This window comes from Candidatus Hodarchaeum mangrovi (genome assembly GCF_975850365.1).
Genome location: NZ_CDLCQJ010000052.1, coordinates 1 through 48,036, shown reverse-complemented (window position 1 = coordinate 48,036; position 48,036 = coordinate 1). Strand labels below are relative to the sequence as shown.

Below are 48,036 nucleotides of genomic sequence, written 5' to 3'. Positions count from 1 at the left end.
TCTGGTTTTGAAGAACATGATTCTCTTTTATTAAATCTAGGTAAATTTAAAACTGGAAAATCTTGTCTCTATATTAATAAATTAGATGATGTTGATCAGAATATCTTACAAGAACTCATTAAAAAATCACTAGCTCACACGCGCAATCAAACTATCTAATAACTTTGGCTTTAGTTTAATGATTGATAAGAATTTTTTTTTATTCTTGTAAAAAGAAGAGATGATGATTTTCTTACTCCTAGAGTTCCAAAATCAATCTTTAGCTAATAAGATGGTTTACTTCCAGCAACAAAGTTTAATAATTTGTCAATTTTACCAATAAGTAAGTAAATCTTCACAAAATCTTCCCACTTTATAAAATTAAACCATTCCTAATTCAGTTTGCCTATAGATTGATTTTCAACGGTTTTTAAGATTAAATTTACCACTTTAAGTCCAGTATGAAGTGTTTTATCAATGAAATCCTTTTCGGGGTTATAGGCTGTGAGAGCTGCAGCTTTAATCTGAATATTATCACCAATTATCTTAATAGCTTCCTCCATTTCATGTAGAAAAAGCCCTTCAGGTGTAGGAAAGTCAACACCAGGAGCTACTGAAGGATCAAACACATCTATATCTATATGGAGATAAACTTGTTGAGTTTGTGACTTAAGTTCTGTTAACTTTGGTAGAAGACCATTTCGTATTCCTCTCTTCTTCAATATATTATTTTCAACAACAAGAACCTCGGTACTATCTAGAAGCTTACGTTCTTCGGGATCCAAATCACGTGCTCCAATGTGCAATATACAAGACTCTTGAATCGGATGCATATTCTCAATTATAGCATTTATATCATGAAAACACTGACCAGTTGCAATGGCTAACCCCATACCGTCAAGAAACCCACTTGGGGATGTTTCTGGAGTATTGAAATCTCCATGAGCATCTAACCAGATTATACCTGGTTTTGGTTTATCAAATCCTGCTAATGTACCTAGACATGTATTACAATTTCCTCCTAGAATAAAAGGAAAAAAACCTTCTTTTAATACTTTTTTAACAACATTTCCCAATGTATTATTTAAACTAGCAATGGTTTCTAATTCACGCTTATATTGTTTTGAAAGTCGTATTCTTTCAACCTTTACTTGATAGCCTTGATCTTTCAAATTCTGATCGATTCCTGCGTTTAAAAATCTGATGGGTCCCTTTCCCATACCAATATTTTCCTTTCCCAAGTGAAAGGGAACTTGAATGAGAGCGATCTTCAAATCTTTGTAACCTTCAAGTTTAATATAATTATCTCCATTTCTTTACGGTTTTATAATGGCTTTCATAACTCTTAGATGCTCAACATCATCTAAGGCTGTTGCAGCTTCTTCTAATGAATACTCACGACTAATAGTGTTTTTAAAAGGATATGTTGTAGAATATCGTTTAATTAAATCAACCGCTAAATAGAAATGGCTAAAATCACTACCCCAAGAACCTTTTATTGTTAAATGTTTCTTATTAATGTCTAAATGCGGATTGATTGTCACATCTCCCGCATTTGTATATTGTCCAACAATGGTATATGTTCCCCCGTCCCTAGTCATTTCTAATCCTTCTTTAACTGCTGTAGGTACACCCGTTGCTTCAATAGTTATATCAGCACCCCGATTGTACGTATGTTCAAATACCTGTTTGACTCGAGCTTCTGGATCAAAATCCATTATGTTAATTGTTGTATCAATCCCAAAATAATCAGCAATCTTCAACCGATGTCCAGGACCTCCAATCATAATAACATGAAACGCTCCACTCAATTTTGCTAATAATCCAGCCATTAAACCAACCGGTCCTGATCCTTGAATAACAACTGTATCCCCTAGTTTGATTTCAGATCGCTGAATTGCATGAATGGCAGTGGGTAATCCACACCCAGCAGCTATAAATGTTTTCATGAATTCATTATATGGAAGCTTAATTATCTTGACACCTGGTTTAAGATAAATATATTCAGACCAACCTCCTAAGAGTCCTTCTTTTGATGAATAAGTTATTCCGTATACTTTTCTTTTAGGACAACGGGTACTTGTCTTTGCGACAAGACAGTACCAGCAATTATTACAGGTCTCATGAACATCTAAGAATGTAATTGGATCCCCTTCTTGGAGTACTTTGCCCTCAATATCATAAATATCACCATTCAACTCTTCTATGGTTCCAGTAGAGACATGTCCTGGAATGATTGGATAGGGAACATCAGCTAAATGCCCTTTCTGAAGATGTACATCTGTTCCACAAACTTCAGAATAAGCAGTTTTTACAAGCGCAGCTCCTGATTCTAAACTCGGGTAAGGTTGTTCCTGCAATTCAATTTTTCCATTTTTTTTCATTATGACTACTTTTACCATTAATCAACTACCTCAAAATATTGTTGGATTAAATCCTTTTAAACGTATTCGCAATTCTTATTATTATTTTTTATTTCAGACTAAGATTATGTCCTAAAGTCATGTTATAGCTTAAAATAAGTATTAATCCAAATGTAAATAGGCTTAGATTATTTATCAAGGAGAACAGGGTTAAAAAAGATAAACTAATGATAGTTCCTAAAGGAAGTCTGATATTTCAAGAGATTAATACACATACATTGATATTTTTTCTTCAGAAATTCTTCATACAGTATAGTCAAAGAAAATATGTGTTATCAACTGTTTGCCTATTTTAAGACCCATCATTTCTCAAAATTAACTGGAATTTCATTTTGAAGTTAAGAAATATTGTATTTTTAACTTTAAGCAGTGATTTTCGAATATTTTAAACCAAACGTTGTTATTTTTTCATTTTTTATACTGTTAAATTAACATTCAGGTTCTACTATTCCGATAAGATGTGCCTTTTATAGGCACTTAATATTTGCAGTACATATATTTTGATTTCCAATACTCTTCCAAAGACAGATGATTTTCATGATTGAAGAATCACTCCTTCAAAAATGGCAAACCGAATATAAGAAAGGGTTTTCAAAACCACTTATTCTGTTTGCTTTACAGGAGGTTGGAAAAAGTACTGCATTCCCTCTAATCAAAAAAATAGTTGAATTATCTAAAGGACAAATAACGATTGTTGGATCTAATATCTATCCAATGCTCAAAAGTCTTGTTGATGAGAATTTAATTGAAAAAGATGAGGAATTAAAATATTATCAACTTACTCAGAGTGGTAAGGAATTTTTACTCCACCTAGGATATTCATTAACTGAATTTACACAGATGTTGCTAAATATAACTGAGAAAAATGCAAATTAAGGAGAATGTGACTAATATGGAAATTAAAAAAACCTCTAATTCGATATTGGGGTATATAAAGTCGATTAGCAAACTTCTTCCATATTCTGAATCACAAAAAGCTCCTGTATTGTTAGAACTACAAGAAGATGTTCGAATCGCAATGGAGTCATCAGATAAGAGACCTCCTTCGGTAGTATTCGGAGTACCGACAGAAGTTGCTCGAAATATAAGTATCAGCTATGATTGGGGGACAACACCAGCACGATGGACGATTAGAGTTCTTGCATCAATTATTGATTTTTCAATCATTATTGGTTTATTCGTGTTTTTTGGTTTCACCCGTATTATTCTTTCTGATTTTCAGCTTGATGCTTTAAAATGGCATGATCTTAACATTCCATTTGGCTTCTTCTTTATTAGTATACCAATATTTGGCTTTATACTTGTTTATTTCATAGTTTGTGAATATGTGTACTCTACTACAATAGGAAAAAAAATATTAGGTTTGCTGGTCGTTGACGAATCTGGAATCAAAATTACTTGGACTCAGTCTTTTATTAGAAATATTACAAAAGTCCCATTTCTTACTTCATTTCTCCCTTTCGATTTTTTCCTAGGAATATTATCAGAGAAAACTCGTGGGCGACAACAAAGAGTCCTTGATTTTATCGCAGGTACCATCGTTGTTAAACAAAGTAAAAATATAAGATAAGGTGTTTTCATGGGATTACTAGCTAGTTTAAAGATTGTTAAACGCTCTTTGACCCGGAGAAAAACAAAGAATCTAAGTGCAATTCTTGCAATTACCTTAGGTGTCACCTTAATGGTCGGAATTCAAATCACTACCGACACCTTAGAGAATGCATTTCTTACAAGCCTTCTCATTCGTGAAGGGGAAGTAGATATTCGTGTTTCAAACGCAACAGGAAGTTACCTCTCCACTGCGGATGAAACTATTATTTCGTCCTTAGCCCCTGATGCGTTAGGTGTGATGCCTGAATTGAAAACTTATGGGCCAGCTCTGGTTGGATCACAATTTGAACCGTCAATTTCTATGGCAGGCATTCCGCTAAATTATCCAAGTGTCTTTGGTTCATTCTATGACTGGATTTCAGGAGAAGAATTGGATATTAATGACTATTTAATTGATAATAAAAGTACTTTGGTGTCAAGTTCCTTAGCAGAAGATTTAGGATTGAACAAATCATCAGCCCTCCCAATAACCCTGAATACAGAGTTTAATAATTTATCTCTTGTAATGGTTATAAATGAAACAACAGGTCTCCCTATAATAAACATCACAACAGGATTACCGATTTTTACTGTAGAATTTAACACACTGAGAGTTAATATCTCTATAGGTGGAGTTTTTGATTCCAATCGTCCTGGAATAGGAGCATCTTATCGAGGGGTTTTATTTTCGATCAGAGCGTTACAGGATTGGCTGAGTTTAGAAGATATAACTCGAAATCATGATATCATAGGTAATTATTTAATTTCGTACCAAGAAGATCATTTCAATAACGCTATTGATGAAGAGCTTCTGCAAGCTAAGTTTGACGCTTTAGAAGCAGCTATTCCAACTAAATATATTAATGGCCAGGAAATTAGAGTATATAATCTTGATTCAGCTCGACTAGTCTATTATGGAATAATTGAATTAATTTTCAATCTTATGTCATCATTTTTAAATGTACTAGGACTCCTTATAGTCATAACAGGCATTTTATTGATCACAAATGTTCAATTAATGAGTGTAGAGGATCGCGAATTTCAAACAGGGGTAATGAGAGCCGTAGGGGAAAAACGAAGTGGGATTTTTCGTTCAATGTTTCTTGAGACTATCTTTCAAGGAGTATTTGGAGGAATTTTTGGCCTAGCGGGTGGATTGATCTTTGGACAAATAGTTGCCTTATATTTAGTTTTTCTATTTGCATCAGGTAGTGCAAGTGTTCAACCCATAGTTAAAGAATATGTAATCATATTTTCAGTTATCATCGGTGTAACTTTAGGAATTATAACAGGACTACTTCCAGCATTAAGAGCAAGTCGTGTAAATATAGTTGAGGCGTTGAGGGGAATTAAAATCAGTTTTGAAGAACGATCAGGCAGAAATTTCGCTCTAATCGGAATTCTTCTTACGTTATTAGGTCTAGTTTTCCTTCTTACTAATGGAGTTTTAAATGATGAATTTCAGTATATCTGGGAAACAGCTGGCTGGGATTCTGTCGAAGAATGGGAAAACTTACTTGTAGGATTCGGATTCCTTTCAATAGGACTCGGGATTATCATTTCACGCTATATCGATCGATCCAAAGCATTTAATATGACTGCTCTTATAATATGGACAATCCCTGTCTTTATGTTTGTCGTAGCCATGGGAGAAGGCTGGATCGCAGATTTATCAGGTAATGCAATTAATCTCTTAATTATTAGCATCGTTGAAATTGTTTTGGGGTCTGTTATGCTAGTTGGTATGAATCTTTCTCCCCTTATGAGGATTTTAAGAGGAAGTTTGATAAAAATAAGTGGGGTAAAAGGAGTGGCTCAGGTTGCTCCAGCGCTTATTTCTTCCCATAAGACCAGAAGTACACTAACTTTTGCTATATTTGCAGTTGTTTTAACACTTAATGTCACAGTTGCATCTTTAGTTGCAACAAATATAGATAGTAGTATTGGCCAATCCGAATCTGATTCTAGAGGAATTGATCTGTATGTTAAGCTGAGTAAGAAGGAAATAATTCTTGAAAATACTTCTTATACAGATGAGTTATATAACTTAGACTCAAGCATAACTGATGTTATTGGAATGAAGACTTTTTCGACCCGCACGGATTGGACTAAATTCTTAGCGACAAAAAATCCTCAATCTCCCGAATTTAATCCACAGGAACATCTCCTGCCGATTGGATACATTGAACTCCGTTCAGAACAGATCCGAGGGGAAGCCCAAGATTATTCTGATGATAACTGGAGATATGATTCTTATCTAGGAGTATTACCCGATGGTATTCGTCCACCAGGAATGCCAACATCAGCTATGGGGTTTGCTTCTGCGATTAGTTCCGACTATTCAGATGAAGAACTCCTAGAACTTTCAAAGAAATCATTTGATGCATTTTTTAATTCATCATACTCAATGTCAGTTTATAATATTACGTTTGACTTAGCAACTTTATCTGATACTGATTTTACTGATTTTGATCTCTCTCAAACTTTAGATGATATAGAAGTATTGACTATCAATGGAACACCCATCAAGAATCCAATTGTATTCACTGATTCATTCATCCTTCCAGTTGGTATGCAAATCTTCGTACCCATGAATATCTCGATGTTTGGTTTTCCTAATTATCAACCATTCACAATTGGAGGTGCCTTCGACTCGAATCGTGCCGGAGGCTTTCCCTTATCTTCAAGTGGATTTAGAAGTGGATTTTCAGGCGATTTTAGTAGTACACTTGGGAATATTTACATCCCAGAGAGATTTTCTAAATATACAAACTTTTTTGGTGAAGCTAATGGAATTTCACCCATTTCAAGAGCTCCAAACCAATTTGATACTTATTTGATAAAAACAAGTTATTCATTAGATGATCCAGTGATTAAGGATCTAGCCATAAAGATAGAGGAGTTTACAAATACTCAAGATGAAGGATATCGAAAACTTGTTGACGATAATTTCATTGTTGCTACAGCTACTACTCTTTATTCTAAAATTGCTGAAGAACTAGAAATGATGACACAAATGACTTCATTCCTTGAAATTTATGTTAATTTTGGATTAATCATTGGTGCAGTAGGAATGGCGGTAATTTCAGTTCGTAATGTTGCAGAGAGAAAACGTGAGATTGGAATGATGCGTGCAATTGGATTTCCTCGTTTTCAAGTAATGCTGTCAGCTTTATTAGAGTTATTTGTGCTAGGTTTCGTTGGACTGTTTATTGGAGTTGTAAATGGACTTATTGTTAATCTTGGATTCGCAAATATGATGGGTGTTTCAATGGTAATCCCGTGGAATACTATCATAACCTATCTTTCATTTATTACCTTTATAGGTTTACTTGCAGGAGCAATTCCAGGTTGGGTTGCAAGTAGAATACCTGCTGCTGAAGCTCTTAGATATGTAGGATAAAATGGTGATCTAAAAATGTCATATGGTGAGATAATAGAACTAGAGGGTATACGTTTTCGTCTGATTGACGATTCCGAGACAATTCTCAAGATTCGCAGATTACATAAACGATACAATGAAGGAAAGTCAAATGAAGTACACGCACTTCGTGGGATAGATTTAGACGTTAAAAAAGGGGATATGATGGCAATTATGGGGCCATCTGGATGTGGAAAGACAACACTCTTAAATATGATCGGACACCTTGATTACAACTCTGGAGGAGAGATCATAATCGATTATCTGGACACAAACAAGCTTTCAGATTCTGAAATGACTGCTTTCAGAAGAGATAATATTGGTTTCATTTTCCAGCTATTTAATTTATTCCCATTTTTAACTGCTGTTGAAAATGTAGAGACCCCTTTATTATTAAAGGATATCCCTTCAGGAGTAGCTAGAGAACAAGCTAAAATGTTACTCCGGGATTTAGGTATGGGCGATCGACTATATCATTATCCATTGGAGCTTTCTGGCGGTCAACAGCAAAGAGTTGCCATTGCACGAGCTTTAATTAATAACCCTGCCATTATTCTAGGAGATGAGCCTACAGGGGACCTAGATAGTTCAACAAGTGCTGAAGTTATGAAATTATTTAGACGAATCAATCAAATGAACCAACAAACATTCATCTTAGTCACTCATAATCGATGGATTGCGGAGAAATGTGATTATATAATCCACATGGTAGATGGAAAAATCTCTCATGTTGAAAATGGCCCATTCATGGAGGATTAAAAATGAAAGTTTATACAGCTGCTTTGATTAATAAACCCTCGCGACGATTAAACAGAGAATTGGGAAATAAAATTAGCTCAGAGTTAAAGAATGCGATTTCAGCAAAAAGTTCCCAGATAAGTACTCAGGAACTGAATACTTTTCTATTTGTTTCAGGAACAAGAAATGGCCATTTTAATCCTGATATTGTAGAGAAAGTGGAAAAAGGAAAATTAAAACGCATTTTTAATGATTATTACAAAAAAAATGAATCTCGTTTTCAAAGGTACTTGAAAAAAAATCAAGAGCTTCATGAAACTTCTCAAATAATAAAGAATTTTGTTCAAGAAATTGAGCCAAGGTTGGGTAAAAGATTAGGGTCGAATCTTGAGAAGCTGCATATTGAATTACCAAAAGAGTTTAGAAAAATTAGTAGTAAAAGCTTTATTACAGTCTGGGATATGGAGGAAATTCAAGAGTACCGCTTTTTTCTCTCAGGATTCGATTTTCCATTTTTCACTGGATATACACAGAAAAATATGAAGATTGATAGTCTTGTTGATAAATTATTGATCATTAATTTCTTTATGAATTTTTTAACACCTTCACTTCAACGATTTATTAACATGAAATCAGTTTTAGTAAGATTGGAAGATGAGATTAAGAAAACACATTATCGAAGCTCAGATGAAAGGTTACAGGAAAAATTTGAACTATTTTTGCGGATTTTGGTTGCCAAACTCTCTGCATTAGAGGAAGTAGATAATCAAATCTATAGAATATTCAATCTTTTTGAAATCCCTAAAATGATTATAACACAATACAACCTAAAGAGTGACTTTCAAGATATTAATACAACAATTGCTACAATTTCAGATCAAATTAACGAAGGAAAAACTCAGCTCCATGAACTTAGTGAGTTAATTCAGCGATGCCAGAAATGCTTCAGAGATTATCTTGATGAAACTGTTAATGGAGTAAAGATAGCAGAATCAACACGTGAATTTATTACTCACCTTAAGTCTATTAGTAGAATAAGTATTGATCTTTTTGTTGAAGCTGAATCACTAAAAATGTGGTCTGATTTTTTTGGTTCTGATATCCCCTTCTTTAGTTTTAATGTACAATTGATTGATCAGGGTGATGAAGGACCAGTTAACATTGATAAAGACGTAATCTTGGCTGTTAGAGGTCTTTTTAAAAATTATAACCTAGGACGCAATACTGTGTACGCACTTCGGGGTGTTAATCTCGATATTAAAGAAGGAGAATTTGTTGCAATCGTAGGAAGTTCAGGGGCTGGTAAAACGACCCTTTTAAACTGCATGGCCAGTTTAGATTCTCCCGATCACGGAAATGTGTATTTCAGAGGTAAAGATTTACATAAAATGAAAGATTCTGAAAAATCCGAAGTTAGATTGAAGCATTTCGGATTTATTTTTCAAAGCTATGCGCTGCTTCCCCATTTTAACACTAAAGAAAATATTGCACTTCCAGCAGACTTGGCAGGAAGATTAAATACTGAGTTAAAGAAAAGGATAGAGGGTCTTCTCCGCGGTGTTGGGATTGATCAACAAGCAGGTCAATTTCCTGCTCAATTAAGTGGAGGTCAGATGCAACGAGTTGCAATTGCACGCGCATTAACTAATCAGCCATCCATTATTTTTGCTGATGAACCAACAGGTGATTTAGATTCTGTTACAGGAACTCAAGTGATGGAATTGTTAAAGAATTTTCATGAACACACCAAAACTACTATCGTAATAATCACTCATGAACAAGATATTGCAGCTTATGCCCAAAGACAAATCTTGATGGAAGATGGGATTATCTCTAAACATTAATTTAAAAAAAAATAATCCTTATAGAGATAATCAATTATTTATGCTGTTTATAAGTTCATCTGATATTTTACTCTAGTGTAATAATTTTTTTTAATAAATTATTAAAATTAAGGGAAAATATGCTTAATTTATTTTATCTTACCCGAATTGTGATTTATTTCTGAAAATTTTACCTGAAGAGATAAAAAGCTATTTATCTAATCTCTTCTTTAAGTTGAAGAATAACAAAAATCATTAATTTTATTGTGGAAAAGGATAATGCAACACGATTCAAAGAATGATATATCTATTGTATTATGTGGAGCAGCGGGGCAAGGTATAGCAACTGTAGAGGAACTTCTTACCAAAATTTTGAAAAAATCTGGATTATATGTCTTTTCCACCTCAGAATTCATGTCACGAGTAAGAGGAGGAACAAATTCTACAACTATACGAGTTTCATCACAGCCTGTTCGTGCATACTGCGATCGAATTGATATTTTGATTCCATTAACAAAAGAAGCTGTAGGTCATGTTAAATCCCGTATAACCCAAAATACCTGCATAATTGGAGATGAAAATTTAATTGGGGAGCATCCATTTAATGGTTGTACTTTTCTAGAGATTGATTTTACGAAGATAGCAGAAATAATTGGAAACCGTATCTATTCAAACAGTGTGGCTATCGGAGTGTTAGCTACTCTCTTTAAGACTGAAAGAAAGCTTATTGATGATATTCTAACAGAACAGTTCCATCAAAAAGGAATCGAGATTGTTCAAAAGAATTTAGAGGCAGCAAATAAAGGAGCTGATATTATCGAAGAAGTTTTAACTAAAAAACCTCTGAATTTAAATCTCAATATTTCTCGTGATCCAAATATTAGTTCAGACTTAATCCTTTCAGGTAGAGACGCAATAGCCTTAGGGGCAATAGCAGGAGGTTGTAGTTATGTGTGCTTTTATCCTATGGCCCCAAGTACCGGGATAGCGTCTTTTATTGCTCAGTATGGGGAAGATTTTGGAATTATTGTCGATCAAAGCGAAGATGAGATTTCAGCAATAAATAAATGTTATGGTGCATGGTATGCAGGGGCTCGTGGATTTGTAACTACTTCTGGAGGAGGATTTGCCTTGATGACTGAGACTATTTCATTAATTGGAGTAACAGAGAGTCCGATGGTTATAAATTTGGGACAAAGACCAGGACCAGCCACTGGAATGCCTACCCGAACGGAGCAAGGTGATTTGCAGCTTGCATTACATGCTGGACATGGAGATTTTCCAAGAATCCTATTAGCTCCTGGATCAATAGAGGAAGCTTTCATTTTAACACAAGAAGCATTTAATTTAGCTGATAAGTTCCAAGTACCTGTAATAATTTTATCAGATCATTATATTGTAAATTCAGCGTATAATTTATCTGATCTTAGCATTTTAAATCTAACAATACCAAACTATTTCGTAGAAACTGCAGAGGGTTATCAAAGATATGAATTTACAGATAATGGAATTTCTCCAAGAGGAATACCAGGATATGGAAAGGGAATGATTCGAGTAGACTCTCACACTCACACTGAAGATGGTTATATTACAGAAGACGCTTCAATTCGTAACAAATCTGTTGAAAAAATGATGAAAAAGTTAGAAATGATAAAATATGACGCTTTTCCCCCTAAATTTATTGGTCCTTCCGATTACAATATTTTAATGATTGGCTGGGGAAGTAATTATCACATCATTGAAGAAGTACTTGCTGAATTACGCGAGGAAGAGTATTCTGTCGCCTTTCTACATTTTTTACAAGTATTTCCGTTACCAAGAAGCACTCTTGATTACTTGAAGAAAGCTGACAAAATAATAATTATTGAAAATAATGCAACAGGTCAGTTTGCAAATTTAATAAAAGTTGAATTTGGTCATGAAATACCCCATAAAATATTAAAATATAGTGGTTATCCTTTTTCAGTAGAAGAATTGTTAGAAAAGGTACTAGTGATAATTAGAGGTGATTAAATGTCAAAAAAAGGAACAGAATGGGATAGTAAAAACGATCCACACTGGTGCCCAGGATGTGGTAATTTTGGTGCTCTTCGTAGTTTAAAAGAATCTCTGATCGACTTAAATATTCACCCTCAAGATACAGTTTTTGTCACGGGAATAGGACAGGCTGGGAAGTTTTGTCATTTTATAAATGGAAATATCTTGAATGGCTTACATGGAAGATATTTATCAAATGCGACTGCGATAAAAGCAGCAAATCCTCATTTACACGTTATTGCAATCTCAGGTGATGGTTGTACTTATAGCGAGGGTGGTAATCATTTTCTTCATACTATTCGATATAATCCAGATATTGTAAATATTGTTCATAATAATGGTGTGTATGGTTTAACAAAAGGACAGGCCTCTCCAACCAGCGATATCGGATTCATAACCAGCGTACAGAGAGTAGGAGTATATAATGAGCCATTAAACCCTATTGCTATCGCTATTGCCCAAAATGCCTCTTTTGTCTCCCGAGCTTTTGTCGGCCACCCTGAAGAGACAAAAGAAATAATTAAAAAGGCATTAAACCATAAAGGGTATGCGCTAATAGATCTTTTCTCCCCATGTGTCAGTTTCAATCGACTGAATACGTATCAATGGTTCAGAGAGAATACTTACTACCTAGATGAGACTCATGATCCATATGATCAAAAAATGGCTTTAGAAAAAGCCCTAGAGAAGAAAAAATTACCTTTAGGAACCTTTTATATCAATCCTAAACCAACTTATGAACAAAACACTCGTATCTATTCAAAAGATTCTCGCCCTTTATTTCAACGTGAATTGAATAAAGAAGTTTTGATTAGATTAATAAGTAGATTCAGATAATTATCCACCAATTTGAAGGAATTATCAAATAGAAGGAATTAATATGAATTCAAGCGTCTTAACACTCGAAGATGTTCGTCAAAACGCAAAAGAAAAACTAAAGGGGGTTTGTATGGTCTATAAAGACTGTGATGGAGACCCCGGTCGTTTTTGTCAAGGACAACACTATGGACGTCCATTAGGATTCGGTGGAATCGGTTCAGGTGCATCCTTTCATAATAACTGGCTTGCATTACGAAAAATTAAATTAAACATGAATTTAGTTTCAAATCATTTTGAACCTGAAACCACATTTAATTTTTTTGGTAAAAAGTTAAAGATGCCTATTATGGGGGCCAGTGTTACTGGAGTTAATTCTTTTGGTGGGGATAAAGTAATTACAGAAGCTGATTTCTGCCATGCGACTGTGCATGGATGTAAAGCAGCAGGTACTCTAGGATGGCGTGGTGATACATACACCTATCATTATACAAATAGCAGCTATGGATTAAATGCCATAGAATCTGCAGGTGGTTGGGGAGTTAAAATTGTTAAACCCCGTTCTCAAGAAGAGATTATTAAATTTTTTAAACGGGCTGAAACAATTGGTGCAGCTGCTGTTGGAGTAGATACTGACGGATGTGGTTCCTATATGATGAATAAGCATAATAAACCAGTTTTTCGTAAAAGCGAAGCTGATATTGAAGAACTAGTTAAAGCGACTTCACTTCCAGTCATTATTAAGGGGATTATGAGTTCAGAAGATGCTGTTTTAGCTGTTAACGCGGGAGCTGCAGCTATTGTCGTTTCCAATCATGGAGGAAGAGTGCTAGACCACACGCCTGGAACTGCCGAAGTTTTGCCTCATATAGTCAAAGCAGTTGAAGATGAAAAAGTCATGATTTTTGTAGATGGAGGGATCCGTACAGGTTATGATGTTTTAAAAGTCCTTGCCCTTGGAGCTCATGCTGCCTTAATTGGACGAGATATTGTACGAGCTGCCGTTGGGGGAGGTATTGAAGGTGTTCGATTACAAATGGATTATTTACGATCAACACTTTCTAAAGCAATGATGATGACTGGATGTCAATCCTTAGATGCCATAAATGAGAGTATTATAACAAATAAATAATATTTTTACTTTTGAATAGAATGGAGATTAATTATTATGGATATATTGGAATTTGATTCAGTTGTTGTGGGAGGTGGTTTGAGTGGTCTTAGAACGGGATTAGAACTTTCCAAAAAACATAATGTTGCTCTTATAAGTAAAGTTGTTCCAATTCGTAGTCATTCAGGTGCAGCTCAAGGAGGAATTAACGCAGCTCTGGGAAACCATCCTGCAGGGAAAGATGATACTCCAGAGAGACATTCATTTGATACTGTTAAAGGATCAGATTATCTCGCTGATCAAGATGCGGTTCTATTCATGTGTAAAGAAGCCCCAAAAATTGTTGTGGAACTTGAAAGTATGGGAACCCCATTTTCAAGGTTTGAAGATGGAAAAATTGCTCAACGACCATTTGGGGGAGCTGGATTTCCTCGGACATGTTATGCAGCTGATCGGACTGGCCATGCATTATTACACACGCTTTATGAGCAGTGTGTTCGACAAAATGTTCAATTTTATAATGAATATTTTCTTATCGATATCATTAAAGTAGAAAATCAAGTGACTGGAATTATTACCCTTGATCTTTCTTCTGGTAATTTAGTTATATTTAGAGCTAACAATGTTATTCTTGCTACTGGAGGATTTGGGTGGATTTATAGAGCCAGTACAAACGCACTAATTTGTACTGGTGATGGAGTCGGAGCAGCATTCAGAGCAGGAGTTCCTATGAGTGATTGTGAATTTGTTCAATTTCACCCTACTTGTTTGCATGGTACTAATATATTAATGTCTGAAGGCGCACGGGGAGAAGGAGGATTACTGTACAACAACTTAAATAAGCGTTTTATGGTGAAAATCGCCCCTGAAGCACAAGAACTTGCCCCAAGAGACATTGTAGCACGAGCGATTACCACCGAAATTAACGAAGGAAGAGGTTTCGAAGAAGCATATGTTCATCTTGATTTACGGCATTTAGGACGAGAAAAGATACTAGAGAGATTACCAGGGATTCGGGAAATCGCTATTGATTTTGCTGGGGTTGATCCAATTGATACTCCGATCCCTGTCCATGCAGGACATCATTATTCTATGGGAGGTATTGGTACAAAATATAATGGTGAATTTTGTGAAACTACATTGAAAGGCTTATGGGCAATTGGAGAAAATGCAGTTATATCCATACATGGAGCTAATAGACTGGGAGGTAACAGTTTATTAGAAACAGCAGTATTTGGAAGATATGTTGGACAAAAAATATTAGAGAAGGGACAATCAAAATCTCCACCAATTCAAAAGATTATTGAAGCAGAGAAAAAAGCCTTTAATGATCTGATTTTGCTATTTACTAGATGGGAAAATAATTTAGGAAAAACGCCTATTGCCATCCGCCATTCTATGGGGGAAACTATGAGTAAAAATGTATTTGTTTATCGGACTGAAGATGAATTGGTTCGTGCTTATGAAGACTTGAAAAAACTCCAACTAGCATTTAAAAATGTTAAGTTATGTGGTATTTCAACTCCAGAAGAAAGAAAATTTAATTTTGGATTAATAAGAACTCTTGAGCTCAGGAACTTACTTGATATTGCTGAAGTAACTGCATTTAGTGCACTATGGAGAAGAGAAAGTAGAGGGGCTCATTTTCGAACAGATTACCCCAAACGTGATGATACTAAATATTTAGTTCATTCTATGGTTCTAAGGGATCTAAAAGGTGATTTAAAGATGGAAACAAAACCTGTTAAACTCGGATATTTTGAGGTTCAGGCAAGAAAATATTAGGAAGAAAATATCATGAATATTTCACAAAAATTTTTGATTTATCGAAAGAAACCTAACCAAAGTGAACCGAACTATCAGAGATTTGAAGTCCCAGTAAAACCAGGTATGAGTATATTAGAAGCGTTATTCTATATCCAAGATCACTTTGATTCTAGTCTTAGTTTTCGTTATTCTTGTCGTGGGGCTATTTGTGGATCTTGTGGATTAACTATTGATAAACTTCCACAATTAGCATGTAAAACTCAAATTTTTCAGGTTAAATCAACTCAAAAACCACTAAAATTACCTGAATTGAATTTTGGGAGAATAAGAAATGATTGGGATAAAGAAAATGAGATATTAATTGAACCATTGCCAAATATGAAGATAATTAAAGATCTGGTTGTAGACATGGAACCTTTTTGGAGGTTTTATGAACATGTAGAACCTTATTTTGCGCGAGAATATAGAGATATCCAACCAGAATCTCTTCAATCACCAGAAGAAGCCCGATCTATTGAACACCTTGTATATTGTATTCTGTGTGGGATTTGTTGGACCTGCCCTGTTAATGCAAAAAATAGTCAATATTTAGGACCAGCTGCTCTAGCAAAAGCCTATCGATTTATTGGTGACACTCGTTTAAGCAAGATCCGCCGTTCAGAAATAGTGCATCAAGTTTCAATAAAATATGGTGTTCCTGCCTGTGAAAAATATTATGTTTGTAATCGTGTTTGTCCAAAAGGAGTTCGACCAGGAACTGCAATAAAAGATATTCGTGAAAAGTATCTGGTTTAATTTATGAAGGTAATTCAACATCTGGAGAAATTATTACCCCTTTTTCAGTAATGGATAAAGGAAAAACTCCTCGTTTATGTTTAATCCCTCTCATTTTGATTATTTCTATTCCCCGTTGTCTTTTCGACCCAGTTCTTTCGTTATAAAGGTGTATAACTCCTGATGCTAGAAAATCTTCTATAGTGTAATCTGTTAACCCTGTACTTTCTGTTATTGCAATTGATGTTACACCAAATCTTCTAATTACATCAAAAAATCGTAAAAAGTTGTAACGAACTTCACGAACATCATCAAATAGCAAAGAGATAATAGTAAGTGGATCAATAACAAGTCGTGTTGCATTGATGTCATTTATTGCCGTTTTAAGCTCTTTTGTGAGACCAGGTAAATCAAGCTTTCCCTGTTGTAAAGCAATCTGCCCCTGGCCTAACGCTTTTCCATAAGAGAAGTCCAATATGCGAATTTTCTGCTCCTTTTCATATTTCTCTAAGTTATAACCAAATGATTTTTGAGTCAATAATAATTCTTTTCGAGATTCATTGAATGAAAGAAAAATCCCATTTTCATTATACTGACGGATACCTTCTACAAGATATCCAATCGAAAGACAAGTTTTTCCCGCACCAGGTTCTCCAGATAATATTGTAGTCCATCCTTTAGGGATCCCCCCTCCTAATAATTCATCAAGACCAACTACGCCAGTCTTTGTCAATTCCATAAGATAACTCCTCTTTTAATCCATAATTTTCGTAAATGGATTATTATTTACTTCATTGACACGAACTTATCTTAAAAACAGTTCGATTATCCTCATATTTTAATAGAGAAATTCATTGAGATTCTAACTCTTCTCTATCCAACAAAAATGAATATCCATTACATTTGTACCTGTTGGTCCAGTTTTTATCAATGAGCCACCTAGTACACTAAAAAAGGTTGTAAGATCATTATTAAGTTGATAATTTTCGATAATTAATCCACTTTGTTCTAGAATAATTAATGAATCTGTATCAACAATCGCACCTGCATATGGAGAATTTCCATCTATTCCATCTGTTCCAGCAGATAAAAAACAGAATTTTCCTCTGAATTCTTTGAACTTTAACAACATTAATGCAGCAACTTCTTGGTTTCTTCCTCCTATTCCTTTTCCTGTAACTTCAATTGTTGGTTCTCCTCCGCTAATAAACAAGCAAGAATTTTCGCCTTTAGACAAAAATTCAGTGAATTCTTTGAAAAGATATTCTACCATGTCCTTAAAATTCCCTTCTAGTTGATTAGTAAGAAATTTATACCTTATACCCAATCTATTAGCTTCATCAATAACAAAATTGCAGGCAATTTTATTTGATGCAAGAATAAAATGAGATATATTCTGAAATATTGGATCATAAGGTTTAGGAGTTTCTTTTACCAAAGATTTGATACCTTTCTGTATGTGTTCTTTAATAGAGAAAGGCGTACTATTTTCCCATAAATTGAATTCTTGAAGTATCTGTTTTGCATCTTTAAATGTACTTGGATCAGGATAGAATGGCCCTGAAGCGATGCTAGTAAGGTCATCTCCGATCACATCAGAAATTACTAATACTAAAATTTCATTTGATTTACAGTATGTAGCCAATCTTCCACCTTTAATATTTGAAATATGCTTTCGAATAATATTGATTTGTTGTATTGTCATCTTATTAGTAATGAGAAGCAAGTTGAATCTCTGAAAATCATTCCAAGAAATTGTATCAATAGGTGCTGTTAATAAAGCCGAACCACCTCCACTTATTAATGCGAGAACAAGATCTTCTTTTTTAATCTTTTTAATAACTTCTAAAAGGGCTTCAGTGTTTTCGACATTTTTAAATGAAGGAATTGGATGCTCTGACTCCAAACACTCAATATTCTTTAGTTTAAGCTGAGATTTTACTCCTTTAGGCACTATTACTATCCCAGAAAGTTCACAATTTTGAAGGATTTCTTCTAAAGCCTGTGCCATATGCCCAACAGCTTTTCCACCTCCTATTATCCATATTTTTCTGTTTCGAATTTTTATTGATTTTTCAAAAATCTGGAGCTCATTCTGATCATGGGTTATCACAATATTATTTTGTATGATGTTCAATGGATTTACAGCAACTAATGCGCTCTCATAAAGGTTAAGAAGAATTTCACGTCGAATTCGAGTATTTTCACTTCGAGCGAAAGACAATAACTCATTTTGATTTTTAATCATCTTCTGATTCCCTTTTTCCATACCCTCCACCGCCTGGAGTCATAATTTTCAAAGATTCTCCTACCTTTAAAGAAATAATAACTCTACCTGGTAACTGGATTTCTTTGTTATCCTTAGTTATTTTGATGTTAATTCCTTTAGCACCAGCTTCTCCCCCAAATAACCCATAAGGACAAAATTTCCGACGTTCAGTTTGCAGGGACACTTTAGTGTCAACTAATCCTTCAATTTCTCTGATAATTCCATTTCCTCCATTATTGATGCCATTCCCTCCTGAATTTTCACGGAATGAGTAAGTTTTGACTCTAAGGGGATAGGAGAGTTCTAACGCTTCAATTGGTGTATTCAAAGTATTAGTCATATGAGAGTGTATCGCAGAGATACCAGAATATGATTTAGCTCCCCCTACCCCTCCTCCTATAGTTTCATAATATGTAAAAGGAACTCCTTCATAATCAATCCCACCTATAGTTATGTTATTCATCGTTCCTTGTGAAGCGGCCGGAATTTGCTCAGGAAGAGCTGAAGAGAGTGCTCCTAATAATACATCAGTAATTCTTTGTGATGTTTCAACATTCCCAGAAGAAACTGCTGCAGGATATGCAGGATCTAATAAACTACCTTTTGGTATATTAACTTCAATATTTCGAAATAATCCAGCATTTGTCATGATAGCTGGATCAGTTAATGACCGAAATACATAATAAACACATGAATAAACTACTCCTTTTGGAGCATTACAATTTCCAATTTGTTGTGGGTCTGTTCCTACAAAAGAAACTTTTATTTTTTCATTTGATTTTTTTATTCCCACTTTAATCTTTACTGGGTCATCGGTTACTCCATTGGAGTCTAAATAGTCTTCAAAAGTGAATTCACCTTCAGGAAACCTTTGGAGTTGTCTCTGAAAAGCTTTCTCTGAAAGATTCAATAATTGTTTAGCAGCCTCTAGTAAATAATTTTTACCATATCGAATAGATAATTCCTTCAATCTTTCTTCGCCACGAAGCAGCGCAGCTCGCTGTGCACGAAAATCACCTAATCTTTCAGATTTTACACGGACATTAGCTAGGATTAAATTCATAATATCTTTTACTTCTTTTCCCTCGGAATATAGCTTAACTGGGGGAATAATCAAACCCTCTTCGAAAAGTTCAGTAGAAATACCTGGCATAGAACCAGGTGTTGATCCGCCTATGTCCGCATGATGTGCACGATTATTGACGAAAAAACTTAATTCTCCTTCTATAAAAACTGGCATCAGAAAAGTTATATCAGGTAGATGGGTACCTCCTGTGTACGGGGAATTAAGGATAATTATATCTCCAGATCTCATAGTTTCTTTTGAGTAGGTTTGAAGTATTATTTCCATTGAAGAAAACATAGCTCCAAGATGGACTGGTATGTGTTCAGCCTGTGCAAGTAATTCTCCAAATTTATCAAAAATGGCACATGAAAAATCTAGGCGTTCTTTGCAGTTAGGACTAAACGAAGCTCTTTTCAAAACTATACCCATTTCTTCTGCAATATTTTCTAAAGCTTTTTGAATAACAGATAGAGATACTAGATCAACTTCCATGAATAAAACCCTCAAATCAATTTTTGGAGTAAAATATGACCATCAAGGATAACTTCACCTTGCCAATGCGGAGAAATCAATGTAGTTGAATCATTTTGTTCAATGATAGCAGGCCCATCAATGATGTTATTACCTTCAAGCATTGACTTTAGAAAAATTTCAACCTCACACCACTGACCCTGAAGAAAAATTTCTCTTCTACCTTGATGTGACTCCTCAGGGGGTGATTTTTTACCAGATGGTAAAGACCTTAGATGAAACTTTGGCAATGGAACCAATGCTGCAACACGAATATTCACAATCTCTCGCCTTGCATCGGGAGAGGAATATCCATATGCTTTTTCATGCGCTTTATCAAATGCATGTGACGTTGCTTTTAAATCCCCATAATAAGGAACAGATAATTCATAAGATTGACCAATTAATCTTACATCCAAACTACGTGTGATCATAACATCTTTTTCTTTAAATCCATCATCCATACATTGATTTACGCCCATATTTGTAAGCTCAGAGAATTCCTGTTCAAGTTCCTGCTTTGTAATTATATCCATGGGTTTCAAAATAGATTTGGTCAAATCATGTCTTATATCTGCAGTCAATAATCCATATGCTGACCAAACTCCTGGATAAGGAGGAATAATAACATGTTTCATCGATAACCGATCTGCTAATGAACAACCATGTAATGGGCCTGCTCCACCAAATGCGATTAGGGAAAAATTACGACTATCATATCCCCTTTCTGTAGAAACCTTTCTTAGTGCAAGAGAAATATTATTTTCAAAAATCTCGATAATCCCTGAAGCACAATCATAAATTGATGGAAAATCTAATTCTTCAGCTAAAGATTGAATAACTTCACTTGCTAATTTGGGAAAAATTTCTACTGATCCTCCACAGAAAAATTTAGGATTTAACATTCCTAAAACTAAGTTAGCATCAGTTACTGTAGGTTCTTTTCCTCCTTGATTATAACAAGCAGGTCCTGGCTCTGCTCCAGCACTTTCTGGACCCACACGAAAAACACCGTGTTCATAACGTGCTATAGATCCACCACCGGCCCCGATAGTTTGTACTGCAATGGTTGGAAGAGGGAGTGGATAACCTGCAACGGTATTTTCTGTTGTAACTTCAATATTTCCCTCTAAAACACTTGCAACATCAGTACTCGTACCACCTATATCTAAAGTTAAGGCATTTTTAATTCCTAGTTCATTACTTGAATATAATCCCCCTAATACACCACCAGCTAAACCAGATAATACAGTTTCAACTGATTTTTCAGCTGCATTTTTAATTTGAGTTACACCACCTGTTGATAATAGAATTAATGGAGAAATCTTAATATTTCGCTTGTTAATTTTAACTAGTAAGGAATTAAAGTAATTACGCATAAGAGGAGCCACAAATGCGTCTAAAACAGTTGCACTGGTTCTAGCATACTCCCTAAATACAGGTAACACCCAACTGGATCTAGAAATACTAATATCTGGGATTGATTTCCGAACTAAATCTTCTATTATTAATTCATGAGATGGATTAAAGAAAGAAAAGAATAAGGAGATTGCTAGGGAGTTGATTTTATTTTTCTTAAGATGTTCAATAATTTCAGCTACATTTTCAACAGATAAACCTTCAAGAATTTCTCCTTTTGATGTTATCCTCTCCTTCACTCCATAACGGTACTCTCTGGGAATAAGAGGGGTAATTCGTTTTGGATATAACGAATATAAGTTGGTACGGTTCTGTCGTCCGATTTCTAAAACATCTGTAAATCCTGCTGTCGTGATAAGAGCAGTTCTAGCCCCACTTCGGGTAAGAATTGCATTTGTGGCAACAGTTGTGCCATGTACAAGGACATCTATTCTTTTAATACTCTCTCCTAATAAACTCAAACCAGTATCAATGCCAAGGGATTGATCGTGTGGAGTACTGGATACCTTTTCAACCTTTACAAACCCAGAATCTGAGTCTATTAAGATAAAATCAGTAAATGTTCCCCCTACATCGATACCAAGACATTTCATTGACTTAACCAGCTCAAAAAATCATCTTAAAGACTTATTACGTTTTTAATACTATAATCTTAATATTTTTTATAATTTATAATAATGAGGGTAAAAATATAAAGTAGGTTTACATAAAAAAAGCAGCTTCACAAAGCTTGGATAATATATTATATTTCTCTAGAGTCCAAAAATTATAGTTAGGACGCATTATCGGTATGAATGCAATAACATTCAGTCTTATCGGAGTATTAACAACCCCAATCCGTGCGGAAATTATGAACTACGAACGAGGGCATCGCGAATTTTTAATTTATGAATTGCTAGCTGAAAGATATGATATTTCCCGACCACAATATGAAAGAGCTCTTCAAAACACCTATAATACAATAAATTTCGAAAGAAAAGAACGAGGTTTCGATTATGGAGTTGGGAGATTAACGAATCTTCTTTTAACAAATTTATCTATTGTCCCAGAATATCAAATACGAATTAGAATTGAACAGATTTTCGTAAATTCGCTTTTTAACTTCCAAATTCAACCAAGAAGTGAAACATATTCAGTTTTAAGCCATTTAAAACGAGAAAATTTTAAACTTGGTCTTATTGTTAATACAATGGATTCCTCAGGTGATGCTTATAGAGAATTGGTTGCTAATAACCTAGCTTTAGGTAATATATTTGATTCTATGACATTTTCAAATGAAGTTGGATTCTCAAAACCCCACCCTTTTATATTCGGTACTGCTCAAACTGAATTGGGAATTGAAAATCCACAGGATATAATCCATGTTGGGGAGAACCTTAAAAATGATATTATTGGTGCCAAAAAGGCCAATTTCAGAACTATGCACTTTCAAAACAATAGATCTACTTCTAAAGATATTAACAAAATAAAACCTGACTTTAAAATTGAACATTTAAGCGAGCTTCTAGATAAAATATCAGAAATTCCATGGTAGATTTAAGCTAGAATAAATCCAACAATTATTAGTAAACCAAATATAAAATGTAAAGCTATAGTTTGGCCATTTGCAGGTAGTAGCTCATTTATATTAAGGTAATTTGTTCTAACAATTTTTATTATTTTTAATGCCAAGGGAAAACTAATTACTGGTAATAGAACTAATAGTGGTAATTTCAATATTAATAATAATAACAATAAAGAAGAATATGTAAGAATTAATCCGATCTGATAAATTATAGCTGATTTTTTCTTTCCTAAGATAACCACTAATGTTCTTTTATTTGCTTTTAGATCCGCCTCGAAGTCCTGAAATTCATTCAAAAATAGAACCATTGCAATTAAGATCGCAATTGGAATGGACGCAAAAAATGGAATAACGGAATTAATATGACCCAACTGTATATAATACGCGCTTAATACCCCTAGTGGTCCGAAACCGACAAATACGGCAATTTCACCCATGCCATGGTAGCTAAATTGAACAGGTATTGCAGTATAGAAAAAACCTAATCCAATAGCTATAATCAGGAATAATATCAGGAGATAGCCATTCGTCAAGAAAATTAATAATATAGCTAGAAGTATTCCAATAAAATATGACGCAATTGACGCTTTTATTATATGTGAGGAAGGAAGAACTTGATCCTGTATAATTCGGGATCCTCCATTAAATTGGGAATAAAATTCATTAATATTGTCGGCTTCTTCGTCAAAGTAATCGTTTGCTAGATTAGTACCTGCATGGATTGCTACCCCTGAAATTAAGGTCATAATACCAAGTATAGGATTAAAAACCTGACCTTCATACCAAGCGATAGCCATTCCTAAACTTAAAGGAATTATTGATGCGGTGAAAAATGGAGCACGAACGGCACGAATCCAAATTAACAGTTTAAATATAAATTTTGACTCCGAGGAGTACTTGGATGTTTTTATTGATGTTTTGTAATCAGCCATTAGCTTCAAATCCTATATAAGAGCAACCTGTATCAATATCAAAGAAATAATAATTCATTAATAATTCCTCGTTTACATCGTATTACACAGTAACTAAATTCAATTCTCCCTGTGATTATCCATGTCTAGAACTAGTGTTCTTTCAATAAGAATTAATAAACAAACAAGAGAACTTCTTGAATATAACGCCAGAATTTTAAATCTTAAAGTTTCAGTCCTGGCTGCAAAAGTACTTGAAGAGAAAACTGAATCATGGGCTAAGGAATATGCATCACGAATATATCACGAATTGGGTTTAGATAAAAAGAACCTTAGAGGTTAAAAAAATGGTTGGAATTTTAGAAATTTTAATATTATTTATCCCGTTAAGTTTTGCAACCTTTTTATCTTTTCTAAATTTTCTAGTTCTTTTTAATAATTATCGAAAGACAGGCGAGAAGACTATTCTTCATATTGCTATTACTTTTTTGGCAAGTACTATTACATTTTTCATTCTTGATATATCAAATTTCTTTGAACCCTCAAATCAATCCAATATGTTTCTTTTTGCCAATGTTTTTGTATGGATCATTTTTTTGCAAGTAAATCAAGCTTTTCTCTCAGCTTTTTTAAATAATACTCAATTTCTTGAAAGGTACCTTCCTGGAGTCTTTGGATCAGCAATCTTTATGGCATTACTTGGTGCTATTTTTCCTGATAGGTATTTCCTAATGAATCCTTATAAATTAGAATTGGGGATATTTCTACTTTCTGGCTTATTTATACTTTATATCTTTGGGATTGCCTGGATTCGTATAACAAATTCATTATCCCTGTTTGAAGAAGAAGAAGCGAGATTACTTCTCTCTACACGTCGTGTTATTACAATAGCTCCTTTATGTGTTATATATACCTTTATTAGTGTCTATTTTTGGCTTACTACAAAAGGTCTTACTAATCTAACTTTAAACATAAATTCTTGGGAATTAGTTGATTGGATCACATATTTAAATGTTCCAATTTATTTATTTGTCCTATTAGGAACACTCTATGAATTTTCAAAACTAAAATTTGAGAAAATAGATATTTCAAATATTCTTAATACTCTAGATTCTCCTAAACAGTGATTTTAAAATCTGGAGCATTTAAATTGGATGAAATAGTTAAAATCCTCTGTATTGGAGATTCGCATACAGCGGGTTTTCCTTCCTATGATCCATTTTATGGTGGAGATCAAAAAAGTTCATATGAATACTGGTTAGAAAGAAAATTATCTGAAGAAAACAAAAATATTTGGTTTAAAATCGATAATCATGGAATTTGCGGTCAAATTTCTTCACAAATTCTTTCACGACTTTCCCGTATTTTAGATAAAAATAGATATGATTTCATATTACTTTGGGCTGGTGCAAATGATATTGCATTGGGCTATTCAGCTGATTCAATTTGGAAAAATTTAATGAAGGGTGTAAGAATAGCAAAAAAAGAGATTATATCAATTTTTATAATTACTATACCACCTATGGGATGGACTGAGATTCATCCGACAATAATGGAACTTAATCAGAAAATTATAACTCAATCTGGAATAGATTTCACCTCAATAGATGTATTTAACGATTTAAGTGATGGATATTTTTTAAATTCACAATTTGATTCAGGAGATGGAGTTCATCTGTCAAATGTAGGTTATAAAAAAGTTGCTTCAATAGTTTTTAATCATTTACAGGTAAAAATTGATAAATTTAAGAAAAATTAGAGATTTTGATCCGAAAACGGATTTTCCAGCTTTATTTAAATTACCTGTTTTTTTGAAATCAAAGTTTTTGAAAATGATTTAATTGAGGCTCGAAAATTTCGCCCTTTTCTAACCTCTGTTTTAGAACTTTTTCAACAATGTTAAAATTGACATTCATTTCCTTGGCTTTTTGCTTAATTATCTCGATTGAAATTGGTGTCTCCCCTATAATTCTTAATACCAATGAAGCACTGTCTTCTTCCTTGAATGTAGAGTAAAAGCTACTCTTTATATTCTCAATCGTCTCAGGTGTAAGGATATTTCTTCTCAAAGATTCTTGAATAATTGATGAGAAAATTTCCTTTGAATTCTTCTGAGAATCTAAAAAACAATTAAGATGATAATACTTATGGCCAGATATTACCCGTCCGTCTGAAAGTTCAATTTTTGAAGGTTCAGCTACTCTATATTCATCTTTCAGAAGCTTATTTTCACACAATCTACAAGAAGATCGAGATGACTTAGAAACTTCTAAAAAAGGAGCTTCATCTAATTTTGGTGTATCAGATGCTGATTGAATGATGTTTTTACGTATTTCAAATACTTCATTCTTGGTAACTAAATCGTTTTTTTCTAATAGGTGTAATACTTCATCCTGATGCGATTTAGGAACGCAATGAATATGGTAATATCCATAAGAGAAAACTTCCTTCCCAGATTCTATTGTGAATTTAAATGGAATCCCTGCTCTTAGGTCACCTTTATTGATCTTATTCCTACACCCACGACAAGAGGATCGACTTGATTTGGCGAGTTCAGTTATTAAAGGCTTTTTCTCTTCCTCGGACATTATTTTCCATTTCCGGTAGCTATATGATAGAGAAATTATTTCTATATTCTAATTTAAAGTTTATTAGAGGATCAAGAAAAAATAAAAATAAAAAATTTGAATAAAAGAAATCAAGAACTGTTTAATCAGGAAAGAAAGACGAACCGTGAACTTTGAAGTGCTTTATTTAGGTGAAACTCCTTATCATGCCAATTACACGCTTCAATGAATTTTTCTAGATTATTTGAAATAAATGTAATCATTTCAGACTTAATTGTGCAGAATGTGTGCATATCAGGAACACGATATGTCAAAAACACAAAAATCCTATTATAACATTTAAAATGCCATATCACAGAATCCTTAAGTTGTTTTGCTCCAAGAATTGAATCAGGTCGTTTGTGAAAAATATATTCATATTTCACAAATCGGGAAATTGTTGGAATAATTGAGTCTGAAATGAGTGGATTGTCTTGATTTCGTGATGTAGAGAATAGAAATTCTCCTTTATCATCATAAACTAAAATGAAAGAGATTAATCCACCAAGATCTTTCTTAATCTGGCCTAAAATTCTTTTATAAATGGTTGAATCGTCAGCTAAGGATCTATCTTCAAGAATCTGGTCAAAACCATTTTCCCACAAGTTTAATGAACCTTTTAAATCATCTAGCATAGGTAAATGCTGAGAAAGTAGCGTTTTTGATAAGTTTTGAAACTCAGATGATGTTGAAAGGGTTATCAATGCCATACCATTTTGAGTTTTGGTATAGTCAACAAAGATAGGATGATCTGTTTCTTCAGTGATTTCAACAAGTGTAGGACGAACTACCTCTTTTAACTGGCTAATAGCCTCAATAAGTCCTGACATTAACATTATTGGCTCACTATTAGGTTCAAAAAGTTCACGTTTTATATTATGGATTCGACCAAATTTATCTACGTGAATTGAACGCGTATAGATAGGTAATCCTCCCTCAGTTGATAAAACAACAAGTAAATTACTCCCTTTTAATTGAACCCCATTTTTTGAAAAGGAAAAATCAAATTGGCTTTGAGAATAATGTCTATCCTGATTCAGTCCTTTTCTCACATATATTTCCTTTTCCAAGGAAGAAACTTCCTAGTTTTATCATCATGTTTTTTGAACAAAGTCATAAATACATGAAAATTATATAAAATAATCTAGAGAACTCCTTCGAATTTAGAATTAGAAGAGTAATTATCATTAAATTAGAAGAACCCCATCTCAAGTAATCTTTCCCATGATAGTTGGTTATACAGATATAAAAATTCTTTGTAGCTTATTATAGGTTTTTCTACACGAAATTGATCATCAAAAGCCAGCCTTGGACATGCTGTATTTACCCATGCATCAACCCATGTTATATTGGATAATGCTGAAAAATCAATTTTCTCAGTAGCAACCGTGATAGAATCCAAGTTATTTCCAGCCATTATTTCTTTTATATTTTTGATTTTACTCTTACTAAATTGTCCTAATTTTGAACTACTAATAATTCCCCAAGTTTTTGCATTTTTTGATTTATGAATCTCGATATACCGCTTTTGGATAGTTTGTCTTCGTATCTCACTAGAATAATATTGAATATCTCCATTATAAGGATCTAATTGTATAATAGGAGTATCTAAGATTAATATCATTCCATTAGTGTGAAAAGTTCCTGCATGTAAACTAATCACACCGTCAACTGATTCTTGTTTATTTCTTCTTGCATTTAAGACATGACACCCCAATATTTGTCTTTCAATTTGATTTCTTACCTCTATCCCATTAGAAACAAGAAAAGACTCAACTGAAGCTAAAATATTAAGGTGTTGAGCAGTTGACACTAAAATTACTTGTTTCCAGTTTAATTCAACTAATTTATCTAATAATTTGGGAAGAAATGGTGAAATATTAATATTAACGAAAGCTGGGATTAAAAGAAGTTGTATTCCTAAGTTTTTCAAAGATATTTGAATCTTTTTCTCAAATCTAAAGGAAGTGTGACCAAAATGGATAAGAAGAGTGCAATCAAGTATCTTAGCTAAATTAGTAGCAACATCACATACTCCATAACTAGGATCGCCTGAAACGAAGATTTCTAATTCTTCACTAAAATCATTTATTTCTTTGATGATTTGCTTTAATGGATAGTCAAGCATCCCTTCAGGTACCTGTATTAATATACGATAATGACTCCCTTCTTGTATTACCTTGCTAATTCTAGGTATTTCCAATTCATAAATTGTATCCATTAGGTATTCTCAACTCTGATTTCTTGATACTTTCACCAAGTTATAATGGTTTTCCAAAAAAAAATAAAAATTTAGTGTTCTCTATTCTGATTATAAAACCTATTTTAGTTTAAAGGAATTTTGCAATAATTTATCTTGATGAAATACTCGGATGACAAAACCTTTGCTCGATTCACTTCTATATGATCAGGGAATACTTTTACAACGAAATATTCGGCTTCTTTGCTTTCCAGATTATTTATTTTTCCGTACACATAACCAAAAACTTTATCGTGAGTTTGAAGGTTTTCCAAGATATTCAATTATTGCACGAAAATATACTGAAGATCAGAGTAATGATACTAAGTACAAAAGCCCTTGTTATTTGAGAAAATTATATATCATTGATGGAAGCTCCGCTCTAATAAATGCACCCTTCTTTTTTCCTATATCTAAGAAAATAAATCTATCCATAGTCGGAACAAATCTAAATTTTGTCGACGTAGTCAGATTTCGTGAATCATTTAAACCAATTTATGATTTTATACCTTTCCACCCTTATACTGTTAATATATTTCCATATAGCAAACCAGAAACAAAAGAAGAAAGCTCATTTGACTCAAATGCTGTTTCACTCCCCCTAAATTTTTATATTAGATATATTAAAGGTAATAACTACTTTTTAAATACAATAGCGATTGGATGCGTTCGATCTGCTTCAGATTTCTTCCCAAATGGTTTTGAATTATTAAGAGTTAATTTAGGAGATCTTTTAGAATACAAACAGTCATATTTTGATGAATCTAAAAAAAATTTCTTAACTAAACACGAGATTACATTAATTGAATTAAAAAGATTGATTAACATATTTAAAATCCCTGTAATCTTAGTATCACTCTATAAACTTGCTAAATTCGTAAATGTGAAAGGAGTTAATAGATCACTAAGCCCTGAGGGTTATTTACGTTATATTATGCATACTTGGAATTTTTCAGAAGCATTGATCTTGTTTAATGAAAAAGGAAGAAAGTGGGATCAAATTCATATATCTAAGCTAAATAATTATTATGATGAACACGGTTATGTTGTATTTTTTAATCGATAAGGATTAAAACGAAGGTTTTTAAGAATAGAATTCAAGAATTAATATGAAATTAATGTTTTGGTGAGTGAGAATGACCACTGAAAAACTTGCCCTTGATGAAATAATTCCAACAATTGAACGCGTTAAATTAACAATTGAAACTCTTAAACAAGAACTTGATGAAAAACAAGCTTTAGTGATTGAAAAAGAAAGACTCCTAGCAGAGAGAGAGGAAAAATTAAATCAAGCCCAAATTTCTCAACAGAAGCTTGAATCTGAATATTTATCTTTAGAGAATGAGTTTAAAAAAATATCAGAATTGTTTAATGAATTATCAACTCAAAAAGAAACAACCCTTGATGTAAAACAGCTTTTAAGCATTTACATCGCATTATTGGAGAAAGTATTTTCAGGGAAGCCTCATGCGAAAATTCTTTACTTATTACATGGTGATAAATCAGAAATGTCTCGCGAGGAACTGACTAAGGCTACTGGATTCTCGGCTGCAATCGTTTTACACTCACTACATGAGCTAAATCGGGCAGAATTAATAAAATATAACGAGGACGAAGGTAAAGCCTTTTTGATAAATAGAATTTATTAAATTTTATGCAATAAATGAAATATTACTTAGATGACATGACCTTATACAAAGGAAATGTCGTAAAATTAATTTATGTTGCTCGAAGATTTTTTAATATTTCTAGAAGTTGAAAAAGGTTACTCTCCAAATACAATAAGAGAGTATTCATATGATCTTCAAATGTTCCAACGTTTCACAAATAGTAAACCATTAGAGGATATTTGTACTAGCGATCTTCGTGGTTTTTTTCTTCATTTAAAAAGAGAAAAGGAATATTCTCCAAGAAGTCTTCACCGAAAAATTTGTTCTTTAAAATCCTTTTACAAATTTCTTAAAAAAGAAGGTTTTGTTACACAAAATCCTATAGAATCGATTGAATCGCCAAAAATTCCGCAATCTTTACCAAAAACTATAACGATAAAAGAAGCTTTAAAACTTCTTGAAGCACCAAAGACTCCTAGAGATAAAACAATTTTATACCTTCTATATGGAACTGGAATGAGAGTATCAGAATTAATAAACTTAGATAAAAGTCATTTAGATCTATCTAATAGATTTATCAAAGTAGTAAGAGGAAAAGGGAATAAGGATCGTTTAATTCCGTTACCTGATCAAATTATTCCCATTATAAATGAATATTTAAGCTCCCAAAATGGAAATGAAGATGAAAACGCCCTTATCACTAATCGATCAGGAAAGCGTATGACCACTCGTTCAGTACAACGAATTGTAAAAAAATACAAAGCACTTGCTAAGATAAACGACAAAAAATTAACCCCACATGTACTTCGACATGCTTTTGCAACTCATCTCTTATCTAATGCTGTTGATATCAGAGTTATCCAAGAATTACTGGGCCACTCATCCTTATCAACCACTCAATTATACACTCATGTTACACTCGAACATTTACGAAAATCATATGATAAAGGACATCCTCTTTCATCCCAACCTGATAATTCATCCACAATATTTGAAGGTTAAAGAATCAAAAATTTTATTGTCATATCTCTAGTCCTTGTTGAATGGAGATCATCCTTGCTCAGGAACCTATTCACATCTTTATTTAAGAATTCCGAAAGTAAATTAGATCTAAAATTTTTAGAAAATATCCAAACAGAACCATTAAGTCAAACTTGCTATGTGATCTGGTATTACTTCGAGAAAAGTAAAAATATTCAATTAAAATATTTGAATGAGCCGTTTAGATATATTTTTCGCTTTGATAATAAGTATCATATCTCTGGAACAGATATCTGGGAAATGGAGAGTCAGATTAAATGGTTTAAGACTAATATAGTTATCCAGTTCAATGATAAAGATCTTTGGGATGATATTCGAGCTAAATTTACAAATTTTCGATCTTTAGAAACAAATAAAAATGTTGACATCTTTAATACTTATTTCACATACTTTCTCTCTAATGATAGATTCAAAAAGTCAAAACAAAACTATAATTCGGTTGTTCAAATTCCTAATAAGACGATTTATTTACCTAAACGATATCGGCATTTAAAAGGAGGGTTAGCCTATGGTTATATGAAGGATAAGGAAATCATTAGTTTTGCTGCCGCTCCTCATATTTTAATTAAAGTACCATTCTCCTATGCTATTATCAGAGGAATTGAAACTCGTTTAGTTGAAAGACGCCAAGGGTTCGCATATGAAACTATGTCTAAACTCTGTGAAGCACTATTTAACGAAGTTAAAATAAATTGTATATATCTCTGGGTTGAAGAAAATAATCTAGCTGCTATCTACTTATATGAAAAACTTGGATTCCTTAAAGATTCAGTAATATATGCTACATATTGTGATTTACGTTTCTAGCCATTTTCTAATTTATTGACCAATGATTAATACTTCATTTGTCTGGTTTTTCTTAGTAGTTAACACATACTTATATGGAGTTCTTGAAACACTAATATTTTTTTTATAAGAGGCTAATATGTCAATTACTTCACGAATAGAGGGAATTCCAGGGTTTCTATAGGACACTGCAATGATAAAATCTTGAAATTTATTAAATAATTGGTCAAAGGCTAATACAACATTTTTAGGATCATTCCATTGATTTTTTACTGGAATTAATCTTCGATGTTTCGTTTGATAATCAATTAAATCCGGCCAATGATCATAATGACATAATCCTTCTAAGAAATGATAATACGAATGATAATCAACTCCAACTCCTTTATTCGAAAAGTATGGTGGGTCACAATAAATGAGATCAATTCTATCTGATGTTGTTTTAAAATCAAAAATATTTAAATTAAGAGCTTGGTTCTCTCTCCTGTTATCAAAGACTGATCCATTACCTTGTTTTAATGCTTGAGTAAATAATTGTTGAATAGGAGTATCCCATGTTCTTTTGTTTCCAAATGAACGCTTGACATCATTGAATCGTAGATTTAGATTTTTCCGATGAAAAAGATTAAATGGACGTTTTTGTAAGCAGGCCTGAAATAAAGCAAAATAACATAGAGACTTCTCATAAATATTTTCTAAACGCATTATGTTTTGAACTACTATATCTAAGGTTTTATTTTCTTCATCCGTATAATAGATACCTTTAAAGATATTTTGAATAAAATCTTTATAAGAAATATCAGCTTTGATCTGAAACAATCCTTTTATTTTCTTGACATCATATTTCACGGATTTATTTTCAATAAGTGCTTTACCAATGTAATAATTACTGACTAAATAATCATTGTAAATTACTCGCTTTCCTAATGATTTAAAGAGGTAAGCTATTGCTCCTGTTCCTCCAAAAGCGTCTAATACGATATCAAATTCAATTTCCATAAAAACAGATTTTAACCATGGCAATAATTTTAATTTACTACCTTGATATCTTGTAGAGGGGAATTTAATTTTAGCTGTATCTTCATTTAAATTATAATTAATCAAAGATATAACCCTAAAATGAATCTATAAAGAGATTACTCTCTCTTTAAACCGAATATTTAATTCACTTAATTCCTTCAAAATAGGTTCATATATGGATTTTTTAACTGGAATTAAAATCCCACGATCAGTAATTTTATTTTCCAGAATCATCCGAACTCCAATAGCAGCTGGAAGACCGACGGTTCGGGACATTGAGCTTGGTCCATTAGATATACCGTAATCAATCATTGTGGATGTTAATTGTTCTTTTTTACCATCAGTAAGCTGATATTTGAATTGATGAACCATGACAAGCATATCTCTTTCTCCAGGAGCATATTGAAGATGAGCTTCAAATTGAGCACAGAGAGCATCGAGAGGAGAAATCTTTTTCTTAGGAAGAGGGGTATTACCAAGGAGACCCATCCATTCGAATCGAAAAATTATATTATCATCTTCCTTGAGTGAAAATTTCTTCATTAGATTATTTTTTGCATTTGAATCTATTGGTGCTCCTAAAAGTTTATTTGTCAGATTTTTATATGTAAAACCATCTGGAAATTCTTCTTCTTCAAGTTTTAGATATCCTACATCTGCAATCTTTTTCATGGTTCGGCACCAACCAGGATTTCGCAAAGTTCCACGAATCATGGTCTGAGTTTCAGGAATTTGGTAAATAGCAATGTAAGGTTCCATCGAATTTCTATTTGGATATCCTTCTAACATCCCTAATTCTTTTTTATCTCCAGGACCTTTTTCATTAACAGGATAAGGTGAATAGTGATCGAAAAGTTCTTCACCGGAAATTTCTACTATTTTTCCATCTTTGAGATACTTAGCAGCATTTCTTCCTGCAAGAATGACTCCTCTTGGAGACCATGATAGTTTATAACCCCAAGGATTTGTATTAGCATCTGGAGCGGGTAATCCACCTGTATAGCTTGTAAAAGAGAGTACCTTTCCACTTCTTGCATGAATTGAATCAATTATTTTTTGTGCACTCATGTGATCTATTCCAGGATCAACACCAATTTCATTTAGTATTGTAATATTAGCTTCTTTTGTTTCTTGTTCTAGCTTCCTCATTTCAGGAGAGACATAACTTGTAGTGACCATATGTTTCTTGTAGCGAATACATTGCTTAGCAACTTCAACATGATATATATAGGGAAGAAGACTAACAGCAATATCACAATTTTTGACTAGAGTTTCTAATTTTTCTGGAGTTTTAGTAATATCAAACTCAATTGCAGTTCCTCTAGGATGGTTCTTAATTAATTTCTGGGCCTTACTTAACGTACGGCTCGCTACTATTACTTCATAATTATGGTCAAGTAGATAATTAATATGAGGGCCTGCCACCATTCCTGCTCCTAAAATTAATATTTTTTTCAATTTTATCACCAAAAATTCATTTTGTGTCAAATAAGTTCTTTTAGGGATAATTACCATTGATGTTTTGATTAATTAAAATTTACAAAGATAAATATTCTACTATTAATTGAATTTTTTATTTTTCAGAGGGAAGATACTTGTGTAAATATTCGTATGAAGGAGTCAATTTCCCTTGATGAGCAATTATTGCATTTTTAATTACTGGAGGAAGGTTTAATTCTTCAAAAGTCTTTTTATAATCTGCTTTCATTATATCAGGTATAAAAGGCATTAATGTTTTACTAAAATTGGCTGAGGATTCTTGTGGTAACTCACATGGTAAATTATCAATTGCCATTATTACTATACCCTCACCTTCAACTCCTAATTTAACCTGAGAGGAAATAGGGTTATAAATGAATACAGGATTATCGGGTTCAGTGATTTGAACTGTTAGTTCAATAGCACCTTCAAGATCACAAGAAATATCTCCAATTACTTGTAGGTTTACTTTTTTCTTTGATTGAAAAAGATCTTTGGCAAACTCCTTTGTTAATAATCGGGGGTATTTTTCAGACCAATAAATTGCATTTATTAAAATTGAAAGGTAGGAAATATATTGTTGGAAGTTACTCTCATATTTTTCTAAACCATAATTATAATAATCTTGAAGATTAAAATTCCCACTTTTAGGTTTCACCATATGTTCTTCTTTAAATACGACTTTATACAAATGCTTTGAGGAAAATTCCTCTTTTTTAAGATGATAAAAATCAGAAAGCTGGGTAGGATCAAGTTCAATGACAGGTAAAAAGTTTAGAATTGACTGTGCTCCTTTGGAAACATTGCCATAACCAGCGAAACCAATAATCACTGGAACTAATTCTTGTGGTAAACCATTCAATTTTATTTCATTTCCTACCTTTTTAATGGCATTTCGAAGCTCTTCTAAATTTTCATATTCATAAGTATGTTTCAAAGAAAGAAAAGGATTGTCAAGATTCATTTTTGCTTTAACTCTTCTTCCAAAAGCCCATAAAGTCTGATTCATACCTGCCATTCCAGCATAATTTCCGAAAAAAATCAATCGTAAACCTTTTTCGTCTATAATTTTCTCATAATCAATTAAAGTAGCATTAAGATCCAATAAACGTTTTAACATGGGCATATTATGACGCTGTCCTTTTATAGTATGACTGAAAAAAAGATATATTTTTTCTGGCTCAATAACTTTAAGAGGTAATTCTTTTATTGCAAATATTACATTTGCGTCGTTTAAATTTGATTTAACTTCTGCTCCGATTTCCTGATATGATTGATCAGAAAAAGTTCTGATTGGTGATGATTGAACAATAACAGAAAATTTATGTCTATTAATTAATATTTTTACATCATCTGGGGTTAAAGGAGCTCTAGTTTCCCATTTATTCTTATTTTCTAATCGTATTCCAATCTTATTAGTCATATTAACCACTGAATTATCATATATAGGTTAAGATTCATATAAATCCTGTTAAGATGATATATCTATTGAACCCTTAAGTCTTTCATTTATTAAAAAAGACTTTTCCTGCAATTTATGTAATTGCAAAAATACAACTCAGGAATCAATGGAAAAAAGTAATTTTTCAAAAACAATAAAATGATTATTAGAAAGCTACTAATAATCATCTTCTCGCGATTCAGTATTCTTCCTAGGATGACGTCGAAATTTTCTTCGTCTAGAAATTTTATGTTCTTGTTCTGATAGATCATTGTCCATATTAACATTTTCAAGAGCAATGGACTCATTTGCATTTTCAAGGGTTCCCCATTTTCCTAAAGCAAGCCTCATATGATTCTGAAAAACATTGACATAACAGGATTTAGCTATATAGGTTTCTCCTTCAGATACTCTATCAATTGTTTCATCCCACAATGAACAAGTTATTATCCCTGTTTCATCCCCAATCTTTACATCTGCTAAAACGTGCTCTTCATTAGTTTTTTTGCTTAAAATAGTTCGAGGTTCCCCTTTATCTAAAACGACAAATTTAACTTGAATACGACGGGCAAAAGGAGTTAATTCAGAGATAGTCAACTGAGTTATTTCTTCTTCAGATTCTTCCTTTTTTCCTACCTCTTGAGATTCTTCAAATTCATTCATTTTTATCACGTTATTGTTATTTTCGGACAACGATGATCTAGTCCCTATTTAGGTATCACAAAAATACAGAAAAGTGAGATCATACCAGAAGTATGTTTCTCAAGCTGTTAGTTGTGAATAGATCGGTCTAGAATCAATTATCGTTCTTAAATCATCCGTTGAAAAGTCTAATAAATTTATTTTGTTTTAATTTTCCTCAAATAATCGTTACTTTATGACGTGAAACCTGAGAGAATTCAAAAAAAACAAAAAATCTCTTATATGAAGCATATTATTAAAGAATTAAGAATAGAAAATGATCGTGAAGAGGAATGGAAAAATCTGACACTTTTGATGGCCAAACAATTTATTATAAAAGCTCTGAAGACATGTCTGAAATAGAAAATAGTTCAATAGATACAATAATAACTTCACCCCCCTATAACCGATCGAAACATTACTCCGATGATACTGGAACTGTCTATAATGATAATAAACCTGAGAAATTATACTTTTCTTTTCTATCGAGAGTATGGTCTGAATGTTTTAGAGTTTTAAGTCCCAAAGGTGTATTTTTTCTTAATATTGGTGATTCAGCAAAGGATCAAGGAATAAGTGAGAAAGTTGTAAACCTAGCGGTAAAAGTTGGCTTTATTCGCTTGCAAAATATTATTTGGATAAAATCTTTACTAGGTAAAGGGCATTACACCCCAACAGGAGGTACTCGTCGTTTAAATAATTTATGGGAGAATATTTATGTTTTAATAAAAGATAAAAAGGAATATAACATTAATCCACTAAATATTGGAATTCCTTATGCTGATAAAACCAATATTGGACGCTATAGTAAGGAGGATTTAAGAGATGCCGGGAATATTTGGTTTATTCCCTACCAAAAAACTACTGGGGTATCTATTAAAAAAGGCCATGAAGCACCCTTCCCAATTGAACTCCCATATCGCTGCATTAAACTTACTGAAGCTAATATTATTCTTGATCCCTTCTTAGGAACAGGAAGTACTTTAGCAGCAGCTCGTTATCTAAATAAAAAGGGTATTGGATATGAAAAATATCCAAGGAAAGATATTATTCAGAATCGAATCTTAAAAGAGGAGTTTAGGCCAGAACCCCCAATTTTAATACCTCATATAGTTCTCACGGTTCAATTTCTTTTGAATGTTATCAAAGATTACCAACAACTAGTACCAATAAAGTTTTCTAAATTTCTATCTACAAAAAAGGAAGAAGAACAAATCAAAATCGTTAGAGAAGTTTTAAAAAATTTGACCCTTAGTTGGAGTCAGCTTGATGAATTTTTAAATCTTTCAAAAGAAAACAATAAGAAAATTTCACATGTTCCTCTTTCAGAATTGTTAAATGAAAAAAAAATTTAGCAAAATAGGTAATTAATACATTCTTCGGAAAAGATTCTATTTATTTCGGATTCAAACGATGAGCAAAATGCAAATTGATTTATTAATTCAGATTTAATTAATTAGAAGTTAATGGAGTAGAGTAATTGGTAAGATGTAAGCTTTGATGATTTGTATACAACAAAAAGTAAAATCCTCATTAATCTAATTGAGTACTTTAATAACATCTTCAGGGAATTTCATCTGTAAATAAGATTTAATTTCTGCTTCATCTATTAATTCTACTCCAGATTCGAATGATATGTTTGATTCAGGCATTCTCATCCTAGTCCAGAGAACGAGATCCTTACCAATTTCTGAACTCCTTCGAATACTGTCAGTTTCATTAACAATTAATATCACAGAAAAGTCAGTATCCTCTACACGAACTAATTTATAGTTTTCTGAGACTTCAATATCTCCTACCCTTTTCATAATTATTTCTTTAACACCTGCACCTAAGGAGGCCTGAGCAAAAGTATTCACTGCAGAGAACATACTTGTGAGCATAGAGGGATCATACGCCCCTTCAACAGATTCAAAAGCTGAACTGCCAACTAAAAGTCCAGATTCGGTTTGATAAATACATACATTGTAAATATTAATAGAAGGTAAGATAATCTCTCCCGTAAGGGTCTCAATTAACCAATCAAACGCTTGATAGAAATTCGCTCCAGTTTTAGCAGAGATATGAAAGATATTTACAGCTTTAAACCTACCCTTTTGCTGTATTTCGTATAGATCAAAATTTTTTAACAGTAAAACATAAGGATCTACCCCTGAAATATCTGCTTTGTTTGCAATTAGAAGAAGAACTCCATTTGGAGGGATATGGGGTAAGGCACGATAAAGTGCTTCTCGCGATTCATAAAATTCATCAGGAGTAGAGCAATCAACTACAAATACAACCGCAGTTGATAATTTTAGGTAATCTTCCCATAAATCCTGAAAAGTTGTTTGTCCACCTAAATCAAATGCAGAAAATTTAATATTCCGATACTCAAAAGATTCGACGTTTAATCCCATGGTTCTTAAAGCATTTGGATAAAATTCCCCAGTTCGTAACCTTTGTAATATAGTTGTCTTTCCAGCTCGTGCTAGTCCAATAAAAGTGATAAGTTCCTGTCTAGTGACAGGTTTACTTGTTTTTTTTTGACTTGCATGACGACCAAAGAGACGCTTTAATATTGACATAGGAATTAATCTTCTATTATTGATTAATGGATGAAAAGAGGCTCTTTTGATTTATTTAAGCGAGTGATTTATGACAACCATTTTATAAGAATCTATCTAGTTAAAAACCTCGGTCAAATGATCTCAATTCAATGTCATAAAATACTCTTTGGAAGCGTATTGAAAAAAGTCACTTGAAAAAAAAATTATTAATTTAATGCAAAGCAGGTTACACCTGAAACTATACCTAATTTGGGGGTAAAAGGTTTCTTCTCAAGATTTAAAAGTGAAATTTCATGTTAAAAATAGAAAATCTATCAGTAGAAGTTCGTAACGAACCTGGAAATATAATTTTAACGAATCTAAATCTTAATATCCCTAATGGAGAAATCCATGTCTTGTTCGGGCCCAATGGTTCAGGTAAAAGTACTTTACTCCAAACAATAATGGGTTTTCCTCAATATAAGATTGTAGAGGGAAAAATTGAATTTAAGGGAGAGGATATAACTCATAAATCAATTACTGAAAGAGCTAAGCTTGGAATCGGTATTTCCATGCAACGTCCACCTAATATCCCAGGATTAAAATTGCAGCGAGTAGCAGAATTTCTGGTTACCCAAAATAACGAAACAACAGCTGAAATTGGTCGAGTCGCGAAACAAATGGATTTAAGAAATTTTTTAAGTCGAGATTTGAATGTACACTTCTCGGGAGGGGAAATTAAACGGAGTGAATTACTTCAACTTCTACTTCAAAATCCAACATTTATACTTCTTGATGAACCTGAATCTGGTGTTGATATTCAGGCAATGAGACTAATAGGTGAAATGACCAATGAATTACTTGGTACTTCTCCCCGGAAACATAATCAGCCATGGCCTAAAAATAAATCAGGATTAGTAATAACACATACTGGCCATATTTTGGACTTTATTCATGTAGATAAAGGACACGTGATGTGTCATGGTCATATTGGTTGCACTGGAGCCCCTTCTAGATTATTAAACGATATTAGAACTCTAGGGTATCCTGAATGTGTTCGATGCCATACTGATCCATTCAAAGATGTCAATATAACTACAATTTAGTGAGGATTTCTTATGCCAGATACTCTTCATAAAGAATTACTTAAAGAGACAGCACAACAGATTAAAAAGAAAAAAGCTGTCTATGGTGAAGATATTAACATAATGGACTTTAAACTTCCATTAAAGAATCAACATGCTAAAATCAATACCCCTTCTGAACTGATAAACACCAAAGAAATAAATTTTTTAAGAAAATCAGGGTTTTCGGATAATGATTCTCGGACTTCAGGAAGCTATTTGCAGTATGATTTTGATACAATATGTCATAATTCTCGGACTCCCGGTGTTGAGGTTTTACCCATCGATGAAGCTTGGGAAAAGCACGGAGACTGGCTTGGTGATTACTGGTGGAAAAACGTTTCAATTAAAACAGATAAATATACTGCAGAGGTCGAATTAAACTCAACACGAGGTTATTTTATTCATATAAAGGCTGGTACGAAAGTTATATATCCATTACAAAGTTGCTTATTTATCTCAAGAAACTTTGGATCTCAAAATGTCCATAATATTGTTATAGTTGAAGATAAAGCCGATATCCACATTATTACAGGATGTACAACCTCTGTAAAGGCAGGATTGCATATTGGGGTTTCTGAATTTTATGTCAAAGAACGTGCAAACCTAACATTTACAATGATCCATAATTGGGAGGAGGGGTTTTACGTTAGACCCCGATCGGTAACAACAGTAAAGGAAGGAGGAACTTTTACTAATAATTACATAGTTTTAAACCCTGTAAAATCTCTTCAGCTCTTTCCTACAACCATCCTTGACACAGATGCCTCAGCTAGGTATAACAGTATCCTATTTGGCCATCCAAACTCCCATCTTGATGTTGGAGGAAAAGTTATTCTACAGGGAAGTAGAGCTCGTGCAGAAGTAATGTCACGAGCGGTTTCTGCTGGAGGAACAATTATTGCGAGAGGTATATTGGAAGGAAAAGGCTCGAATATAAAAGCGCACCTATCTTGTGATGGTTTGATTCTAAAGGAAAACGGACAAATACACGCAATTCCTGAACTTATTGCTAAACGCCCAGATGTAGAAATGTCACATGAAGCAAGTATAGGAAAGATTGGAGAAGATCAATTGAATTATCTTCAAGCGAGAGGTATGACCGAAGAAGAAGCTACAGATATGATTGTTCGAGGTTTCTTATCAGTGGATATCAAAGGTCTTCGTCCAGAAATTGCAGCTGAATTGGAGAAGGTTATAGATATGCCAAAAGGATTCTAACTAGCATTCATCCTTTTAAACCATTTTTTGTTTTGTTTATACAACATCTGAAATTCTTTAAACAGAGTATCATAGATTTGACGATTATTAAGATTTGGAAGAAACTCCTTATCATAATGACAATATTCTTTGAGGTTTTCAATTGAATCGACTTCTCCAATTGCTATTTTAGCTAACATGGCTGCACCTAAAGCTCCTGCTTCTTGTGGATTCTCTACTCGTTTAATCTTTCGATTTAGGACGTCAGCGTAAATTTGACACCATATATCACTTTTAGCTCCACCACCTATGATTGCTAAGTTATCGACTTTTGAATAAAGGTTTTCTACCGTCTGTAAAGCCCATTTTGCATTTAAAGCTACACCCTCGAAAACTGCTCGCAAAAGATGTCGTCGATCATGATCTAATGAAAGATTTAGCAAACCACCACGCACATGTTCATCATCTAAAGGGCATCTTTCTCCAAATAACCAAGGCATAAAAATCAGATATGTACCTCCTTTTCCTTTTGCTCCAGGTTCACAACCCAGAACTAAAGAATCAAAAATCTCATAAATTTCTTTTTTCTCTTTTTCTTTCAATGTTTCTTTTGAATAAAGGATATTATTTTTCACCCATTCTAACGCAGCACCAGCGATTTCTTGATGCCCTGTAACAAGATAGTATTTATCTGGAAAAGCAGATCCAGCACATCCAGTATAATGTGTGATATCAACTTTTCTGTCTGAAACATGTCCTGCTACCCATCCAGATGTTCCTATCTGGCAATGAAGCTCCCCATTGAGAATTGCACCTGATCCAATCGCTGCAGTTGTCATATCACCTGCTCCACAGATGACTGGAATATTTGAATGTAGATTCAGTTCCTTTGCTGCTTCTGATGTAAGATTTCCAATTATTTCAGTTGGTGTTCTTAGTTCAGGAAGTTTTTCCATATTAATTTTAAACATGTTACAAAGGGTTTTAGACCATTGATTAATTGGTCTGTTGTCTTTTTTTCGAGTATCCATCAACCACCAAATATGAGCGAGATCAGTTGATGTAGCCATTATTCCTGTTAGTTTAAAAATGATATAGTCCTTTACATCTAGAAATTTATAGGTCTGATCATATATTTCTGGATGATGTTTTTTTAACCAGATTATTTTAGGAATTTGATCCTTCCCTGAGAGCCCAGGTGCTCCTCCTGTTATCCGTAAGAATTTTAGAAACAGGCGATATGGGTTATAACCCATAACCCGTGGCCATGGCCATATTTTCTTTAAAACCTCTGATCCTCTTGCATCAAGCCAAATCATGCAGTTCATAAGAGGTAAACCATTTTTATCTACTGGTAAGAGTCCCTGCATTTGTGAACTAAACGTGATTGCAGAAAATTCACTTGGATCTGTCTGAGTTTTTTCTAAAAGCCTTCGAGTCGTAGAAATAAGGGTATTCCACCAATCATTTGGTTGATGTTCTGCATATCCTTGCTTAGGAAATAAGGTTGTATATTGTTCTACTTCAGAATCAATAAATTTGATCTCATTCGAGATTATTACTGCTTTAGTAGCAGTAGTTCCCAAATCATAAGCTAAGAATTTCTTTCCTGACATTTCAATTTTCACATCTCATAAATAATCAATGGCTTCCTCAAGGGCTGATTCAAACACTTCAATGATCAAATCAGAGTCTTCACGAGTAATGATAAGAGGTGGTTTGATTTTAACTACATTACGGAATAATTTTCCAGAATCAGTTGAAATGGGAGCCATATGTCCGAAAATGACCCCTTTTGTCATTGCTTCTTCAATAAGATCTGCAGCTAGAGTATTGGCTGGTTCTTTTGTTTCAGGATCTAAAACCAATTCAATACCGATCATAAGTCCTGGACAACGAACTTCTGCTATATAAGGATATTTTTGCTGGAGTTTCCTAATGTTTGAGGTAATATATTCTCCTTCTCGACGGGTATTTTCTAATAATTTGGCCTTTTCCACATAATTCATGAACACTAATCCTGAAACAAACATTAAAGGATTTGCTCCAAATGTGGAATGTTCTTCTGCAGAATTAAATCCTATTAGATCCTCACGAGCCAAAGTACAACCTATGGGAAGGGATCCTCCAATAGCTTTGGTTAGGCACGTTATATCAGGTGTTACTCCATTATAATATTCTGATGAGAACCAGTGACCAATACGAGTAAACAATTGACTTTCATCCCAAATCAAAAATATATTATTTTTCTCTGTCCATTTTCTAAGCTCTTTTAAATAGCGTTTGGGAGCTGGAATATGTCCTCCGGGACCTTGTATGGGTTCCATGAGTATTCCACAGACTTTATCAACAGATCCATATTCAATTTGATGTTTAGCTAGTTCTAAGCATTCTAAATGACATGATTTTTCACTTTCTTGTCCTACTGGGCATCTATAACAATAAGGAAAAGGAATTTTTGATACACGGTCAAACCCCCATGGACGAAATCGAGTTACTCCTGCAAATCGTGTTGACAACGTCATTGTTGCTAAAGTACTTCCATGATATCCCCGAGTATAAGTATAGAATTGCTGGGAATCAGGTTTGTTTATCATTGCTAATCGTAATGCAGCTTCTATTGCTGCACTTCCCCCCATAGCATTAACAGCAATTTTTGTTAGGTTTTTAGGGGCAATTTCGGAAATCCGATGGATAAATTTTACGCGGGGGATTGTTGGAAAACCATAACGGACATGACTTAATCGTTCTAATTGTTGACTAACCCCATAAGCAACATCTGGATTTGAAAATCCAATATTAGCAGTCCATGCTTGGCTTGTACAATCTAAATATTCCTTTCCACTTTTAAAATCCTTTAAATATGCACCATCACCAGATACCCATAATTGGTCATAGAAAGGTACAAGTGATTTCTGGTGGACACTTTTAATGTCTTCTTCAGTAATTTCAGTAATCCAAGATAATATTTCTTCATCGCTAAAAAGACGAGTTTGCTTGTGACTCATTCTAATCATCCCTTGAATGATGTTTAAACATGGCATTTAGCAGAGTAAAACGGATTTAAGAATTTTCTGGTTAATAGATCATTAAATTTTGGAGACCACTTTGTAAATAAAGGTTTAAATTAAACAAAAAAAGGTTCTTGTAATTAGTATGAACTCTAGATATTTTTATATTAAAAAAAAAGAATAAAATATGTAAAACTGAATGAAAAAAGTGAGTATTCAGGGATAAAAAGAGTATTTATTCTTCACGAATCCTTTCCTTCATAGTAAAGGGAATATCACCGTATTCTTCAGTTAATAACTTAGTAAATCGAATATTATATTTCTCAACTGGCAGTGGTTCATTTCTTTCAAAGATAAGAGTAGCCAAAGATTTTACAAAGAATTTCGCTGGATTATTTTCATTAATTTCACTATTTTTAATTTTTTTCCCATCTAAATCAATAATAAAATCTTTATACTTCTCCTTTTCAATAGTTTCTCCTGAAATTTCAACTTTGATTGGGTCAATAATGGTAGCATCGCTTATCGAATTTTTCATTTGCATACTAAAGCCATTTTTAGTATTGACCAATGATTTCTTAACAAAAAGGGTTCGTAATAAATCTTCATTAACCATTTTTGATCAACTCATTTCTTTGTTGCATAATTTTCGAAATTAATTTCAAGAATTTTTATTCATAAGCTTTGTTCAGAATTTCCAGTGCATCTACTTATGTGAAGTTAACTTTACCCCGACCTAAATTTGAATCGATTTATATTCAGAAATCAATTTCTTTGCCTTCATAGAGGTAATTAAATATTTTTACATAATCTTCGTAATCCACAGGTCTAGGATTAGATAGTGTTCCTGAATCATTCAATGCAAAATCTATGACATCTTTAATCCTGTCATTAAAAGTGTTTTTATCTATTTTCATATCTTTTAAGGAGAGAGGTAGGTTAAGCTGAAGAAGGAGTTCCTTCATTGCTAGAATTAATTTATTAGCCAATTCTTGGTTTGAAGACCCTTCTAATCCAACCGCATGTGCTAGGTCAGCAATACGCTCAACTGCAATATGACGATTATATACTAAAGAATACCAGGTTGTTGTCCCAATGCACTGTGAATGAGGGATTTTGAATCCTGCACCAATACTATGACCAAGAGAATGACCAAGAATAATTTGTGAATTACCAAAACCCCAACCAGCCATTGTTGCTGCATTATGGAGTTTCTCACGGATAATATAATCAACTTCACCTTCCTTCGCTTGTTCATAGGCTGTTGGAAGATTTCGCCATATGAGTTTAAACGCATGAAGTAATAATGCATCTGAAAAATCATTCTGCCAAGTACTTAGATATCCTTCAATGGCATGACTTAGTGCATCTAAACCAGTTCCAGCTATAAGGTGACTAGGCATAGTTTTGGTAAAAACAGGATCCAAAATAGTAACATCAGCAACAAGTTCCCGATTTCCAAAGGAACCTTTTCGATCTACCTCACCTGTATTATCGGTTAAAACTGTTGCCCATGTAACATCTGAACCAGTTCCAGAGGTAGTTGGGATATTGATTAAGATACAGTTTGTTTTTTTTCTTAGATCTAAAACAGCAAATGGATTAAGCCCCTCAATAGCATCCATACCATCTAAAGGACTAGCCCAAACAGGCCACATGCCTTTGGCAGTATCTATCACACTACCTCCTCCTAAAGCAATGATTACATCAGGATTAGTCATAGAAAGTAGTTGAGCACCTTTTTGTACCACATCAAGTGTTGGTTCTCCCTGAACCTCATCAAAAACTGTTATTTGCGCGTTTATCTGTTGAAGTTGTTTTTCGATTAAAGGTAGATGAGTTTTTTTCACAAATGGATCTGTTACAATAAATGCATGTTTAAAGGATTGCTCAGAAAGATATTCAATAGCATCCTCACCAAATATCACTTTACGAGGGGAGGTAAAATCCCACATACGATATCCTCCTTACTTAAATCTATTAATTAAAGATATTTAACATTTTCAACCATTGTAGTACATTTTACTAATTCCTGTGCAGCCTTCAAGGCTCTCATTAGCTTAGCCATAGCCCTAGCTGAGCATTTAACATCGAATTTTCGTTGCATGATACCTTTTAATGGGCCTATTTCACCTGCAAAAAGTTTCAACCAATTAGCGTATTTACCTGCATATATATACTCCACTTTATCAGGAGCAGGTCTATCTATGGTAATTAAATATGCATTCCTACATTTTCCATGCCACAAATCCATATACATTTGAGTTTTTCCCTTTAATTCACCTGTACCATCGGGAATAACTTCAAATATAAAATCCCCTTCCCAATCTTTGGCAGCTGCTTCATATGCTTCACTTTCATTAATTTTTACCATCAATTCGGAAACATATTTTTCAGAGGGAAAAAGTATCACATCCTTATCATTATTCATTATTTTATTCTCCATTATGTTATTAAAATGCCAATTATACTTCTTAGATTTTTTATTTTTTTGACTTAAGATTTTTCATAAGAGAAATCGCTGAAGAAAATATATATTTCCTTTTCTTTTAAATTCTTACTTCCTAACTATTTGCAGAATCTTGATCAATTATAAAGGATAAAAATTCATATGTGATAGCAATTCTATCAATCAATTCGAAATACTACAATCTCAGTCTTGCTCATTTCACTGTAAATGACCTTATTGATGCAAAAAGTCATATAAAGTATATTACTGGATCATAAATGTTCATATCTGTCCTTATTTTCAATTATATTAGTTTTTATTATCTAGGTTTGCGGAAAAGAATAAAATCTTTTGATGAAAGAGAATCTAAGATCAGATTATCCCCTTTGAAAAACAAGTTGTGCGCAACGAATCCATTCCCGAAGGCGAGACACGTCTCGTTCAAGCAGGCGTCAATGGCAAACAGGAATTAACTTATCGCCGCGTTCTTGAGAACGATGTGGAAATTAGCAAATCAGTGGTTAAGATTGTTGTCCTGCAAGAGGCTGTGCCTGAGATTGTCATGGTGGGCGCTCAGGCATCTTTCGCTCCACTACCCCTCCC

At 33.4% G+C, this 48,036-nt stretch carries 42 protein-coding genes; 22 read left to right on the top strand and 20 right to left on the bottom strand.

Translation table 11 applies throughout. The annotated features are described in order from the left end of the window. Positions 1-371 precede the first annotated feature (371 nt). Entirely contained in the window at positions 372-1,253 is an 882-nt protein-coding gene (locus ACWVCY_RS05415; protein ID WP_455140935.1) for an arginase family protein, read from the bottom strand. A 42-nt stretch (positions 1,254-1,295) separates the two neighbouring features. After that, positions 1,296-2,381: a zinc-binding dehydrogenase gene (locus ACWVCY_RS05410; protein ID WP_455140933.1), complete on the bottom strand. Its 1,086-nt coding sequence runs from the start codon at positions 2,379-2,381 to the stop codon at positions 1,296-1,298. A gap of 558 nt (positions 2,382-2,939) precedes the next feature. On the opposite strand from ACWVCY_RS05410, the gene ACWVCY_RS05405 reads away from it, so the two are divergent. From ACWVCY_RS05405 to ACWVCY_RS05360, 10 genes are all read left to right on the top strand, one after another. Continuing rightward, a complete protein-coding gene (locus ACWVCY_RS05405) occupies positions 2,940-3,278 on the top strand; it encodes a PadR family transcriptional regulator (protein ID WP_455140931.1) in 339 nt (112 codons plus the stop codon). A 16-nt stretch (positions 3,279-3,294) separates the two neighbouring features. Next, positions 3,295-3,972, top strand: coding sequence for an RDD family protein (locus tag ACWVCY_RS05400; RefSeq protein WP_455140929.1), 678 nt, complete (start codon positions 3,295-3,297; stop codon positions 3,970-3,972). A 9-nt stretch (positions 3,973-3,981) separates the two neighbouring features. Further along, entirely contained in the window at positions 3,982-7,395 is a 3,414-nt protein-coding gene (locus ACWVCY_RS05395; protein ID WP_455140927.1) for an ABC transporter permease, read from the top strand. Between the two features lie 15 nt (positions 7,396-7,410). Further along, positions 7,411-8,172, top strand: coding sequence for an ABC transporter ATP-binding protein (locus ACWVCY_RS05390; protein ID WP_455140925.1), 762 nt, complete (start codon positions 7,411-7,413; stop codon positions 8,170-8,172). Between the two features lie 2 nt (positions 8,173-8,174). Further along, positions 8,175-9,995: an ABC transporter ATP-binding protein gene (locus tag ACWVCY_RS05385; RefSeq protein WP_455140923.1), complete on the top strand. Its 1,821-nt coding sequence runs from the start codon at positions 8,175-8,177 to the stop codon at positions 9,993-9,995. A 258-nt stretch (positions 9,996-10,253) separates the two neighbouring features. Continuing rightward, on the top strand, positions 10,254-11,987 hold the full coding sequence (locus tag ACWVCY_RS05380) for a 2-oxoacid:acceptor oxidoreductase subunit alpha (protein ID WP_455140921.1): 1,734 nt from the start codon (positions 10,254-10,256) through the stop codon (positions 11,985-11,987). Further along, the gene (locus tag ACWVCY_RS05375) at positions 11,988-12,848 is read left to right on the top strand and encodes a thiamine pyrophosphate-dependent enzyme (protein WP_455140919.1); all 861 of its coding nucleotides are present in this window, start codon (positions 11,988-11,990) and stop codon (positions 12,846-12,848) included. A 43-nt stretch (positions 12,849-12,891) separates the two neighbouring features. Then, the gene (locus ACWVCY_RS05370; RefSeq protein WP_455140917.1) at positions 12,892-13,959 is read left to right on the top strand and encodes an alpha-hydroxy-acid oxidizing protein; all 1,068 of its coding nucleotides are present in this window, start codon (positions 12,892-12,894) and stop codon (positions 13,957-13,959) included. 36 nt (positions 13,960-13,995) lie between these two features. Next, entirely contained in the window at positions 13,996-15,723 is a 1,728-nt protein-coding gene (locus ACWVCY_RS05365; protein WP_455140915.1) for an FAD-dependent oxidoreductase, read from the top strand. A 12-nt stretch (positions 15,724-15,735) separates the two neighbouring features. Further along, positions 15,736-16,500, top strand: a complete 765-nt coding sequence (locus ACWVCY_RS05360) for a succinate dehydrogenase/fumarate reductase iron-sulfur subunit (protein WP_455140914.1) — start codon at positions 15,736-15,738, stop codon at positions 16,498-16,500. A gap of 1 nt (position 16,501) precedes the next feature. Here ACWVCY_RS05360 and ACWVCY_RS05355 read toward each other — a convergent pair whose 3' ends face one another. The 4 genes from ACWVCY_RS05355 to ACWVCY_RS05340 all read right to left on the bottom strand — a co-directional run bounded on the left by ACWVCY_RS05355 (position 16,502) and on the right by ACWVCY_RS05340 (position 22,336). Continuing rightward, complete coding sequence (locus tag ACWVCY_RS05355; protein WP_455140912.1) at positions 16,502-17,218, bottom strand: RAD55 family ATPase; 717 nt, start codon at positions 17,216-17,218, stop codon at positions 16,502-16,504. A 123-nt stretch (positions 17,219-17,341) separates the two neighbouring features. Further along, entirely contained in the window at positions 17,342-18,748 is a 1,407-nt protein-coding gene (locus ACWVCY_RS05350; protein ID WP_455140910.1) for a glycerate kinase type-2 family protein, read from the bottom strand. After that, positions 18,720-20,306, bottom strand: a complete 1,587-nt coding sequence (locus ACWVCY_RS05345) for a hydantoinase B/oxoprolinase family protein (protein WP_455140908.1) — start codon at positions 20,304-20,306, stop codon at positions 18,720-18,722. The genes ACWVCY_RS05350 and ACWVCY_RS05345 overlap by 29 nt, the downstream gene beginning before the upstream one ends. A gap of 11 nt (positions 20,307-20,317) precedes the next feature. Continuing rightward, complete coding sequence (locus ACWVCY_RS05340; RefSeq protein WP_455140906.1) at positions 20,318-22,336, bottom strand: hydantoinase/oxoprolinase family protein; 2,019 nt, start codon at positions 22,334-22,336, stop codon at positions 20,318-20,320. A 197-nt stretch (positions 22,337-22,533) separates the two neighbouring features. Between ACWVCY_RS05340 and ACWVCY_RS05335 the strand changes: the two genes are divergently transcribed. Beyond that, complete coding sequence (locus tag ACWVCY_RS05335; RefSeq protein WP_455140904.1) at positions 22,534-23,277, top strand: HAD family hydrolase; 744 nt, start codon at positions 22,534-22,536, stop codon at positions 23,275-23,277. A 2-nt stretch (positions 23,278-23,279) separates the two neighbouring features. On the opposite strand, the gene menA is transcribed toward ACWVCY_RS05335, so the two are convergent. Next, positions 23,280-24,239: a 1,4-dihydroxy-2-naphthoate octaprenyltransferase gene (gene menA, locus ACWVCY_RS05330; protein WP_455140902.1), complete on the bottom strand. Its 960-nt coding sequence runs from the start codon at positions 24,237-24,239 to the stop codon at positions 23,280-23,282. Between the two features lie 121 nt (positions 24,240-24,360). Between menA and ACWVCY_RS05325 the strand changes: the two genes are divergently transcribed. The 3 genes from ACWVCY_RS05325 to ACWVCY_RS05315 are packed head-to-tail and all read left to right on the top strand — an operon-like array spanning position 24,361 to position 25,977. Beyond that, entirely contained in the window at positions 24,361-24,561 is a 201-nt protein-coding gene (locus tag ACWVCY_RS05325; RefSeq protein WP_455140900.1) for a hypothetical protein, read from the top strand. Positions 24,562-24,565: 4 nt separating this feature from the next. Then, the gene (locus tag ACWVCY_RS05320) at positions 24,566-25,345 is read left to right on the top strand and encodes a hypothetical protein (protein WP_455140898.1); all 780 of its coding nucleotides are present in this window, start codon (positions 24,566-24,568) and stop codon (positions 25,343-25,345) included. A gap of 23 nt (positions 25,346-25,368) precedes the next feature. After that, positions 25,369-25,977: an SGNH/GDSL hydrolase family protein gene (locus tag ACWVCY_RS05315; RefSeq protein ID WP_455140897.1), complete on the top strand. Its 609-nt coding sequence runs from the start codon at positions 25,369-25,371 to the stop codon at positions 25,975-25,977. 58 nt (positions 25,978-26,035) lie between these two features. On the opposite strand, the gene ACWVCY_RS05310 is transcribed toward ACWVCY_RS05315, so the two are convergent. From ACWVCY_RS05310 to dph2, 3 genes are all read right to left on the bottom strand, one after another. Beyond that, entirely contained in the window at positions 26,036-26,806 is a 771-nt protein-coding gene (locus tag ACWVCY_RS05310; RefSeq protein WP_455140895.1) for a hypothetical protein, read from the bottom strand. A gap of 125 nt (positions 26,807-26,931) precedes the next feature. Beyond that, entirely contained in the window at positions 26,932-27,894 is a 963-nt protein-coding gene (locus tag ACWVCY_RS05305) for a hypothetical protein (protein WP_455140893.1), read from the bottom strand. A 122-nt stretch (positions 27,895-28,016) separates the two neighbouring features. After that, entirely contained in the window at positions 28,017-29,045 is a 1,029-nt protein-coding gene (gene dph2 / locus ACWVCY_RS05300) for a diphthamide biosynthesis enzyme Dph2 (RefSeq protein WP_455140891.1), read from the bottom strand. A gap of 151 nt (positions 29,046-29,196) precedes the next feature. Between dph2 and ACWVCY_RS05295 the strand changes: the two genes are divergently transcribed. The 4 genes from ACWVCY_RS05295 to ACWVCY_RS05280 all read left to right on the top strand — a co-directional run bounded on the left by ACWVCY_RS05295 (position 29,197) and on the right by ACWVCY_RS05280 (position 32,521). Then, positions 29,197-30,129 (top strand): hypothetical protein, encoded by a 933-nt coding sequence (locus tag ACWVCY_RS05295; RefSeq protein ID WP_455140889.1) that lies wholly within the window; start codon positions 29,197-29,199, stop codon positions 30,127-30,129. A gap of 70 nt (positions 30,130-30,199) precedes the next feature. Further along, positions 30,200-30,712: a hypothetical protein gene (locus tag ACWVCY_RS05290; protein WP_455140887.1), complete on the top strand. Its 513-nt coding sequence runs from the start codon at positions 30,200-30,202 to the stop codon at positions 30,710-30,712. A gap of 72 nt (positions 30,713-30,784) precedes the next feature. Beyond that, on the top strand, positions 30,785-31,675 hold the full coding sequence (gene xerA / locus ACWVCY_RS05285; protein WP_455140885.1) for a site-specific tyrosine recombinase/integron integrase: 891 nt from the start codon (positions 30,785-30,787) through the stop codon (positions 31,673-31,675). Positions 31,676-31,729: 54 nt separating this feature from the next. Next, positions 31,730-32,521 carry a GNAT family N-acetyltransferase gene (locus ACWVCY_RS05280; RefSeq protein WP_455140883.1) on the top strand — a complete coding sequence of 264 codons (792 nt, stop codon included), beginning with the start codon at positions 31,730-31,732 and terminating at the stop codon, positions 32,519-32,521. A 12-nt stretch (positions 32,522-32,533) separates the two neighbouring features. On the opposite strand, the gene ACWVCY_RS05275 is transcribed toward ACWVCY_RS05280, so the two are convergent. The 4 genes from ACWVCY_RS05275 to ACWVCY_RS05260 all read right to left on the bottom strand — a co-directional run bounded on the left by ACWVCY_RS05275 (position 32,534) and on the right by ACWVCY_RS05260 (position 37,103). Next, positions 32,534-33,604 (bottom strand): DNA adenine methylase, encoded by a 1,071-nt coding sequence (locus ACWVCY_RS05275; RefSeq protein ID WP_455140881.1) that lies wholly within the window; start codon positions 33,602-33,604, stop codon positions 32,534-32,536. A 21-nt stretch (positions 33,605-33,625) separates the two neighbouring features. Further along, positions 33,626-35,035, bottom strand: coding sequence for a saccharopine dehydrogenase C-terminal domain-containing protein (locus tag ACWVCY_RS05270; protein WP_455140879.1), 1,410 nt, complete (start codon positions 35,033-35,035; stop codon positions 33,626-33,628). Between the two features lie 58 nt (positions 35,036-35,093). Beyond that, positions 35,094-36,422, bottom strand: coding sequence for a bifunctional lysine ketoglutarate reductase /saccharopine dehydrogenase family protein (locus tag ACWVCY_RS05265; RefSeq protein ID WP_455140877.1), 1,329 nt, complete (start codon positions 36,420-36,422; stop codon positions 35,094-35,096). A 195-nt stretch (positions 36,423-36,617) separates the two neighbouring features. Further along, positions 36,618-37,103 (bottom strand): single-stranded DNA-binding protein, encoded by a 486-nt coding sequence (locus tag ACWVCY_RS05260; RefSeq protein WP_455140875.1) that lies wholly within the window; start codon positions 37,101-37,103, stop codon positions 36,618-36,620. 311 nt (positions 37,104-37,414) lie between these two features. On the opposite strand from ACWVCY_RS05260, the gene ACWVCY_RS05255 reads away from it, so the two are divergent. Next, positions 37,415-38,476 (top strand): DNA-methyltransferase, encoded by a 1,062-nt coding sequence (locus ACWVCY_RS05255; RefSeq protein ID WP_455140873.1) that lies wholly within the window; start codon positions 37,415-37,417, stop codon positions 38,474-38,476. A gap of 183 nt (positions 38,477-38,659) precedes the next feature. Here ACWVCY_RS05255 and ACWVCY_RS05250 read toward each other — a convergent pair whose 3' ends face one another. After that, entirely contained in the window at positions 38,660-39,688 is a 1,029-nt protein-coding gene (locus ACWVCY_RS05250; protein WP_455140871.1) for an ADP-ribosylation factor-like protein, read from the bottom strand. 275 nt (positions 39,689-39,963) lie between these two features. On the opposite strand from ACWVCY_RS05250, the gene ACWVCY_RS05245 reads away from it, so the two are divergent. Both ACWVCY_RS05245 and ACWVCY_RS05240 read left to right on the top strand, forming a co-directional pair. Beyond that, the gene (locus ACWVCY_RS05245) at positions 39,964-40,755 is read left to right on the top strand and encodes an ATP-binding cassette domain-containing protein (RefSeq protein WP_455140869.1); all 792 of its coding nucleotides are present in this window, start codon (positions 39,964-39,966) and stop codon (positions 40,753-40,755) included. 12 nt (positions 40,756-40,767) lie between these two features. After that, positions 40,768-41,994, top strand: a complete 1,227-nt coding sequence (locus ACWVCY_RS05240) for a SufB/SufD family protein (RefSeq protein WP_455140868.1) — start codon at positions 40,768-40,770, stop codon at positions 41,992-41,994. Here ACWVCY_RS05240 and ACWVCY_RS05235 read toward each other — a convergent pair. From ACWVCY_RS05235 to ACWVCY_RS05215, 5 genes are all read right to left on the bottom strand, one after another. Next, complete coding sequence (locus ACWVCY_RS05235; protein ID WP_455140866.1) at positions 41,991-43,589, bottom strand: xylulokinase; 1,599 nt, start codon at positions 43,587-43,589, stop codon at positions 41,991-41,993. The two genes, ACWVCY_RS05240 and ACWVCY_RS05235, sit on opposite strands and share 4 nt — an antisense overlap. 15 nt (positions 43,590-43,604) lie before the next feature. Beyond that, the gene (locus tag ACWVCY_RS05230; protein WP_455140864.1) at positions 43,605-44,981 is read right to left on the bottom strand and encodes an aspartate aminotransferase family protein; all 1,377 of its coding nucleotides are present in this window, start codon (positions 44,979-44,981) and stop codon (positions 43,605-43,607) included. Between the two features lie 238 nt (positions 44,982-45,219). Next, positions 45,220-45,600 (bottom strand): hypothetical protein, encoded by a 381-nt coding sequence (locus ACWVCY_RS05225; protein ID WP_455140862.1) that lies wholly within the window; start codon positions 45,598-45,600, stop codon positions 45,220-45,222. Positions 45,601-45,742: 142 nt separating this feature from the next. After that, a complete protein-coding gene (locus tag ACWVCY_RS05220; protein ID WP_455140860.1) occupies positions 45,743-46,939 on the bottom strand; it encodes an iron-containing alcohol dehydrogenase in 1,197 nt (398 codons plus the stop codon). Between the two features lie 29 nt (positions 46,940-46,968). Next, complete coding sequence (locus ACWVCY_RS05215; RefSeq protein ID WP_455140859.1) at positions 46,969-47,415, bottom strand: SCP2 sterol-binding domain-containing protein; 447 nt, start codon at positions 47,413-47,415, stop codon at positions 46,969-46,971. Between the two features lie 418 nt (positions 47,416-47,833). Here ACWVCY_RS05215 and ACWVCY_RS05210 point away from each other — a divergent pair. Beyond that, the coding region (locus ACWVCY_RS05210; RefSeq protein ID WP_455140857.1) for a G5 domain-containing protein at positions 47,834-48,036 on the top strand (203 nt) is incomplete at its 3' end.

What these genes read in the sequence shown, in the direction of transcription:
- ACWVCY_RS05335 (WP_455140904.1), top strand. Translation starts at nt 22,534, where the DNA reads ATGAATGCAATAACATTCAGTCTTATCGGAGTATTAACAACCCCAATC.
- ACWVCY_RS05350 (WP_455140910.1), bottom strand. Translation starts at nt 18,748, where the DNA reads ATGGAAAAAGGGAATCAGAAGATGATTAAAAATCAAAATGAGTTATTG.
- ACWVCY_RS05245 (WP_455140869.1), top strand. Translation starts at nt 39,964, where the DNA reads ATGTTAAAAATAGAAAATCTATCAGTAGAAGTTCGTAACGAACCTGGA.
- ACWVCY_RS05370 (WP_455140917.1), top strand. Translation starts at nt 12,892, where the DNA reads ATGAATTCAAGCGTCTTAACACTCGAAGATGTTCGTCAAAACGCAAAA.
- ACWVCY_RS05260 (WP_455140875.1), bottom strand. Translation starts at nt 37,103, where the DNA reads ATGAATGAATTTGAAGAATCTCAAGAGGTAGGAAAAAAGGAAGAATCT.
- ACWVCY_RS05215 (WP_455140859.1), bottom strand. Translation starts at nt 47,415, where the DNA reads ATGAATAATGATAAGGATGTGATACTTTTTCCCTCTGAAAAATATGTT.
- ACWVCY_RS05385 (WP_455140923.1), top strand. Translation starts at nt 8,175, where the DNA reads ATGAAAGTTTATACAGCTGCTTTGATTAATAAACCCTCGCGACGATTA.
- ACWVCY_RS05290 (WP_455140887.1), top strand. Translation starts at nt 30,200, where the DNA reads ATGACCACTGAAAAACTTGCCCTTGATGAAATAATTCCAACAATTGAA.
- ACWVCY_RS05325 (WP_455140900.1), top strand. Translation starts at nt 24,361, where the DNA reads ATGTCTAGAACTAGTGTTCTTTCAATAAGAATTAATAAACAAACAAGA.
- ACWVCY_RS05405 (WP_455140931.1), top strand. Translation starts at nt 2,940, where the DNA reads ATGATTGAAGAATCACTCCTTCAAAAATGGCAAACCGAATATAAGAAA.
- ACWVCY_RS05255 (WP_455140873.1), top strand. Translation starts at nt 37,415, where the DNA reads ATGGAAAAATCTGACACTTTTGATGGCCAAACAATTTATTATAAAAGC.
- ACWVCY_RS05320 (WP_455140898.1), top strand. Translation starts at nt 24,566, where the DNA reads ATGGTTGGAATTTTAGAAATTTTAATATTATTTATCCCGTTAAGTTTT.
- xerA (WP_455140885.1), top strand. Translation starts at nt 30,785, where the DNA reads ATGTTGCTCGAAGATTTTTTAATATTTCTAGAAGTTGAAAAAGGTTAC.
- ACWVCY_RS05365 (WP_455140915.1), top strand. Translation starts at nt 13,996, where the DNA reads ATGGATATATTGGAATTTGATTCAGTTGTTGTGGGAGGTGGTTTGAGT.
- ACWVCY_RS05230 (WP_455140864.1), bottom strand. Translation starts at nt 44,981, where the DNA reads ATGAGTCACAAGCAAACTCGTCTTTTTAGCGATGAAGAAATATTATCT.
- ACWVCY_RS05310 (WP_455140895.1), bottom strand. Translation starts at nt 26,806, where the DNA reads ATGTCCGAGGAAGAGAAAAAGCCTTTAATAACTGAACTCGCCAAATCA.
- ACWVCY_RS05355 (WP_455140912.1), bottom strand. Translation starts at nt 17,218, where the DNA reads ATGGAATTGACAAAGACTGGCGTAGTTGGTCTTGATGAATTATTAGGA.
- menA (WP_455140902.1), bottom strand. Translation starts at nt 24,239, where the DNA reads ATGGCTGATTACAAAACATCAATAAAAACATCCAAGTACTCCTCGGAG.
- ACWVCY_RS05220 (WP_455140860.1), bottom strand. Translation starts at nt 46,939, where the DNA reads ATGTGGGATTTTACCTCCCCTCGTAAAGTGATATTTGGTGAGGATGCT.
- ACWVCY_RS05410 (WP_455140933.1), bottom strand. Translation starts at nt 2,381, where the DNA reads ATGGTAAAAGTAGTCATAATGAAAAAAAATGGAAAAATTGAATTGCAG.
- ACWVCY_RS05375 (WP_455140919.1), top strand. Translation starts at nt 11,988, where the DNA reads ATGTCAAAAAAAGGAACAGAATGGGATAGTAAAAACGATCCACACTGG.
- ACWVCY_RS05395 (WP_455140927.1), top strand. Translation starts at nt 3,982, where the DNA reads ATGGGATTACTAGCTAGTTTAAAGATTGTTAAACGCTCTTTGACCCGG.
- ACWVCY_RS05265 (WP_455140877.1), bottom strand. Translation starts at nt 36,422, where the DNA reads ATGACTAATAAGATTGGAATACGATTAGAAAATAAGAATAAATGGGAA.
- ACWVCY_RS05225 (WP_455140862.1), bottom strand. Translation starts at nt 45,600, where the DNA reads ATGGTTAATGAAGATTTATTACGAACCCTTTTTGTTAAGAAATCATTG.
- ACWVCY_RS05250 (WP_455140871.1), bottom strand. Translation starts at nt 39,688, where the DNA reads ATGTCAATATTAAAGCGTCTCTTTGGTCGTCATGCAAGTCAAAAAAAA.
- ACWVCY_RS05360 (WP_455140914.1), top strand. Translation starts at nt 15,736, where the DNA reads ATGAATATTTCACAAAAATTTTTGATTTATCGAAAGAAACCTAACCAA.
- ACWVCY_RS05235 (WP_455140866.1), bottom strand. Translation starts at nt 43,589, where the DNA reads ATGTCAGGAAAGAAATTCTTAGCTTATGATTTGGGAACTACTGCTACT.
- ACWVCY_RS05295 (WP_455140889.1), top strand. Translation starts at nt 29,197, where the DNA reads ATGACAAAACCTTTGCTCGATTCACTTCTATATGATCAGGGAATACTT.
- dph2 (WP_455140891.1), bottom strand. Translation starts at nt 29,045, where the DNA reads ATGGATACAATTTATGAATTGGAAATACCTAGAATTAGCAAGGTAATA.
- ACWVCY_RS05240 (WP_455140868.1), top strand. Translation starts at nt 40,768, where the DNA reads ATGCCAGATACTCTTCATAAAGAATTACTTAAAGAGACAGCACAACAG.
- ACWVCY_RS05380 (WP_455140921.1), top strand. Translation starts at nt 10,254, where the DNA reads ATGCAACACGATTCAAAGAATGATATATCTATTGTATTATGTGGAGCA.
- ACWVCY_RS05400 (WP_455140929.1), top strand. Translation starts at nt 3,295, where the DNA reads ATGGAAATTAAAAAAACCTCTAATTCGATATTGGGGTATATAAAGTCG.
- ACWVCY_RS05270 (WP_455140879.1), bottom strand. Translation starts at nt 35,035, where the DNA reads ATGGTAATTATCCCTAAAAGAACTTATTTGACACAAAATGAATTTTTG.
- ACWVCY_RS05345 (WP_455140908.1), bottom strand. Translation starts at nt 20,306, where the DNA reads ATGGAAGTTGATCTAGTATCTCTATCTGTTATTCAAAAAGCTTTAGAA.
- ACWVCY_RS05390 (WP_455140925.1), top strand. Translation starts at nt 7,411, where the DNA reads ATGTCATATGGTGAGATAATAGAACTAGAGGGTATACGTTTTCGTCTG.
- ACWVCY_RS05340 (WP_455140906.1), bottom strand. Translation starts at nt 22,336, where the DNA reads ATGAAATGTCTTGGTATCGATGTAGGGGGAACATTTACTGATTTTATC.